The organism is Pseudoalteromonas sp. DY56-GL79 (genome assembly GCF_041414765.1).
In the GTDB taxonomy this organism is placed as follows: domain Bacteria; phylum Pseudomonadota; class Gammaproteobacteria; order Enterobacterales; family Alteromonadaceae; genus Pseudoalteromonas; species Pseudoalteromonas piscicida.
Map to the genome: position 1 here is coordinate 57,672 of NZ_JANHZS010000017.1, position 43,862 is coordinate 101,533.

The following is a 43,862-nucleotide window of genomic DNA, read 5'->3' on the forward strand; positions in this document are numbered from 1 at the left end:
AATTACCCGTTGCCGTGACTACGCCCGTTCCCATGGTTCTAAATTGATTAAAAATACCAATGGCGAGGCCGCCAGCAGCCAGCTCTAATGGGCTCAACATACCGAGCATGATAAGATCTATCGTTGCAATTGCCACGTAGAGCAGATTGGTCAGAATAAGCGGCCCTGCGAGCTGGCTTACTTTAAAAATATCGGTGCGCGCTGAAGCTACCATAGGGTTACTTCCTCCACGTTTTCTTGTGTGATGGCAAAGTCCGCAACGGCTCGTCCGAGCGCCACGTCAGTAATGATCATGCCGCTGTTATAGACAAAGATAATTTCATCAGGGTGAGTTCGTGCCGGTTTTTCACCATTTAGTATTTCAGTCAATGTCGCATCAACGGTGGGTAGCTTGCCGTCCTCGTCTAATAAATCGTCTCCGGTGACCTTCATTTGTTCTGCATCCGTTGTGAGCAACCTATCAGCTCGGTGTAGCACTGATTTTTCGATTCCATAGCCAACCAAAATCACCACTGCGCCGGGTTTCAACCATTCATATTTAATGTTTTCTTTGGCGGACAACCCAGTAACGGCAAGGATCACATCGGCTTGCCTTACCGAAGCTTCTAAGTCTTGTGATACCGCAACTTGTCGCTGTGGGTGATGCTCCTTTAGTTTTTGCTGAACCGCTTCCAAGCCTGCTTGATAGCTACCGTGGACGGTTAGGTGTGTGAGTTTTGGTAATGCCGTGACGAGCATAGGTAAAGCGATTTGCCCTTGAACTCCTGTGCCTACAACCAACGCATTTTTGGCATCTGAATGAATGGCATACTTTGCAAACAAGGCGGAGGTGGCTGATGTGCGCATAGGGCCCAGCTCTTTTACATCCATTAGGGCCACAGGGTGGCCTGTGGCATCATCGCAAAGGAAGATAAAAGAGTAAAACTGATATTGGTTACGGCTTCTGTCAGGGTCGTATTCGTAGACCACTTTAAAGCCAACGGTATTACTAGCTGCATCTCGGCCAGCCATACTATAGGCGATGGAGCGGCCATCTTGTGGCGTCATAATCACTTTAAGTGGGTTGGCAGAGTCGGGGTGATGCAGTGAGCGAAAGGCATTTTCCACCACCTCAATAACTTTACTGTAAGGAAAATCAAGTTGCGCCAATCGGGCTTCATTAAGTATCGGCAGAACAGTTTGTTGGGTCATGGTTAGGCTCTCGCGGCAGGTTTATATTGCGTTAATAGGTCATCGAGTTCCTGCTCGATGTTAATGTCGTTAAGGTCGTGTTTTGCCATCCAATCATCATTGAATACGGTATCGAGATATTTCTCGCCGCCGTCACAAACGAGTACTACAAATAAGCTATCTGCGGGGGCGGTTTTTAACGCCTGTAGTGCTTCGTATATAACCCCCCCTGCCGAACCACCGACCATTAGGGCGTAATGCTTGGCAAGGTATCTGGCGGTATTAAACGCTTGTTTGTCAGATACCTTCACGCCTTTGTCGATGAGTTCATACTCAATAACTGGACCTATCTCAGCGCCTTCCGGCGTCCCCGTTCCTGATTGATGATAATTCAGTCCTGGTCCACCAAAAATCACAGAACCCACAGGCTCAACCCCAATCGTTGTGAGTTGATGACAACCTAAGTCGCGCAAAGCCCTTGTTGTGCCGCATAGCGACCCACCTGTGCCAACCGCACCGACAAGGTGAGTAATGTGTTCACCAAGTTCATAAAAGACCTCTTGCGCCAGTCCTGTATAGCCGCGGCTATTGGCAAAATTATTGTGTTGGGCGGTCCAAAATGCGCCTTGCTCTTTTGCCAGCTTTGCGGCCATTGCATCTCGAATATCAGTCGATAAGCTGTCGTCTCCGGCTTCGCTAACACAGATCACTTCCGCGCCAAAAGCTTTCATATTACTGATTTTCTCTTTTGCCGCATGGTTATCCACAAGAGCGGTAAAACGATAGCCACGCTCCGCTGCAAGCAGTGCAAGACCAACGCCGGTATTGCCGGAGGTTGACTCAACGACCCAGCCCCCCGGCTTCAGTTGGCCACTGGCTTCTGCTTCATCTAACATAGACTTCGCCATTCGGATCTTAGCGCTACCGGTGGGGTTAAACTGCTCAAGCTTAAGATACAGTTTGCTACCGTTTGGTAGGCTTAAAAACTGCATTAGCGGGGTATTACCAATGCTTTGCGATACCCTTAAATAAGGGGTTAGGTGTAATGTCGAGGCGAGCGAATGCTGCGCATTTATGTTCATAAATAGGCTCCTTTACGTTGTGTTGTTGGGGTTTTTAGCTAAGTAGTTGCCAAGAAAGTCTATTGTTCTCCCACGTTACGGCGATTTTTCGTGGCAATGGCATAGAGTGAAATTCGGATTCATTTGAATCCATTTGATACCCTGCGGTGTTGAGGTAAACCATTAAGTCATCACGCTGCGGTAGTTGCGACAAGGGGATAAATCGCCAACTTAGCATGTCGCTATCTAGACAGGTTGCTCCGCCAAAAGCCACGCGATACGCTCCTTGTTTGTGGTTTGAATGTGCCGTGAGTAACAGCGGACTCGGCAAGTATTCACTTTCAAACCACTGTTCTGACAGCGATAAGCTTGAGCCCGAAAGTGTAGCGATATGACAGTCAGATGTGCCTAGGTGCGGCTTTGTCCCTTGCACTTTAAACAAGCTAATACCAGCTTCATCGAGCAGTGCTCGGCCAGGCTCGAGCATTAATGTAAGGCTCCTTTGGCGTAATGCTGCTAATGCGGTTTGTCCATGTGTGTTCTTCACTGCCAAAATAGCGTGTAAGGTATCCGCAGGGCTTTGCTCATTATGGTAGGGATAAAACCCTGCAAAGGTTTTACCTGCAAAAAAGCATTCAAAGTCCAAGGCTTGTTGCCACTGCTCATTTTGTAGATAGGAGACGGGCAAGCCACCGCCAATATTCACTTTTGATGGCGACAGTCCTATTTGCCTAGCCTCGTCTATCGCACCGATTAAAGTATGAATGCTCTGGCCACGTGCTTGTGGGCAGTATCCGCTTAAGTGGCAGCTAAATCCTTCCAAGCTTACCCACTCCTTGTATTCTCGGCACTGGGCCAATAATGGCGTAAGCTGGCACAGTGAACTGCCAAAGCGTGAGGCTTTAGTTGGTTGTGTTTGTAAACGCAGTAGCACCCGTGCAGGGCGCTTTCGCTGGCGGGCCAGTGTAATGACGGAGTTTAACTCAGCACTTGAGTCAATAGCGATAAGCGCTTGATGTACAAGCGCTAAGCTAAGTAGTGCATCTGATTTATGCGGACCAGATACACCAATTTTTTCACCTTGAATACCACCGCTTAGGGCAAGTTCAAACTCTTGCACACTAGCCACGTCTATTCCTATATCGTGATTAGACGCGACTTGAGTAAAACATTGGGCTTTGTTAGCTTTTTTTGCAAAATAAATCTCATGCTCAAGCCCAAGCGTTATAAAGTTGGCTTGCAGGGTTTCGATATTTTCCGCAAAACGCTGAGGAAACACTAAATGTAGCGGTGCTCCCAATGCCGCTGCCCATTCAAATAACTTGGCTTGATGCTCCGCGAGCAGGCTTTGCGTTTGTGGATGCAATTTTGCAGTGAAGGCGTCACTCATACGACTAACACCTCTTTGTTGTTTGCACTGTCTAACTTGTTGACGTGGCGTTTTGCTATAAAGAGTAAGCCAACGGCTAGTAGCAGCAACCAAATTAGTGGCGTGTAGTTGTTCACAGGTGTGGCAAAGTCATTGCTAAATTGAGGAATATTCGCAAGATCCGTGAGCGTTGGCTTTGCGCTACAACCCTCACAAGGTGCAAAATCGCCTCTTTGATTGGCTTTGGCAATTTCGTTGGCAAAGAAACCTTGTAGTGCTTGATGATGAGCTTCAACTTCTTCCATAAAGGCGTGATGACGTGCTAATCCATTGCCCGCTAAATCAACCAACAGTGTTTGTGCGATGAGTGCGGGGGAGAGATATTGTAGCTTTTGCGCATTATGTTGCTGTGCTTGTTGCGCTGTTAAAAATCGCCCATCTTGGGCTGCCATTGCGCGTTCGACAGAATTAATAGTAGCAATTTTTTTGGTGGCGTAATCGCTGGCACCACTGCCATTTTTTGCAAGCTCTGGATGATCTTGAAAATACTGAGCTAAAGTCTTTTCACTCGCTTTTTGGGCTTCGTCGCTGGCGGCACGGAGGCTATCTATATAGTGAATTCGTGAAGGCGTTGGGTCGAGTAAAGCGATGCTGGTATTGACCAAAGCTGGGACCACAATTACCAAGGCGAGCCAACAGGTGACTAAGGTGGCAGCATTGTTTGCCGCACTTTTGGCTCTGCTATTTACCCAAGCGGTTAAGGCAATCCAAAAGCCACAATAACATAGTGCGATAAGGTTATAACTCAGCAGTTCAATCACCCCTAGCTGCTCTCGTATTGTTATTAAAAGCAGGCTACTAATACTTAAAAATGGCAGCACAATTAACGCGCTTCGCAGCAATAATTGATAAGTCAGAAGGCGGGTCGCACTGCCTCCTTGAAGCATCAGTAGTCTTAGCTGCCCATCTTGGCGTTCACTTGCCAAGGCATTAAAGCAAATGCCAATAATGAGCAATGGCAGTAAGTAGACAATCACAAAACTTAAATCGAACTGGCCTAACAATAGAGATAGCGGGTGAACATAGTCATATTGATGAACGATGTGCTGTTTCTCTTTGATTAGCATCTTAAAATAGTAAGGTAATACGTCGGCTTGCCCTGTTGCGATTGGCGACGTTGCAAGCGGGGTTTTGGTGGCGTAATTTTGCATTAAGTAAAAAGCCTGCCCGCGCAGGTCGTACGGGTCTTCCCACCACTTATAGTCTGCTGTGCTGGCGAGTCTTTCGGGTAATCCAGCTTTGGCATCTTGGATGGCCTGTTGCTGCATTTGCTGTGCGGCAAGTACCACGTCATGCTGTTTTTTAGCAAAGTAATGGGCGTTAAGAAATGCCACTAGCGCGAGCATGGTGGTGGTTAATAACAGCGCGAGTACGAGCTTTTCTCGCCAGAGGTTTTTAAACTCAGTAGCTAACATTAAGCGTTTCATCTTTGCTCCTCCAAACGCAGCCTTTTAATCGCGAAGAAACTCAATAACACCAGAGCGATTAGCCAAAAGCTCAGGCTAAACAGGCTGATAACGTAGTGAGGCAGGTAACGAATAAAATTGGGGTATTGGAATGCGAACTTTGGGATCTGCTGCCATAATTCCTCGCCCGCGGTGTAATGTCCGTCCGTCTTGTGACCATGATCTCTTTGATTAAAGTTAAGCACCTCTTGCATCATACGGCGGTGCTGCTCTGCCGCATTCTCAAATGCTTGCTGGTGGGTAAAGTCGCTGGCGGCGGTGGCCATCGACAGCGTTTGTATTGCGATGAACGGCGTTAACATCCCTGCAAGTTGATAGCTTTGTGATTGCGCTTCTAGTTGAGCTAAACGCGCTGAAAATAAGCGGTCAAAAATTTTGTCAGCGTATTGTTCACCAAATTGGAGTTGTGCTCCGGCATAATCAAAGGGTAAGTCTTCCACATTGCTGACACCATATTGAGTCAATGTTTGCTGTTTGAACTTTGCGATTGCTTCAACTCGTGCTTCGGTATAAACCTCACTTTCAAGCCTTGCTTGAAATGCTTGACCTGAACCTTGCGGATGAATGGTGGTCGCGATATTCATCGCCAGTTTTGGTAGTAAAAGCGTTGTAAATGCCCAAATGGTCAATAGCGTTATCAATGCGCGCCTTGCCGTTGGGAGTAAACTTGAAAGCGTGGTGGTGAGTAACGACCAGAGCAATAAGTAAACTAAATAAAACAGTAAAAATAACCCACTTCTGAGTGTATGAGGCTCCGTGCTTGTTACTTGGCTATAAAGTAAAAAAAGCGCAACAGGCAATAAAAATAAGCAAGAAATAGCAAAAAGCAGCGCACATTTGGCGATAAACAACTTTGCAGGGCTTGCGCCCGATGCGAGTAGTTGTTTTAAGGTGCCTTGCTCACGTTCTCGGGCAAGTAGTGGGTAGCCAATTAATATAATTAATAGCGGCAGTAATACTTGTAGCACAAAGGCGGGTGATAAGCTGCCAAAACGTGACATCGGCAAATGATCTTGCGCACTTCTAAATATACTATCGTTACGAATATGAGCTTCAAGCCTCAACACATTCCCTTGGTATGCTTGTAATCCCGCATCGAGTGCCGCCAGTGGGGTGGTGGGTTTGACCACATAAATACCGTAATGGGCGGCGGAATGGGGGCCTTTTTCACCTTGATTTAGCCAGCGTAATTGCTCTGACTGGGACACTTCAGTAACGGCTTGCTGATAGCTCTGGTGGCTTTTAAAACCAGTCAAGCAGGCAAGCAAGAGCAGTAATATTGCAATGCCTCCAAGCCAAAGCGCTTGTCCCTGCCGCTTGGTATCGAGCCATTCCTTTTTTAATGTCGTTTGAAACATCAGACACCCACCTTGATATGTTTGAGGTAAACGGATTCAAGTTGGACTTCTTGCAGTTGCTCATAGACTAAAGTATCGACTAATTGCCCTTGATTGATAATTGCCACGCGATGGGCATCTTCTTGAGCACGGTATAAGTCGTGGGTCGCCATTAAAATCGCGACGCCTTGCTTTGCTAATGACTGAATGAGCTGGCTAAATTCATGGCTGGCTGAAGGATCAAGACCTGATGTAGGCTCATCTAAGATCAATGCCTTGGCTTGCTTTGCAAGGGCAATGGCTATGCCCACTTTTTGTCGCATCCCTTTTGAATAGGTTGCAACGGGTTTGTCTACAGCGTGACTTGGCAGTTTTACTTCACCGAGCAGTGTGCGAAAGGCCTCGTCGGTCTTTTCTATGCTGGCCATTTTGCTGAAATACGCGAGATTCTCAAGTCCGCTAAGTCGCGGATAAAGCGCGACTTGTTCAGGAATATAAGCCAGTTGCTGCCTTGCCGTTACTACGTCATGCTGTGGATTAATTCCAGCGATGGTGATTTCCCCAGCATCCGGTTGTAAAAAGCCCAGTAAGCAATTAATCGTGGTGGTTTTACCTGCCCCATTTGGGCCTAGCAGCGCTAGAATTTCACCTTGATGTACGCTCAAGCATAGTCCCTGTAGCGCTTGGTATTCACCAAAGCGCTTTTGCAGGTTATTGATTTGAATAACAGGTGTAGTCATGAATTATCCTTAAAAGCTCACGCTTAATGAGGCGATAAAAGTGCGGCCACGACCGGGAGCGACTCCCCAATCTATGCCTTTGGCACCGCCAGATAGCCAATATTCTTTGTCGAACAGGTTTTCGGCTTTGAGTCGTAGCGTGGTGTTAATGTCAGTAAAGTGGTACTTCGCGCCTAAATCGAAGCGCGTGTAGGCTGGTAACTGTAGGGTGTTATTGACGTTTTGTTCGCGTTCACCAACATGGAAAATACCCGCATTGATGCTTAATGCCTCCCAAAATGGCAACTGGTAGTCGACATAGAGATTCGCTTGAAATTCAGGCACATTGGCTGGGGTGTTGCCATTAAGCGCGGGCTCGCCGTCAAGCTTATCTAAGCTGGGGTCCATCAAGGTGATGGATGCTACGGTTGCAAGGCCGTGAGCGAATGAGCCACTGGCATTGAGCTCAATACCTTTATGTGACTGGACACCGTCTTGCACGAAATAGTTAGTAATGTGATTGTGGTACTCCAACATTTTTTCTATTTCGAAAACGGCTATCGAGTAGTTCATGGTGTCCGTTTGGTATTTTATACCGGCTTCAATTTGCTCGCTTTCTTGGGGGCCGAGTGATTCTCCTTCATTTATTGCACCGCTGCCGATGACTGCAACGCCGCCTTCCCCCGCGCCTTCTGAGTAACTGGCGTAAAACGCGAGCTGATCGCTTGGGTTGTAGTTAAGGCCTATGATGGGGGTATTAAAAGTTCGGTCGTCTAATGTGGTTTTAGTTTGGCCTGGTAGAGTTTGCTCTTTTTTGTATTGAATATGACGCAGCCCTAAGGTGGCATAAAATACATCGTTAAAGTGCAAGGTATCTGTGATAAACAACGCGCTTTCAGAGGCTTCAGTTTTGGTTGGTTCTGGATAATCAGGGAACTGCGGTTTACTGCTATGAATTGGATTGAAAATATTGCCAACGGGGTTGGTTAATTCAAACCAACGACCATCCTTAGACTCATAATCACGAATACTAACGCCGACGACTAGTTCATGTTCAATTGCTGCGGTGGTAAGCTGACCGCTGATAAAACTATGTGCGGAGAGCGTGTCATACGTTTCGTCTGGGGTAATGTGGATAGCGGCAGACAGCACATTACCTTGTGTATCAACCGAGTAGATATCAGGAAAAACGGTAAACCTATCATTACCAGAAAGCGCAGCTTGGTTTACCCATTGCCACGTGTCGTTCAACCAAAAATCAGCACGTGCGGCTAGGTTATAAGACTCGGTTTCATACTTTGCCCAAGGTTGTCCGAGCAATACATCACTGGTGTCGACATAGGGCGGTAATATTTTACGGTCAGGATCATTGGGGTCGCTGGAAAGGCCTATCAAAGGCTGTGATACAGTGCTTTTGTCTTGGAAATCGCCGTCTAATCGGATAAATAGGCGATCTGAGACTTGCCAATCCAGTGCTGCACTAAAGAAATAGCGCTCTAAGTCATCACCACCGGTAAAGTCACCGTTTTTCTCTGCTGCTGCATTAATACGATAGCCGAACGTTTGCTCGTCAGAAATTGGCCCACCGAGATCGATGTGTAAATACTTTCCTCCACGGCTACGTACTTCTGTTGTGACATCCAAAAAGGCGTCCATGGTTGGGCGCTTTGTCACATAGTTGATTGTACCGCCGGGGTTGTTAAAGCCTGATACGAGACTTGACGGGCCTTTGACGATATCAATGCGTTGAATATTCTCCAGCGGTACATCTTGGTAGGGGGCAAGCGCTAAACCGTCGCGTCTTAAACCGTTGGTCCAATCTAGTTGAAAGCCACGCAGACTCACAAAGTCGAAAACCGTACCAATTGAGGTGTTTTGGACAGAAGCATCGTTGGCAAGCACTTCGCCTAGCGTTTTTACTCTTTGATTGCTGATCAGTTCTTCAGAAAATGATTGAATGGAAATAGGAAGAAGCTGCGGATCTTTCATCCCCAATGCCGAAGCGTTCACGTCTCTCGTGCTGTAAAGAGGCGCGCGAGTGCCATGCACATCAATTGTTTCAATGGGTTGCTCGGCAACACTAAGTGAAGAATATAAGCTACTAAGCACGCTAACTGTCAGGAGTGACCTTGTCATTTTGTTATTCCAACTGCAAAAACGAATGTGAAAAGAACCATCATTTATTCGATATAAATGATTACTTTTAAAAATGTTATAACGTAACGATCTTAATCATGTTTTTGTGTGCTTGAAAAGAGGAAAGTTATTGCCAAAAGGTTATCCCTGCATCTTTTTGTTGTGGAAAATAAAACAAATGTGGATCGTTCAAAGTAACAGCTTTACGCATTGATAAAAGTATAAGTCTTAATGAGTATGATTTTTTCAAATAAAAATCGTTCTCATTAATTTTTTTAAATGCGGGGCGTTGAATTTTTTGTTGTGAATTTTTGTATAAAAAACAATGTGAAAGTTTGTAAATGACTTGCGTGTTATTCAGTACATCGAGCTTAATCTCACAGAATAACGCCGAACATTTACTTAGAGAAGTGTTTGCTGCTTGATAAAGGTAATGAGTTTCTCAGCAATGTCTTTATGTTCTGAAGCGGTGGGGTGCCACACACAGCCTTCTAATGGTGAGTCAAATGTATGGCTATATAGTTTACTGATATCTTGCTGGTGAAGCCTTGCAATTGCATCTTGAGTTGCAGGAATAATAAAGTTATACGGATATGCTGGACGAGGCATATAAATAATGGGAACAGCAGGGTATCTTGTACGCAGCTGTTTGGTGAAAACGACCATTGTTTCTACCCACTGCGTTTTGACTTCGTCAATAGTTTGCCAAGGCTCTGCAGGGGTTGGATCGGTACTAAAGTCATTGGTGCCTACTTCAATGACGATAAGCTGTGGAAACTTGTCTTCAAAGTCAGTGTTGTCGGTAAATACTGCTGACATTTTGTCATAGTAACTACGCAGCGTATGATGTGGCTGATTGCCACCCCAATTTCGAATTAAGCCTAAACCTGAGTATGAAACTTGGGTAAAACTAGCGCCCAACTGTTGCGCGCTCATATATGGAAAGGCTTTACGGGCGTTACTTAAATCAAGGATTTCGCTCCATTCACACTGTCTTTGGGTGGACTCACTGCCAAAGCCTGCGCTAATTGAATCGCCAATAAATAAGATATGGGGCTGTGGCTGCTGGATTGAGTCTAATTTTCCGTCTACATCAACACTTAGGATCTGGGTATTGTGTTCGTAGTGCTCCCAGCGTTTAACGAGTTCAATTGTGACGGTTTCTGCCTTTGTACTTTCAAATAGTGTGAAGGTCTCAGCGACTCCATTGGCGTTGGTCTTTAGCTTTTTTGTAAATTTGCCATCAATTAATACATCGAATTGATCGCCATAGCCCATCAACTCGATACGAAAGGCGCGACCGGTGAGCTTAGTATGCAGCTGGCTGCCGGGCCAATTAAAACTCACACTGCCATCGGCATAGTTTTTACTGACGCGTCCTTCATAATGAATCGCATGATGGGTCGCTGCGTGATTTGCGGCACCGGCGACACTTCCAGAAGCTAATAAAGCTACCGTAACTAACGTTCTTAACATGTTGTATTCCTTGTAGGGTGATTCATTGAATAATGTAACTGGTTTAAATGGGTTGTGAGTGAATTTAGGCTTGAAAATTATTCACTTAACGAAGGGGAAAATAGAATATATCACTGGCAGGAAGAGAGTTGCTCAGGTACATTACTCTATGTAATCAGGTAAAGGAGAGGTAGCTGATGACCATTGTAGAACAGATAGTTGCTAGAGATATTGAAGCGGTTATTGTATATGAATCTGAGCAGGTGATTGCGTTTGCCGATCATGACCCCATAAACTTTGGCCATATCTTAATTTGCCCCAAATCCCCTTATGGAACACTTCTTCAAGTCCCAGAATCCATACTGGCTGAAATCCACAGCGTTGCGCGCGACCTTTATGTGCGAATTGAGCGTAAATTTTCCCCAGATGGGATTACGCTGGTGCAAAACAACGGGTACTTTAACGAATTAAGCCACTACCACTTGCATATTTTCCCCCGCTATAAGCAAGATAGTTTTGCGTTTGGACGTGATGAACTCAATGTTAAGCCTCAAGAGGTTTTGCGCACCTCACTTGAGGGGTTATAGATGCTAGGAGAAGTATTAATCAAGATTGCTGTAACGCTATTGCTTTGTATGTCACTCGTCTGGACTTTGTTGCCTTGGGCGTTTGGGTTATTAAATTTCCAAAACAAACATGGCGACCCACTCTACAAAATTGGCCGTGTGTGTTGGTGGGTAATGGTTGCTATGCACGGCGTATTTGCTATTGGTATTTGGTTTTTCGATGCCAGTTTAAGTAAGTTAATATTTAGCCTAGCTGCAATGCATTTCTTTTTTGGGATAACGTTTGCCAGAAATGTAAGCACGCAATAAATCAAAAGGTCATAAGTGAAGATTACCATCAATGCGATTCAGGGCGAGGGTGCGGATGCCATTGAAAGGTTAGGGCCTGTTGATCTTTCAAGTTTGTTTTTACAGCAGTTTGATTGGTATTTATACAAGGCAGAGCCTGCGTAGCATAGTTATTCTATGTGAGTCAGGCGATAAAGACTTTGTGCTCCTGCAAAGTCACCTTACCCCACATCCTTGTGGGGCAACACAGAGAAAATGCCAATCAAGCGCTGCCCTTTGGGTTCATCTGAGTGCGCTTTGTTCATTGTTGCTCAACTTTTGCCTAGATTACTAGGCGGCAAGTCGAGCGTCGCGACCAAAACACACTCAGATGAACAAAAATCAAACTGCAAAGGTCAACAGGCCCTAATGCGTGAAGTTTCAGAGGCTGACGTCTTACCCCATTTTTCGCAGCTTGGAAGAGATACTTATTTAAACGAAATATTACCTGGAGTGACTCAGGTGATGTGCAATGCCAATTTTGTCGGTGCCAAGGCGTTACTAAACGGTGAGCTGATTGGATTTGCTTTATTAAGAGATGGTAACTATCTCACCCATTTATTTGTTGCCAAGTCAGCCCAAGGTAAAGGAGTTGGTCGGCAACTATTAGATACTGTGCTAGCGAGTACATCTGCAGCTCAAGTCTCATTGTGCTATTGTGCTCATCGCTTAATGCAGCATCTTTTTATACTGCGCTAGGTTTTCAAGCGACAGGGCAAGAAGCACAGAAAAACGGTATTAGATTTATTCCAATGAGGTTAGATCGAACTTAAGCAAGGATATTTTACGATATGGGTTGGGTTATAAAAAATCACAAAAGTAAATTTTAAGTAATTAAAAATGCGACTACACTAAATCGACAGAAGAAGAATATCTGCTAGATCAAGATCTAAGGAACGAGTATGCCAACACCTCAACCGGGCACTGTAGTGAGCAATGCACAAACCAGAGCCGCTAATTTAACGACGACAAACAGCAATGAAGTGCCAGCGACTAAACAATTTGTAGTGAATGCCACCGGCAACTTATTTATCGCAAGTACGCTAAACAGTAGCGCAGGTGGAAGTGTATTGCCGCAAGAAGCTGAAAATGCGTTTGGTGAAGTCAGCGTATTTTTTGCCGCGCTCACAAAAGCGATGGCAGAAGCTGGGACAAGTCTGTACGACTACGATGCACTCAATAAATTAGTGTCAAGCTCAGGATTGTTTGTCAAAGTGACAGATAGCAATATTCAATTTGAAAGTAAGCAAAGTGGCGTCACCTTATCAAGCCAACTGATCCAAACTTTACTAGGGCTCAGTGGTAATTTAGCCTCCATAGGTAAATCATTGATGGATATGATCGCTGGTATGGGGCAAGCCTCGGTAAGTATTAGTGCAAGTTCCGACAGCCAAGACAAAAAGGTCGGCACCATCATTTTTGTTTGCGAATATCTACTTGGTGCAATTTCTATCGCGCCCATTGTCATTTCAGCGGATGCCAATGATGTAAAAGCTATTTGGCAAGCGGGCCCTTGCTTACAAGGCGGGCATACAGACGTGCAGTTAAGTCTGTGCAAATCAGTATACTTATTTGTGCCACCGGCATTTGTTAAGCAAGCTGCATCGCTCAATGCGGCGATGTCAGACCCTGAATTTAATAATCTGATTGAATCAATGCGAAGTGTCATAGCCGCTCCGCCGCAAACCACGGCAGCCAGTAAAACGACTAAAAAGGACAGTTAATGTTGGGAGTAAACAATGTTCTCAACTTGGTTTAGCAAGCAAGATAAACCGTCAAAACCGCAATCACAGCCAATATACACCCCAATTACTAAACATTATGTGTTTAATGAAACGGGTAATATCATGTTGTGTGCTACGGCGGATAGCATTAAGAGCTTTGACACTGACTTAAAAAGTGCATTCGTTGATATTAGTGTGTTTTTTGCTGCAATGACAAAAGCGGTGACATCGACAACAAATCCGGTGACGGGGAAGCCGTTTTCAATATTTAACTACCAAGCTGTGAAAAATATTTTGGTAGAGTCAGGGCTTTTCATTGAAACCAATGTGGAAGAAGGCACTTTTAGTCACGATGGCGTAGGTAATGCGCTCGGCAAAGCGCTGTTTCAGCATGTCTTAAATCGAGAGTTTTCTGAAAAGCAGCTGCCTTTTGCCAAGTCCATGTTTAATGGTATGCAATACCAAAGGGCGAAGATGGCAGAGCAATCTGAGATGACGGAAGCGCAGCAGCAGCTTTGCCGCAGTGGTAGCATCTTTTTTATTGGTGAGCTGTTGATGGGGGTGCCACAAACGTCGGCAATTTTGCTTAGTATCGAACCACAAAGTATTGCCCAGTCGACAGGCGATACCGAAAGTGACTGGCAAGATTTATTTTCGTTGGCTGGGTTAGATGAAGACAAGCATCAGCCCAAGCACATCGTGCGTCATTGGAAATTTAAAAAACGTACTTATCTATTTGTACCACCGCAGTTTATTTCTCATGCGGTGGCTGGACTTGGTGAGCAAAGCAATATTGATTTTGAGGAATACAGTCGCAAATTGGCGCAAAGTATTACTCCTAATCACAGCGTTAGCTAACTTCAAATATTATAATCTTAAAGCGCCTTAGCTAATTCGGTTAATGCGCTTTTTGCTATGTCTAAATCAACTTGCTCTGTTTGCCAATTACTGAGCGCAGCACGGATCACCTTCTGTCCTTGCCAACTCCCAGGGCTGACAAATATACGGCCGTCCGCATTAATGGCATGAAGAAGGGCGGTTGTTGCTGCGTCATCTTTGCCACTTGGCTTGAAAAGCACTACGTTGAGCTCTCCGTAATAAACTAAATCATAGTCTGAAGAATCAGTAAACCAGTCTGCAAGTTGTTTAGTTTGCGCAATATTTTTGCTTACCCATTGACGGACCCCGTCTTTACCATACGCAAGTAATGACATCCAAACGGGCAGCGCCCTAAATCGACGAGAGTTTTCTACACCCATCGAAAAAAAGTCAGGATCGGCTTTTGATGTGACTAAGTAAGGCGCTGGAACATCACAGCTTTCAACCAGATAGTGCAAATGACGAGTGAGAAAAATACCGCAGTCGTATGGTACATTGAGCCACTTGTGTGCATCTAAGGTGATACTATCGGCTAACTCTAGCCCCTTAGTGCGACTTTCTGAGCCAGAGACCAGACGCTCGAAAATGCCAAATGCAGCATCAACATGCAGCCAAGCTTGGTGTTTATCGCATAAATGGCGGATCTGAATTAAATCATCAAAATTAGTGCCAGTAACCGTGGCGGCACTGGCGATGACAACTTTTCCTTTGGCGTTACTTGTTGCAAGCGCTGACTCAAGCGCTGCAATATCTGTAGCCTCATTGCCTACTTGCGTCGCGATTCTAGTGATTTGGTTGCGGCCAAGGCCTGCAAGACCAAGCGCTTTAATCATACTCGCGTGGGGCGTCGCGCAAAAAACCTCAACTTCCAAACCGAAGGCTCCATCTTCTGCCACATTGATCCCTTGTTGATGTCCTGCAAACTGGCGTGCTATGACCGCACCTAAGTAATTTGCCGCTGTCGCCCCTGTAGTAAAAAGACCATCAAAGCTTGCTGGTAGGTCGAATAATTCGGTTAGCCAGCGAATGGCCTGCCGCTCTATACTGGTCGCAATGGAGCCATCGCCCTTTGAGACATTTTGGTCATAGGTTGACACTAGCCAATCGGCAAAGGTGGCAACAGGTGTCGCGCCGCCTGTGACAAATCCCCAATACCTAGGTCCAATACTGGTGCTTAAGTTTGGCACTACTTGTTTACTAAAAATCTCTATCAGTGATTCAAACTCAATCCCTGACTCTGTGAGTGTTAGGTCGGGCGGAGCAATATCTCGACCTGCGACTGGGCGGCTATTGCTAGACTGTATAAACGCCTCGGTAAGTTTAGAAAACTCAGTGAGCAATTGGGGTAATGCTTGCCATTGGTTGTGTGTCATCGTCATGTGTCAATCCCATTTGTGAACGAATACTGGAATTACAGTGTAACTTCGGTAAAAATGCAGTACAGATACAGAATTCTTGGTTGTTAGGGGTACAGATGGCGAAGAAGTTTATTACATTAAGTGAGCAGGTGATTGCAGAGATAAACGCTGGTGAGCGTCAATGCGGTGAAAAAATGACTTCACTTAGGATCTTTGCCAAGCAGCATGGCGTGAGCATGAGTACCGCAATTAGAACCTATGAGGAATTACAGGATAATGGCTTTTTAGCTTCTCAAAAGAAATCTGGTTTTTATATTTGTAAACCGAAAGCGAAAAATAGTGACATTGACTTTGCCATGTTTACGAGTGAAGTGAAATCTCCTAAAAGTGCGTTAAGACCCTCTGTCGTAGGGCTCAATACGATGTTATCGACGGTGCAAGTAGCACCCGAGTTGATGCCCATAAATCGCCTGACTAAGTTTATAAAGCAAGCGTTCGACTCTCCTCAGTATCACCATTTTCATTATCCCAATGCGATGGGACTGAGGTCGCTTAGAGAGAATCTAACCAAGCACTTTAAACAAAAGGGGTTGGCGCTGAATCCTGATAATCTCGTGGTGACTGGCGGCTGTATTCAAGCCGTGATGGCGGGACTGCAGGCTGTTACAAAAGCGGGGGATTGTGTGGTAGTGCCATCACCTTGTTATCAAGGTTTATTGCAACTGCTTGCAACGCTACAGCTCAAGGTGATTGAGATCCCAACGACGCCCGAAGGACTCGACCTAGAAGCCTTGGAACAGGTAGTGACAACGCAAAGGGTATCTGCGTGTTTGCTTACGGCAAACCATCAAAATCCAACGGGGCACAGTCTATCTGTGCAACAAAAAGCGTGGCTTGCGGATTTTGCTGTGCGGTATCAAGTGGCGATTATCGAAGACGACGTCTTTGGGGAGCTGAGCCATAATCACACAATGCCTTTACCGATAAAGGCGTGGGATAAAGCCGGATATGTAATTTGGTGTAGCTCAGTGTCTAAGACGTTAGCACCGGGCTTGCAAGTTGGATGGTGTGAAGCTGGGCGTTATCAAAGCCAAGTGGCCGCGCTCATGCAGGCATTTCACGGCATGCCAAATCAATGTTTACAAATGGCGGTATCACGATTTATTGAGACAGGACATTACCAGCGCCATTTACGGACGCTTAATCGCACCTTAGCGGCACACTGCTTCGCTTACCAAAGCTATTTGAAATCGCGTTTACCAAAGGGCTGTAAAATATCTTCCCCTCAGGGCGGAATGGCATTATGGCTGAAACTGCCTAATATTGACTGTGATGCACTCGCTTTACGGCTCGCTGAACTTGGGGTTGAGATTCGCCAAGGCAGCTTATTTACAAGTCGTGAGTTGTATCAAGATCACCTGCGGATCAATTGCGGTTGGCCGCTCGATGTGGCAAAACCTTGGTTAGATAAGCTATGTGATTGGGTACTTCATAATTGCGCCAAATTATAGTGTTAAGCTCGGTTCATATAATACAACAAGGAATAAAAAATGACTGTATTACTCAACGCAGAAACCCAAGTAAATAGCGACGCGCTCAATGCCATTGCACATATGCCAACCAAGAGTCTTGGCGTATTACTCGATAGCAACTTTACGCGTAAGCTTTGCGATAAAGACTTTATGCGCATTGCTGTTTTGCTGGCAAAAAAGGGTTATGAAGAGGGCGGTTGCCCAATTGGTGCGGTTATTGTTGATAACGAAACCAATCAAATTGTAGGTAAAGGACATAATACGTTAGTACAAGAGAGCCACCCATATAACCATGGTGAAACCTCGGCAATTCGAGATGCGGGACGGATTGATTTTAGTAAAACCACTTTGTATACCAGCCTAAGTCCTTGTGATGTATGCGCAACGTTACTCTATATGCGTGGCTTTCAGCGAGTCGTGGTGGGGGATATCACTAGTGCGTCAGGCAATGAGTCGTTACTTGAAAGCAAGGGCATACAGGTTGATATTTTAGAAGATGAGCAAGGTATCGTACTGTATCAACAATTTCGTGCTGAAAAGCCAGAACAAGATTTAGAAGATTGGCAAGGTCTGGCAGCGGTAAACGCAGGTCATAAGTAAATGACTGTACCCATAGCGAGGCAAAGCCATCGCTGCGGATTGAATTGCAATGCAAATACGGGCACACTGACCGAATGATTGTTTAATTTATTGAGATAAAATGATCCGGAAAATTTTATTCCTTATGGCGCTACTTGTATCAACCAAAATAATTGCTTCGCCACAAGAAACGGTGCACTTTGTAGCGGAAGATTTGCCTCCCTATCATTTTATTAATGGCCAAGGAGAAGTGGATGGTGGCCTAGTTGAGCTTGCTCAAGCGGTAGCAGATAAAGCAAGTGTTACTGCTAAAATTAGCATAATGCCGATGGCACGTGTGTTACACGAATTAGAAACAAAACCTAATGTGGTGTTGTTATCTTGGCTAAAAACACCAACTCGAGAAGTCTATTTCCGCTTTTTGGGTACTATGTGCCATACGTCCGCATCACTCATTGGTCTTAAACAATCTCAAACGCCTATAAATGATCTTGATGCTGCAAAGCGGTATCGCACCGGAACCATACGCGGTTATTATAGTGAGACCTTTCTCAAACAAGCTGGCTTTTCTGAAGGCTATGAGTTGGTGTTAGTGTCAAACTACCAAAGTCTTTGGAATTTATTGTTTAAGGGCCGGATTGATTTTGTCCTAACCAACACATTAACACTCGAGAAAGAACTAAATGCCCTTAAACTGGACCCAAAAGCAATTGAGCATAAGTTACTTCTTGAGCATTTCCCAAGTGAGTTGGCTCTGGCGGTGAATGCAGAGTTTCCCAATGAGCTTGCGAACCGCTTGCAGCACGCACTAGCGGAATTAAGTCAAAGTGGTCAGCAACAAGCTATTTTGGAGCGCTGGAAAATTCACTAAATTGAATGCAGCCGCTCGGTTTCGTATGTTTCTAAATTAGTATAAAGTGTGTAGACATAAATTTAGCGCATTAAGGATAGGCGTGATGCTGCAAGAGTTGGTGAGTTATTTTGGCATACTAGCAAGTATATGGATGCTGGTAGGGGTATATGGCGTTGCCAAGCGTTACCCAAATTATAGTCACAAAAATCAATTTTGTAGTGAGTTAGGCGCCAGTGGTAGCCCAACAGAGCGATTGTCTCCTGCAGTTAATAATTACCCCTTAGCCCTGCTATTTTGTAGTTTCGGTTTTTATATCATCTTGGTACCCGAAGGGAACTGGGCATTAGGTGTTATTGGCGGTTTGATTGTTTGTCATGGTCTAGCAACTGCTGTTGCAGGTTTCTTTCCTATGGATCGGGATCCATACACAACCTCGCCAAGTCGAGCGTGTAATATTCATTCTTTCGCAGGCATGGTAATGCTATTAAGCTTACTTATCGCCCCTTTATTGGTTTGGTTTGTAAGCCCGTTAAATTCACGATTTGCTTGGTTTTCTACCGTTTGTGTATTGATTTGTTTCGCTTTTAGCTATCAGCTTGCCAACGCTTACAAGCAAAAGCGTAATAGTGGGCTCTATCAGCGATTAAGTTATGGCACTCAGTTAGTTTGGCTGAGTGCGCTGTGTTTTATAGTGTAAGGTGTTGATAAGCCGATAAAATGGCTTGCGCTTCTGGTTTGCCTTTGGCAACACGTGCATAATGATCCAGCGTTTTCTCTAAATAGCGTTTGGAAAGCGTGCCTTGTTGCCAAATCGCTTCGCCCAACGGGGTTATGGCAGCACCAGTCTTACCTGAAGTAAGGTAGAGCACTTCGTAAATACGTCGATTTTCTTCAACCAGTGATTCATGGATCACCTTAAGTGGCAAAGATTGCAAGTTCTGCCTCAGGGTATAATGATGATGAACTGGGCAAAGCAAGAAATCGACCTCGTCACGCAAATTGCAGCAAAGGCTTGTCATCAGTTCTGCGGTTAAGTCGCCGCCAACACCTGCGATGATCACTAATTGCCTGCCAGAGTATTGTGCAAGAGGGAGCTTCGCAACGTCTTGGGTGTAAAGGCTATAGCGCGTTTCAGCTTCTGGAAAGAAGCGTGCGAGATCCTGTTTCACTTTCGCGATAAGCATTGGGACTACATCAACAAAGTGTATGTGCGCTTGGCTCGAATGTAAAAATTGTGCGCCAAGCTGGCCATGATCACAGCAGCAGTCCCAAATATGTTGATAGTCTTCAGTAACAACATCATGCAAAGTCTGTAAGCGTTTTCCAAGCTTCAAGTGGATTCCTTTTATTCAGGCGTAGGTATGGTGGCGCGTTGCACTAAAGTGGTTAAGTAGGCGATGAATAAGGTAAATTGCACAGAGACTTACCGTAATTGCAACGCTCACTGAACTGAAGCGATACAGTGCGCTATAGATTAAATCTTGATTTGGCGCGAGAGACTGACCAAATAAGATCCCAAAAGTGGTAATAATACCAAAGCCAATCCCAGGAGCACCACCACTTAGCAAGTGGTAGCGACTAAAAATGAAGACTAAGATCCATAAAATCAAAATTGGAAAAAGTAAAATTTGGCTATAGATTTGCAGTAGGATTTGCGCTGCTAATGCCAAGTTACAACCTATCAGCGTGCCAACTGCACGTTGCCAGCCCGCTGTGCCCGCTGCCTTCCAACTCAGTGGAAAGAGGATTAGTATTGATGCCGCTTGGGCGGAAACGGAATCTTGTAAATCTAGGATTTGGAATACCATAAATGAGAGAGTGGCTACGGTGGCGCACAGTAAGACTTCATGGCGAATACTTGCCGCATCTTTCGCAGGCCGTGGCGGTAATTGACGCACAGTAACATCTGGAAATAACCAATGCATTACATATGCGGTTGCGATACTAATGATAATAGCCAGAGAGTTACTGGCTATGAGTGAATATAAGCCACCACTGGTTGAAGCGTAACTAGCAAAATGAAGTTGGATTGATAGTCCCACCACACTCATTGCACCAAATAAGAAGTTAACGCCTTTGCTCATTTGCAAAAACAAGAAGGCAAATAAGGCAAAGGTGAGTAAGGACATTAACGCAGGGTGGAAGCCAAATAGCCCTTGTAGCACCAATACCGAAAAGGCACAGAGCAACCCACTTAAGATAAACTGGCGCACTATGTGTGCGTTTAACATTGGTACTAAGCCAAGTAGCAGCATGGGATATACGGTAAAAAAGATACCGTACGGCCAGTTGAGCAGTTTGCTTAGTGCAAAGCCTAACGTACTCCCAGTTGCAATACGTAGCATCTGTCTGAGGTCATTGGCGTTTAGTGCAACTTTCATATCAATAAACGTAGTGAAGTAGACTGACGAATTTAATTTGCGCTTGTGCAAGGGTTGCAAGCAAAGTGCTTTCAGGCAGAACTTGAACCGTCGCTCTTGCACCACTTGCTAGTAAAGGTAATGGCTCATCAAATGATAAATGAACGCGTTGACGCTGCGCATCTCGCACCCAGCGGTTGGAGGTCTCAACGGCAGCCAATTGGCCGTCGGCATTGAGTTGCCCATCACTGACGCCAGCAGAAAATTCATGGATCACGGCGGGATAGACTTTGCCCGGTAACGCATCAAAGCTCACTAGCGCTTGTTCGCCAAGTTTGACGTGGTAAAGCGATTTTTCTCTGAAATCTGCAGCTAAGTCAACATTGTCCGAAACCAAACTGGTTAGACTCACACCCGTTCGAGCATAGGTTCCCGTGGTGATCTGTAAGTTACTAATGATGCCATCATGGGGCGCGCGGACTTCGGTGTAGCTGAGCTGTAATTTAGCCTGCTCTACGGCATTTTGTGCTTGCATTAGTGCAATATTCTGTTCGTCGGTTGCACCACGCTTTACTTCAAGCGCATGTAGATTAGCTCTGAGTGCACTAAGCTGTGACTTAGCCGTCGCAAAGTTTGCTTGAATTTGATCTGATTCCTGCGTTGAAATTGCGTGTTGTGACAGCAAAGATTGGCTGCGTTTATAAAGTCGCTGTTGCTCATCATATTTGGCTACAGCAGCCTCTATTTGTGCTTGCTGGGCAACTACCTGTGCGTCTAATTGTTTGTTTTGTTGATTAACTTCTGCCAAAGCGAGCTCAGCCTGAGCTAATGCTAAACGATACGGCGCTTCATCGATAGTAAGTAGGAGTTGCCCTTGCTGAACTCTTTGGTTATTGCTGATATTCACTGCAAGCACTTCACCACTGACTTTAGGCGTCACTTTGGTTACTTGATGATATACACGTGCCTGAGGCGTCATTGGTATATAGAGATCAGCAAAGATAAAATAGCTAAAGCAGAGTGCAAAAAGAGCGATTGAAACCTTTACGTAGCGGGAAAATTGCTGATCTGGACTAAGTTTACTCACTGGTACTCCCATTTTCAGAAATATTGTCACAACATTGCTGAGCATTGTTCTCAAGTTTGACCAAAGCATGTGCAATAGCATTGAGCTCGTCATCGCTAAGCTCATGATATAAAAGTGCCTTCACTTCACTGATCCGCATCTTTAGCTGCGCTAACTGGGCTTGCCCGTGTTCGGTGAAGTAGATTTTACGACAGCGTTTGTCTTGCTTATCAATGCGGCGCTCAATCACGTTATTTTCTTCTAACTGTTTCATCGTGCGAGTCAGGCTCGGCATTTCGATATCTAAACTGCACGCCAATTGGTGTTGTGTACAGCCTTCACCTAAATGATGAATATGCATCATGGCGGTCCAGCGTGGCTGGGTAAAACCGAGTGGCTCTACAGCTTGGGTTACGGCTTGACGGCAAATTCTATGGACTCGGCCTAACTTGCCACAGAGACTGAGATCGAGCGTTTCATGAAATGGAAGTGACGACATAACTTAGATACATTTATTTAGCATGCTAAGTATTCTAAATTAGTTAGCATGCTAAGTAAATGCTGCATGTTTAGATTATTGCAATATTAGTTTTAACTCTCTGAATTGGCGGTGCTTATTTTTAGTAAAAATCGCACATAGTGAATACAAACGTGGCTAATTACAGCGATCGCAACAACAAGTTCAAACCAAACTAGGTACTGCAACACACTTAACCAACCTGAGCTTAAGTGTTCGCTGCCGGGCCAAGTGACGACTTTACTAATGGCGGTGACACCGATGACTAATGGAAAGGTATATGCTGCAAAAGCGGGACTAAATGGCAGTCGCAGAAGCTGAATAAAAGCAAGGTATATCGCTAGGGTCATAATAATAGCAATACTCAGTAGGGCAAACACCACGCCAGCCGCTGGCATTGGGTGGACACTTAAATATCCTGCCAAACATAGACTCGCAGGCGCTGCCATGACTGCAATTGTAGGTTGGGTTTGCTGTGGTATGGCACTGCCTCTACACAAACGGTAAATCATGAACGGTAGCAGCAGTAAGTAAAATATCACTCCCAAGTACCAAAGCCCCATAGCCAAAGGTTGCAACGCTGACATGCCGTTAAAGGTGACATCGGCAACGACAAACCCAACAGGGGGAATAAACCAACTTGGCACTAGCTGGTTAAGCTCAAAATTGCGGCTGCGAAAATACACGAAGCTGGCTAGCAAACCCAGATGAACTGCAATGGCGAGTAGCCAAACCACAGTTGCAATAAGGTGAGAATAGGCCGCGATGCTATGAGAAATCACCATGATTGTCATGGCGCTGGTTGGTAATACACTCCCAACCACTGGATGCGCGAGATCTGCTCTTAATTGAGCTGGTTGATGAATAAACTTAAGCACTAACAGCAATAAAATAAAGCCAGCCAGAAGTGCACTTAAAGGTTTTAACACAAAAAATGTGGGAAAGAGGTTACTGATACACCAGCCTAAACTAGCCAGCCCAAGAGCAAGACCAGACATAGGGGTGGGGATATTGGCTGTTAGTTTTTTACCATAAGAAAGAAGAGTAGCCATGCGTAATTTCACAACAATTGTTCGGTGAAGGGATAATACGCTTGCGCTTTGATTAAGAATATCTGAATATATTTAAATTAGTGTTCAATAATTCTTAACGCCAATGATAACCCTTAAGCAACTCAATGTATTTACGGTAATCGTGCAAGAGCGTTCGATCACGGCCGCTGCGGATAAGCTATGTTTAACTAAGGCAGCTGTTAGCATGGCACTAGCGGAGTTAGAGCGTCATCTCGAACAACCATTATTTGATCGTGTAAATAATCGATTAATGATAAATCCTGCCGGAGAGTTATTACTACCGCATGCGCATCAAGTGCTTGATAGATGTCGCTTCTTAGAGTCCTTATTTAAAGGAAGCGAGAGGCTATATGGCGAAATTAAAATTGGTGCCAGCGATACCTTAGGCAATCATTTGCTGCCTCCCATGTTAGCGGCTTTTCAGCAGCAAACAGGGCATACGCAGCAGCAGTTGTTTATAACCAATACGGCGAAGGTGTGCGCCATGCTTCGTGATTACGAATTAGACATTGGTTTTGTTGAAGGCCGAGTGATAGGCGAAGATTTAGACATCATGCCTTGGTTTGAAGATGAAATGTGTATCGTAAGTGCAATGGACTTTGCGGTAACTGACTTTCAAATGCTGATACAAAGTCAATCTCGTTGGCTGTTGCGGGAACAAGGCTCCGGCAGTCGAGAATTTTTCTTAGCGAATATTGCAGCGCAGCTTACGTCGTGGCGAACCGCGTTTGAGTTAAATTCTACCGAGGCGATTATAAATGGTGTTGCGGCAGGGCTCGGTTTAGCGTGTATCTCAAAATACTCCGCTGAACATGCCATAGCACAGCAACGAATTAAGGCGCTTTCAGGTTTAAAAGCCACACCGAGGCAGTTTTGGCTGGTGACGCGTAAAGATAAATTTCAAAGCCCAATATTAACGCGACTCATTGACTTTGCGACGCACTGGCGTTGAACTTGCCTGCTGACTCAACACAGCTTGCAATGGGCATAAACTTCACAATCGCTGAATGAACTTTCTAAAACCTCGGGTCTTATAGACAATAGCATATTAAGAGGTTAGATATGTCGTTCAGAACTATCGATTATTCTATTTCAGGCGTGTTAGCAGTGAGTTTATTACTGCTTGGCATTTCATTTTTGTTTGGCGCTGGGCCAAGTACCATTTCAGGCACCTTTAGCTTTTACGGGTTAACAGAGTGGGTGCCTGTTGCCACGCTTGGCATTGTATTTGGCTTTGCGTTAATGGTCGCTGCTGGTTTAGTCATTTTACAGCAATGTAAGATTATTCCTGCGGCGTGGCCACTTGCCTTAATTGCCATCATTAGTTTATTTACGTTGTTGACGTTGTTTGCCGAAAACCGCTGGATAGCAGCCCATGGCGGTTTTCCCGTTATTGGTTCAGGGCAAGGGATCATCAAGTATTTTGCGTTAGTACCCATCGCACTATTTCTCTACTGCCGTCATTATATCAACACGCGAGCGCTCATATGGGCGAACTATTTCCCGGTGGCATTGGTTTTAGTCTGGATCGGTGGAATGAAATTTCTTGAACTCGAAGCAAAGGCAATCGTGCCGCTAGTAGAAACTTCACCGTTTATGTCTTGGATGTATGAGTTGTTTACCGTGCAAGAAGCCTCAAACGTGATAGGCACCTATGACATTTTGATAGCAGGCTTGCTCGGCATTGGCATTTGGTTCAAACAGCGAGTCTTGATTGGTGTTGCAAGCCTTGGGTGTCTTGCGGTATTTGTTATGACACAAAGCTTTTTGTTTACCGCAGCCGGTGCGTTTAGCGACATGAGCTTGCTTGGTGGTTTGGGACAATTTGTGATTAAAGACTTGTGGTTTATCGCCAATATCATGGTGATGGTATTTTTGACATTGGAGTCCAGCTCGGCTGAGTCCATAGAGCCAGCGGTCACGTAAATTTCATTGTGATGCAGCCCTGCTGCCAAAAGAGCGTGACCTGAGTTGCGCTCTTTTTATTTTTATCACATATGCCAGATGTGCCAAGTGAAGTTTTTTCTGAAAATAGTCCTGTCGGCAGTGAAAATTAAATGTGAATAAGTTAAGGTCATAAAAAGTTGATATCAGTGGTCTAAGCTAGATTATCAAACGTATACAGCAAGATGCCATTGGTATTAAGTGGCAAAGTGAGCAAAGTTTAAAAGCTGCATGCATTGAAATGGTGTATGTATCGAAGTAGCAAGTTTAAAGAAGATAATTGTATGGAAAGACCAAATACATTAAAGCCAATCTGGCTTTCAGGTGGCGATGTAGAGAAAAAGCGCGCTGAGATCAAAGCATACTTCAACAATAGCTGGCAGCAGTACGAATCATTATTTAGCAATATCAACAATGACGACGCCTATTTTGTGAAGGCTGAGCGGTTACGGCATCCTCTCATTTTCTATTTCGGTCATACCGCTTGTTTTTACGTTAATAAGTTGATGTTAGGGAAATATATCACTCAACGCGTTAATCCACACATTGAATCTACCTGTGCAGTTGGCGTAGACGAAATGTCTTGGGACGACCTTGATAGCAATAATTACGATTGGCCAACAGTGCCAGAAGTGCGTGCTTATCGCCAACAGGTGAATGCGCTTATTAACGGGTTAATCGATGAGATGGATATTACTCTACCAATCACTCAAGAGAGCCTGACGTGGGTTGTCCTTATGGGTATTGAACACGAACGTATCCATCTAGAAACCTCTTCTGTAATAATGCGGATGCTGCCGCTGGCTGACCTGACTTTACAACCCGGTTGGGAAGCGTGTGATGAGTACGGTAATGCACCTGACAACAACCTAATCCCTGTAAGTGGTTGTGATGTTCGGCTTGGCAAACCTGAGTCAAATCAAACCTACGGTTGGGATAACGAATATGGTGTACAAGACGTCAAAGTGGCGCCATTCAAGGCCAGTAAATATGTGGTCTCAAACCAAGAGTTTTTAACCTTTGTCGAAGCTGGTGGCTACCAGCAGCCTAAGTTTTGGACGGCTGAAGGTCAAGCTTGGCTGGCTTCAACTAAATCAACCATGCCGCGCTTTTGGGTAAAAAAAGACACAGGTTTTTGGCAACGAAACTTAGCCGAGGAAATCCCATTACCTCTCAATTGGCCAGTCGAGGTTAATTACCTTGAAGCGAAGGCTTTTTGTAATTGGAAGTCTGAGCAAAGTGAGCATTTCGTGCGCTTACCAACAGAAGCTGAGTGGCAAGTACTGCGCGATAAGCTCGATGTTGACTTGCCGACATGGAGTGAAGCGCCGGGAAACATCAACCTTGAGGTATGTGCTTCAAGCTGTCCGGTTAACCGTTTTGAAACTGAAGGCTTATTCGACATCATCGGCAATGTTTGGCAATGGACGGAAAGTCCGATCGACGCATATAGCGGCTTTAAAGTGCACCCTTTATACGATGATTTCTCGACCCCCACTTTTGACGGTAAACACAATCTGATCAAAGGTGGCTCTTGGATTTCTACAGGCAACGAAGCCGTGCGAGATTCACGTTATGCCTTTAGACGCCACTTCTTCCAACATGCCGGATTCAGATACATCGAAAGTGAGAGCCCACAAGTGCCAGTACAAAAGGTCAACCTGTGTGAAATGGATGCGGACGTTGCTAATGCGCTACATAGCCACTACGGCAAGCCTGTTATGCATTTTGGCAATCCATTGCAAGGTGTTGTTTCACAGTTAATGGTGCATTATCAAGGTAATACAAACAAAGCGCTGGACTTAGGTTGCTCGGTCGGTCGTGCAAGTTTTGAATTAGCCAAACACTTTGCACAAGTAGATGGCATTGATTTTACTGCGCGCAATATTCAACATGCTTTGGCACTAAAAGAAGGCACGCCGGTACGCTTTGCTACCGAGATAGAAGGTGAAATTGTGGACTTCCACGAAGTATCTACTTCGCAATTAGGTTTTAATGAACTCAGTGAGCGTATTCATTTCTGCCAAGGGGATGGTCATAACCTTAAACCACAATTCGCAGAGTATGACTTAATCTTGTGTCACCGTGTTGTGGAATACTTATATTCACCAAAAACCTTTTTAAACCAAATTAAATCGCGCTTGAATGCAGGCGGGATCCTTGCCATAAGCTCAGCCTATCAGTGGGACAAAGCGCTAACCCAAGCACAGAACTGGTTAGGCGGTTATAAGGTCAGTGGTGAGAATGTCACGGGCCGTGATGGTTTAGAAATTTTACTGGGACGAGATTTTGAACTGTTGGCTGAAGATGAAGTAATGTCCGCCATAAGCAAAAACGCACGTAAAGTTGAACTAGAGCGATGCCAACTTACGCTATGGCGTCTTAAATAGCCGTTGATACACATGCCAGCCAAAGTGCTGGCATGATTTTTTAGGTTAAAGAATGGAATTAGTATTACCCGATCACATTAAGTTTAGTCAAAGCTTGGCTGCTCCCATCGATATCAACTTGAGTGATTCCTGTGCTCAAGGCATCACGCTTAGTGAACTTATTGAGCTTGGTGGCGGCAAAATGCCAGACATTGAACTGGGATATAATCCGATTGCGGGCAGTGAAGGGCTAAAAGCGGCGATTAAAGCTTATCATCTGTCGACGACTACATGTGTAGATCTTAATCAAATCGTGACGTTTAGCGGCGCTCAAGAAGCTATTTTCACCACGATGGCGCAAATACTAGACCAACAAGATGAGGTGGTGGTCTGTACGCCTAGTTATCCATCGCTTGCAAAACTCCCCAAACAGTTTGGCGCTATCGTCAACACGGTGCCATTGCGAGAAGAGGACAACTGGCAGTTTGATATAGAAAGACTCAAAAACGCAGTGACGACAAAAACCAAACTCATTATCGTCAACGCTCCTCATAATCCAACGGGCGCAGGCTTGACTGACAATGAAGTTGGACAAATACAACAACTGGCAGAGCAGTATGGTGCTTACATTTTAAGTGATGAAGTATCAGCACAGAGCCATGGCGATGACCGTGCCGTAAGTGGGCGCTTTTTAGCTTATCCGCGGTCGATTACGTTAGGCGTATTATCCAAAAGTATGGGCTTACCTGGCATCCGAGTAGGTTGGGCAATTTGCGGTTCGAAAGCACTAGCAGATGCGCTGCTGGCCGGTAAAAGCTACTTAAGCATTTGTGGTAGTAAAGTGGATGATCTATTGGCAACAACCGCATTACTGCATAGTGAAACTATTTTAGCGCATAATGCGAACATCATTGCAAATAACGTCCAATTGATGCGTGAATTTGTCAATTTATACTCGCAAAAAGTCGCTTGGGTTGAGCCGCATGGCGGGGTGTTGTCTTTGCTGAAGATTAATTCAGTAAGGGATTCTGAAAAGTGGTCACGTCAATTTGCAGAGACCTCGAACACGCTATTGTTACCCGCAACGTTATTTCTATTGGAGAGCGAGTGCCACTTTCGTTTAGGAACGGGTAAGCGTAGCTTTGCCGCTGGTTTGGCAAGGCTCGAAACATACCTCTAAATTAATCCAGCATTCAAACTAAGCGTCTATGATAGGTAGTGTTATTTTCAATTAATGCAGGAAAGGAAAAACCTATGGTAAACGTTAAACATTTAATGGCTGGCTTTTTGGCCGTCATGCTTAGTGCATGTGCTTCAATGGGCGATGGTGACAAGGTTGAAAAGCAACGTGCCATCCTAGATATGAAAAACGATGTACTTACTCAGCTTTACAGCAAAAAGCCGGATACGCGTTCGCAAATTGCGGCAGCGCCTGGTTATGCTGTTTTTTCTAATGCCAATATTAATCTGCTATTTGTTGCAGCTGGAACAGGTTACGGTGTCGTACACGATAAGGCGGTAGGAAGTAACACTTATATGAATATGGCTGAAGGTGGTGTAGGCCTTGGTCTAGGTGTAAAAGATTATCGTATTGTGATGGTATTCCATACTCCTGAAGCAATGAATAAGTTTGTTACTTCAGGCTGGACGTTTGGCGGAAATGCAGATGCTGCAGCGAAAGCCGCTAAAAAAGGCGCATCGGTAGAAGGGGAAGCCTATTATGGCGATGTTACAGTGTACACCTTTACTGAAAGTGGTTTGGCGCTGCAAGCAACAGTAAAAGGCACTAAATTCTGGAAAGATAAAGAACTAAATTAATCTGTTCTAATAACGATTTTAGAGAAAAGCCCCGCAAGTCGGGGCTTTTTGTGTATTACTCTTTGATTTCTGTGGCGTTGACACTTTTCTCAAAACGCCTATTTAGCAATTGGCAGACGATAGTTAGCACAATGGCAGCGAACATAAAGCTTGAGAATGGCAAAGGTGACTCAGGAACCGCGAGTGCAAGTAAAGGGCCGACCAAAGCGCCACTACCAAATCGTAGCGTGCCTATCACCGCGGTAGCGGTACCGGTTTGATGTTCAAAACTCAGTAATATCAGTGCATCAGCGTTGCTGGCAATGATCCCCAAACTCATCATCAAAGGTGCAATAGCGGAAGCTAGCACCCAAACCGAGACTGATTGGCTACTGAGTATGACTAAGATCGTGGAGCAGACGACACCAATCGCGAGACCGATATTGAGCATTCTCCTAGAACCAAGCCTTGGTACTAAACGCGTGTTGGCAAAGTTACCGAGCATCAATGCAATCACATTCATGGCGAATAACACTCCAAACAGCTGCTCCGACACGCCATAATACTCAAGATAAATAAATGAAACTGAGGTTAAAAAACAAAAGAATGCGAATGATGCCAGCATCGAAGAAAGAATATCGTAGCGGGCCTTCTTTTGTGTTAACACAATACGATAGCTTTTTAAGAAAAACGATAAGCTAAGCGGTACATCCGCTTTGGTCGGAATTGCAATACAGAAAAACTGTAATGCGATGATTACGAGTACCGCATATACCGCTAAAAACCAAAAAATGGCGTGCCAATCAAAGTATAACAAGATCAACGCACCAAGAGAGGGAGCAATTAGTGGCGCTATCATCATGATCATCGAGACATAAGACATTCCTTTAGCTGTGTGCTCTTTGTAGTAATAGCGGATCACACCAGGTACAACGACCGTTGCTGCGGCACCACAAAATGCTTGAACGACCCGTAAGAAGCAAAACATATCGATGTCATTCGTTAGCGCAAGCCCAATTGACGATGCGGTAAACCCGACCAAGCCCCAAATAGCTAACGTCTGTCTTGAGAATCTATCTGCAAGGGGGCCAAACACCATCATGCCGACAGCATAGCCTGCTAAATAGCTACTAAGAGAAACCTGCACTTGCTCAAGCGGGCTATTCAAGCTGTTTGCAATCGCAAGCATCGCGGGGAGATAGAGGTCAATGGCCAAAGGCGTTATCGCGACAATACTAGCCAGTAATGGCAAGAGTATCGCTGGGAGTGTTGATGACTTCATATGTTGGTATTGTAACCTTATTAATGTTAAGCAGAATATATACACCAATCAGAGACGCTTATATGGAGATGGAACTCGGTGCACTGGAGTAGAGCAACGAAAAGACGGCGTTCTGATCAGCAGAAGTTCATGAAAAATTTTTTATATTGTACTAAGTTAGTCTCGTTAAGTGACGAAATTGCGGTAAACTTAGAGAAACTTAAGTTATAAAATAAGAAAAGGAACAAGTTATGAAAAAACTGGTTCTCGCGATAGCCGTGGCAGCAACCCTTGCTGGCTGCAAAACATCGCCTACCGGACGCACTCAGTTAGCACTCTATTCCGAGCAACAAATGGACCAAATGGGTGTTGCAAGCTTTGAGCAAATGAAGCAAGAGCAAAAAGTCGATACTGATGCTAAAACCAATAGCTACGTTAAGTGTATTGCAAATGCCTTAATAGCACAACTCCCTGCAAACTACGCAAACCAGCAATGGGAAGTCGTGGTATTTGAAGATGATTCTGCCAATGCATTTGCGCTACCGGGCGGTAAAATCGGGGTTCATACGGGGATCCTCAAAGTTGCAGAAAACCAAGATCAACTTGCTGCGGTGATGGGTCACGAAGTAGGGCACGTTATTGCTGAACACGCTAATGAGCGCGTATCGCAAAACAGTGTGTTGCAGTTTGGCCTGCAAGCAGGTGCGGCTGTGCTTGAAATGAATAATATCGAATATCGCAATGCCATTATGCAGGGGTTAGGTCTTGGTGCGCAGTACGGCGTTGCGTTGCCATTTAGCCGCTCTCATGAAAGCGAGGCGGATGTTATCGGCTTAGATCTAATGGCAAAGGCTGGCTTTAATCCTGAAGGCTCTGTAGCGCTTTGGCAAAATATGGCGAAAATGAGCGAACAGCGTCCACCAGAATTTATGTCGACGCACCCTGCGCCTGAAAATCGAATTAAGCAATTACAAGCCAACATGACAACTGCCCAAGCAACCGCTAACAAAGCGCGTACGGGTGGTTTCGCACCAAGCTGTAAACGCTAATTTCTCAAAACACCAATCACACTTAAGTTAAGTGTAATTGGTGTTGCCTTCCGTTTCACACATCAGCATAAATAGCCGTAACTCTAGCTCAAGTTGATGATAGTGGGGCTCCATATGCTGACAAAGCTTATAAAAGGTCTTGTTATGGTCTTTCTCTTTAAAGTGCGCTAACTCGTGTACAACCAATGCTCGTAGTACCGCCTCGGGAGCGTGTTTTAACTGTGCTGCGATGTGTATTTGGTGCGACGTTTTTTGTTTTTGCCCGTGCCGTGTGGTTTTGAACGTATGTGTTCCTAACGCATTCAATACCATGTTGTTACGCTTTTCAAACTTGGCCTGCGATACCCGTGGGGTATTTTTTAAGTACTGTTGTCTTAATCCTTCCACATATTCGTAAAGTAGCTTATCGCTTTTGATTTGATGCGGCTCGGGATAGCGGCTTTTGAAAAAGGCACTGAGTCGCTTGCTCTCTATTAATTGAGTGACTTGAGTCTGGACTTGCTCTGAGTAGTTTAAAAAATAGGGATGGGACATTAAAACAGCGCCTCTTGCTTTGCTTCTTTTTCAGCGGGGAATGGATTGCTTACTTGATGATGTATCTCTAAATCAGCGATAAATTGTCTTGCTAAAAATGGCGCATCAAAATTGTCTGCGGTATGGAAAAACACATAAGGTGATTTACCTTCGCTGAGCCATTGATTGAGTTTAGTTAACCAAGGCTGATAAAAGTCTCTATTAGACTCAAGCTGAGAGCAACCAACAAATCGCAGAATAGGGCTATCTCCAGTGGCAATTGCATGCACAGGTAATCGCGGCTTCTTTTGCTGTGCATCTACTATCGCAGGAGTACTGGCAGGCTCGCTAAAGAGTGGGCGAGTATCCATCACGATGCGGTTGTAGTTATTTTCGATTAAATATTGGTTGTATCTGCGCTCAGCATCGCCTTTACGATAAAAGTCCCAATGCCGTACTTCAACACCAACAGTTAGCGCTTTGGGCAACCAAGATAAAAATTGTCGCATTTTATTTATATGTTCAGGCGCAAACTGCGCAGGTAACTGCAGCATTAACACGCCCAATTTAGGGAACAACGGTGCCATGTTTTTACACCAAGTCAATAATTCATCTTGGCAGTGGCTAAGTGCCATTTCATGACTAAAACGCTTAGGAATTTTAAACGTAAAGCGAAAGTCATCGGGCACTTGTTCTAGCCATTTTAATACGGTCTGCGGATTTGGATCGGCATAAAAAGTCGTATTGCCTTCAACGCTATTAAAAATTTGGCCATACTCTTTGAGCATATTTGTAGCACTACAATGGCTGGAAAATACTCGACCTTTCCAGTGTGTGCTACTCCATTGTGGGCAACCCAGATACAACATAGTGATCAAAACAACGATTAAATGTGTGAATAGTGTATCAGATCCTTAGATTGAGGATGACAATGCAGCGTATTTTTATATAATTGGCGGTTATTGAAAATGAGTCTTAGCGACTGGCTTACCAATACTGTGAATTCATATTGTGTGGTGAGAAGTGATTAGTCGTAAGAGCAAACTGGACTGACAGGAATTTTATGCGCTCTATATACTGCGGAAAACTAAATAAGAGCCATGTAGATCAGGAAGTTGAACTATGTGGTTGGATCAATAAACGTCGTGACCTTGGCGGCCTAATCTTTGTCGATTTAAGAGATAGAGAAGGGCTTGTGCAAGTGGTATTCGATCCTGAAGTGGAAGGCTTAATGGATAAAGCGAATACGTTGCGCCAAGAATTCTGTGTTCAGATCAAAGGTGTTGTCCGTGCGCGTCCTGAAAGCCAAGTAAACAAAGACATGGCAACCGGTGAAGTTGAGATCTTAGGCACTGGCTTAACCATTATCAACCGTTCAGAACCATTACCGCTTGACTTCAATCAGCAAAACTCTGAAGAGCGTCGTCTTAAATACCGTTATTTAGACCTACGTCGTCTAGAAATGAGCGATCGCATTAAGATGCGTGCTAAAGCGAGTAGCTTTGTGCGTCGTTTCTTGGATGAAAATGCATTCTTAGACATTGAAACGCCAGTACTAACTAAAGCAACACCTGAAGGTGCACGCGACTATCTAGTACCAAGTCGTGTTCACAAAGGCAGTTTCTATGCGCTACCGCAGTCGCCGCAGCTATTTAAGCAGCTGCTAATGATGTCTGGTTTTGACCGTTACTATCAAATCGTAAAGTGTTTCCGTGATGAAGACTTACGTGCCGATCGCCAGCCAGAGTTCACTCAGATAGATATCGAAACGTCATTTATGAGCTCTGATCAAGTTCGTGGCGTGACAGAAAAAATGATCCGCGAAATGTGGCAGTCTTTCCTAGACGTTGATTTGGGTGAGTTCCCCGTGATGCCGTACAGCGAAGCGATGAGCAAATATGGTTCGGACAAACCAGACCTACGTAACCCGCTTGAGCTTATCGACGTTGCAGACATCGTAAAAGACGTTGAATTTAAGGTACTAAGCGGCCCTGCGAACGACGAAAAAGGTCGCGTTGCAGTACTATCAGTACCAGGTGGCGCACAACTTTCACGTAAGCAAATCGATGAATACACTAAGTTTGTAGGTATTTACGGTGCGAAAGGCCTTGCCTGGATGAAAGTGAACGACCGTGATGCGGGTATCGAAGGCGTACAGTCGCCAATCGCTAAGTTCTTGAACGAAGAAGTGATCAATGCACTGCTTGAGCGCACAGGCGCAAACACAGGTGACATTATTCTGTTCGGCGCAGACAAGCGTAATACTGTAAACGAAGCGATGGGCGCGCTACGTTTGAAGATTGGTCTTGATTTAGAAATCACTGATCTAACTAAGTGGGCACCACTTTGGGTTGTTGACTTTCCGATGTTCGAAGAAGACGACGAAGGTAACCTACACGCGGTACACCACCCGTTTACTGCGCCTAAAGGCGTAAGTGCTGCAGACCTTGAAGCAAATCCAGCCGGTACACTTTCTGATGCATACGATATGGTACTTAACGGCTACGAAGTCGGTGGCGGTTCGGTTCGTATTCACAACAACGAAATGCAACAGGCGGCGTTCAGAATTCTAGGTATTGAAGAGTCTGAGCAGCAAGAGAAGTTTGGTTTCTTACTCGATGCTCTGAAGTATGGCACGCCTCCGCACGCAGGTTTGGCATTCGGTCTTGACCGTTTGGTGATGCTACTGTGTGGCACCGACAACATCCGTGACGTTATTGCGTTCCCGAAAACAACGCAAGCGTCGTGCTTGATGACGGATGCGCCAAGCCCAGCAAACCCAGATGCGCTAAAAGAGCTTGCTATCTCGATAGAAAAGCAGTTAGCAGAGCAAGGTGAAGGCGAGTAAGTTCGCCAACCTGATGTAAAAGAGGCGACTTTGGTCGCCTTTTTTGATCAGATGAACTAGCTTATAACTGGTAATCTATACAGTATTTTGGCATTATAACCAAAAAACCAAGAGACGATGCATTTGGCTGTCATTTTAGGAATTGATCCGGGGTCAAGATTTACAGGCTATGGTGTGATTGCTCACCAAGGTGCAAAGTTCCAATATTTGGGGAGCGGTTGCATTAAAGTTGGTGAGCATGACTTTCCCACTCGATTAAAAATGATCTATCAAGGGATCACGCAGCTCATAGAGCAGTTTTCGCCGAGCGACTTTGCGATTGAGCAAGTGTTCGTTGCGCATAATCCAAGTTCAGCCTTAAAACTTGGTCAGGCGCGAGGTGCGGCCATTGTTGCAGCGACCATGCAGTCAGTGGTTGTGAGTGAATATTCGGCAAGGCAAGTTAAACAAGCCGTTGCGGGTACCGGTGGTGCAGACAAAGCCCAAGTACAGGAAATGGTAAAGCGCATATTAAAATTGCCTGGCACACCCCAAGCAGATGCAGCAGATGCGTTGGCGGTGGCGATTTGTCACGCGCACTCAAGGCAAAACTTAATAAAAATGGCAGGTGCAGCGCGTAAAACCGTAAGAGGAAGGTTGAGATAACCATGATAGGAAAATTAAGCGGAACACTGTTAGAAAAGCAGCCACCAGAGATATTAATTGATGTTGCAGGTGTAGGCTATGAAGTGCAAATGCCTATGACTTGTTTTTATGAATTACCGAGCGTGGGCGAGTCGGTTTCAGTATTTACTCACTTTGTGGTACGTGAAGATGCGCAGCTACTGTTTGGTTTCAATACCAAGATCGCACGTGCATTGTTTAGAACGTTAATTAAAGCGAACGGAGTCGGTCCAAAGCTCGGACTTGCAATATTATCGGGCATGTCTGCGGAGCAATTTGTTAGCTGCGTGAATCATGGCGACGCAACGACTTTGGTTAAGATCCCAGGAGTTGGTAAGAAGACCGCTGAGCGCCTAGTGCTTGAAATGAAAGATAAGCTAAAAGACTTTGGCAATGACTTACTCACACCGTTTAGCGATGCCGCTGTACTTGCGCCGCAAGAGCATCCGACGGTAAGTGATACCCCAGCAGATGAAGCGATTGCAGCCTTAATGGCATTAGGGTATAAACAAGTTCAAGCACAAAAAGCGGTAAAAGCCGTAAACAGAGAAGGCATGACGACCGAGAGTATCATTAAAGACGCTCTTAAATCGATGATGTAACTATGATTGAAGCAGATAGATTAATTGAACCTGAGATCCAAGGTAATGAAGATTTAGTTGATAGGGCGATTAGACCTAAATTACTAAATGATTATACCGGTCAGCCACATGTCAAAAAGCAAATGGAAATTTTTATAGCAGCGGCACGTTCAAGACAGGAAGCCTTAGATCACTTGCTGATATTTGGTCCGCCGGGTTTAGGTAAAACCACGCTTGCGAACATTGTCGCAAACGAGCTTGAGGTTAATATAAAAACCACCTCGGGACCTGTGCTTGAAAAAGCGGGAGACTTGGCCGCATTGCTCACTAACCTTGAAGAAGGGGATGTGCTATTTATTGATGAGATCCATCGTTTAAGCCCTCAGGTGGAAGAAATTCTCTATCCCGCTATGGAAGACTACCAATTGGACATCATGATTGGTGAAGGCCCAGCAGCACGCTCGATTAAACTGGATTTACCGCCTTTTACTTTAGTTGGTGCAACGACACGTGCCGGCTCGTTAACCTCACCATTGAGAGACCGCTTTGGTATTGTGCAGCGCTTGGAGTTTTATTCGGTTGCAGATTTGTCTTCGATTGTGACTCGCTCAGCGTATCATTTAAATCTAGAGATCAGCGAGTCGGGCGCAACTGAAGTGGCGCGTCGAGCGCGCGGTACACCACGAATTGCAAATCGTTTACTACGCAGGGTAAGAGACTTTGCTGAAGTGAAGGGCGATGGCTCTATCACTGAAGAGATTGCGCACTTAGCGTTGGATATGGTCGATGTTGATAAATGTGGCTTTGATTATATGGACCGCAAATATCTGCTGGCAATCATAGAAAAGTTTACCGGTGGCCCGGTTGGTCTGGATAACCTTGCTGCGGCAATTGGAGAAGAAAAAGAAACCATCGAAGATGTGATAGAACCATTTTTGATCCAACAAGGCTTTATTCAACGCACGCCAAGAGGACGTATAGTCTCTGATAAAGCTTATATGCATTTTGAGCTAAGCAAGCCAGAATAATTCAAGCAGGGTAACGAACACCTTTATTCTTCATAGCCGAGTATTCACTCGGCTATTTCATTTCTACACTCGCTTATCGCAAATCACGTGTGCATAAATCCATTATTTTGTATCCGCTCAATTCAAGCAAGATTCATTACTGCTGAAGTAATTTACCTGAGCTTCGGATAATTAATGCCTTTCTAGCAGCCAGTTTCAGCGCTAACTGCGTTGAATTTACTTCCAATAGCCTGCTATTGGTGCGTAAATTCGCCTAGTTTCCCCTAAAACTTTCTGGCTAGACAAGGAGGTAAATTAAGTTTCCCCTTAACAACAAGGAGTGAGAACCTTTCTTATCCAAACCTCAGGTAAATTTATCTCGACCTGTGTGGGCTATAGGTTGCTTAAACTATTTGTAGATTGTCTCGTCCTTTAAACCAAGTGCTAAATAAAAACCGCAAAATGACCGAGTGTTAAAGAAAACGTGGATCGTAATAAGGAGCTTGCACCAAATTTCAGGCAAAAAAAAGCCCGCAAATAATGCGGGCAAAACAACAAGTTGAAGGAAGTAATCCAGGGAACAAGATGAGTTACTTTGGGTTTTATCCACAAAATGCGTCATCTAAGCAATACGAAAAATCAGAATCCTATTGCAAGTAACTGTGCTTTGCTGAAACTTCAGCTGCTCGCTCAGTACAAGGTGTATATTAAAGAGGTTTTGGTTTTTCATCAAACTAGAAAAATTCTTTTTTCAAATAAAAAAAACTAATACCAGAATTTTCTTTGAGGTTAAAAAGTGAGCTTAAATGTGGTGATGTATTTATGTAAGTTTATGTAAAATATGGCTTTGTATGTTAAATACACAAAATGTAAATATTAGATAATCTGTTGTTAATTGGTAAGACCAATTTGTTTTTTGAGGTTTTATTCTCTATTTGTGCATAAAACTCCTATTTTATGCAGTTTTGGGTCATATTTAGAGGCTGTGATGGAGATTGTCGAATTTGCTTAAGTTTGGGTAAAGCAAAGGGAGTTACACTGTTTTGCTCTATTTATCGTCAAATACAATGAATTCGCAGTATTGAGATTGTAAGGTATTTGTAGTGTGGTTAAACTAGCTGAACCTTTTGGTAGTAAATCTAGTCTATCTCTAGATATTGCTCGGTAGAGCGAAAGAATATAAATGGCTACCATTGCCGAAACACTTTTGGGAGTATAATAACGTGGAATCGGGACTAAATTTTGTCGATCTAATTTTAAAAGCCAGTTTTTTGGTACAACTTGTTATGTTGACCCTGGTGGGATTGTCTATTGCTTCTTGGGCAATTATCTTTCAACGTAAAACAGTCATTTCTCAAGCCCAAAGCCAATCAAAGAATTTCGAGCAAAAATTTTGGTCCGGTATGGATCTTAGCAAACTCTATAATGAAATAGCTGCAAGGACTGGTAGTGCGTCAGGACTAGAAGCGCTATTTGTATCCGGCTTTAAAGAGTTTGCAAAGCATAAAAAAGGCAATATCCAATCTCCTTCAATTGTTGTTGAAGGTACTCACCGTTCAATGCGTGTCGCGCTTTCTCGTGAAATTGAAAAGTTAGAATCAAGCCTTTCTTTTTTAGCAACAGTTGGCTCTATCAGTCCTTATATCGGTCTATTTGGTACCGTTTGGGGGATCATGAATGCTTTCATCGCGCTTGGCGAAGTGAAACAAGCAACACTGCAAATGGTTGCACCAGGTATTGCTGAGGCTTTGATTGCAACAGCCATGGGTCTGTTTGCGGCAATTCCAGCGGTTATGGCGTATAACCGATTTGCCAAAAATGTAGAAAAGCTAGAAACTCAGTACATTAACTTTATGGAAGAGTTCGCTAATATTCTTTATCGTCAGGCTGCAACACAAGTAGAGGCGAAACAAAATGTATCAGCGTAAGAGACGTCGTCCCGTCGCGGAGATCAACGTCGTTCCTTATATTGATGTTATGTTGGTGCTGTTAATCATCTTTATGGCAACGGCTCCACTTATCCAGCACGGCGTAAAAGTAGACTTACCTCAGATGGAAGAGTCTGAATTGGTTGAAACCAAAGACTCGCCACCGATTATTGCCACCATTGACGCTGAAGGTCGCTATTTTGTGACTGTTGGTACGGATCCTGAAGCACCAATGGATGCAGTAGAAGTAGCTGCGGTAATTAAACTTAAGTTAGAACAAAATCCAGATACCCCTGTAATGATTAAAGGTTCAGGCAGAGTGTCGTATCAAGAAGTACTTTATTTAATGGATTTCTTGAAAAAAGCGGGTGTTCCTTCTGTTGGCCTAATGACTAAATCATTTGAGGATGAGTAATGAGTTCATTATCTAGCAGCGTAGTTAAGTCAGTATTGCTTCATGGCGCAATTGGCGGTCTGCTATTTGCTACGGCAAATTTTCAAGTTGATACACCTACTGTGATGGAAGTCACCTTAAATCCACAGCAAAAAGACCAAAAGCCTGAAAGGGCCGTTTCTGCGGTGTCGGTTGATCAGCAAGCGGTTGAGAAAAAGATTGCGGATTTAAAAAAGCGTGAAGAAGAAAAGCAAGCTGCTGAAGATCGCCGTATTCGCGATCTTGAACAGCGTGCGCAGCAAGCTAGAAAAGACCGTGAAGCCGAAGCGCGGCGCATTAAAAAGCTGGAGCAAGAGCGTCAAGCTAAGTTGGAAGAGACTCGCCAAGCTGAGGCGCAAGCCAAACGCGCTCGTGAAATAGAGAAAAAGCAACGTGAGCAGGCTGATAAAGCGAGAGCTGAAAAAGCCGCTGCGGAAGAAGCGGCTAAAAAAGCTGCGGCCCAGCGCCAAGCTGAGGAAGATCGCTTAAGAAAGGCCGAAGAGGCGAGGAAACGTCGCGAAGCTGAGGAAAAACGAAAAGCGGAAGAAGCGGAGCGTCAACGCCAAAAGGCACTTGAAGAACAAATGCTTCGTGACCAGCTTGCTAAGGAGCAGGCAGCAAGAGCGAAGATCCGTCAACAGCAAGTATTGAGCGAAGTGGATAAGTTTAAAGCACTTATCATGCAACGCATTCAAGCAAACTTGCTTATCGATGAAACAATGAAAGGTAAACAATGCCGAGTAAACATTCGTCTAGCCTTTAACGGCCTTGTGACGCATGTAGAGTCATTGGGCGGCGATAAACTAGTTTGTGAAGCTGCTATCCGTGCTGTGAAAATGGCTGATACTTTACCTGTTTCTAAAGATAAAGACGTGTTTGAGCAGCTTAAGAATATCAATTTAACAATTAAACCAAATTTTTAAAGGACGAACATGCTAAAGAAGTTCACAACCTTATTGCTGGTTTTTACTCTGGGTGTATCACAGTTTGCGCAAGCCGCACTTGAAATTGTGATAACAGAAGGGGTAGACAGTGCCAGACCTATCGCAATTGTACCATTTAAATATAATGGCACTGGTGAAATGCCGTCGAGTTTAAGTGACGTTATTTCTGCAGACTTGATGCGCAGTGGTAAATTTAAGCCTGTTGCCGAGGCTGACATGCCTCAATTGCCAACAACTGACTCGGAAATCGACTACGCTGCATGGGTTGATGCCGGGGTTGAAGCGGTAGTTGTAGGCACCGTGACCCAGCAATCTGCTGGGCGTTACTTGGTAAAGTATGAACTGATTGACGTGATCAGAGCACAGCTTACCGGTGGTGAAACTCGCATTATGTCAAATGGTCGCTTAATGCAAAGCGATGACCATGTGCTTGAAGGACGGCAAAGTATTGTCAGCGGTACTGGCTTTAGAAACTATGCGCACCAAATCAGTGATGTAGTATATGAAGCCTTAACAGGTGAAAGAGGCGCATTTAGAACTAAGATTGCCTACGTTATCGTACGTGACGGCCAAGATAAACCATACCAATTGGTTGTTGCCGATTATGACGGTTACAACGAGCAGGTGTTATTGCGCTCCAAAGAGCCGTTAATGTCTCCTGCATGGTCGCCGGATGCAAACAAGCTTGCGTACGTGACTTTTGAAAATCGCCAATCGCAAATCTACATTCAAGACATTTACACCGGAAAACGCGAACTGATCACGAGTCACCCAGGTATTAATGGCGCGCCACAGTTTTCTCCTGATGGAACTAAATTACTTGCAGTACTCTCTAAGGATGCAGGTGGAGCGACAGAAGTATACCTAATTGACCTGAAAACTCGTCAAGAAACGCGCTTAACTCGTCATCGTAGTATAGATACTGAGCCTTCTTGGCATCCAAACGGTCAAGAAATTGTGTATACATCTGAAAGGGGTGGTAATGCTCAGATTTATAAGTTAAATTTAAAAACTGGTAGGTCTAAGCGAGTTACGTTCGACGGCGACATGAACTTAGCAGGTTCGATCACGCCAGATGGTAAACGTCTGATTATGGTTAACCGTACGCTGGGCCGTTACCACATTGCGAAAAAAGAATTAGATTCCGGGCTGTTTCAAGTGCTAACTCGTACGAGACTAGATGAGTCTCCGAGTATTGCACCAAATGGTTCGATGATAATATACAGCACCTTGCACAATAATAAGCAGGTATTGGCATTGGTGTCTATGGATGGTCGTTTCAAGGCAAGGTTACCTGTCTTGGACGGTCAAGTTAAGGCACCAGCCTGGTCGCCGTTTTTACAGTAATTTTGCTGGTTAGATTTATAAAGATATAGGAATATACTCGATGCAACTTAACAAAACTCTAAAAGCCTTAATGGTCGCGTTGCCAGTGATGACACTTGCAGCATGTAGCTCATCTTCAAGTGTTGATGAGGGCGCGGCTAGCGAAAGCAACCAAGCGGCAACCACACAGGACAACACTGTTGACGTAAACACTATGTCTCGCGAGAAATCTGCTGAAGAAAAACTACGTGAGAAATATGAAGCCCTACGTCAAGAACAGATCGTTTACTTCGATTTCGATAAATCTACTATTCAGAGCAAATATGCTGAACTACTTCAAGCGCACGCTGATTTCCTAGTGAAAAACCCAAGCGTGAAAGTACTTGTTGAAGGTCACGCTGATGAGCGTGGTACGCCAGAGTACAACATCGCACTAGGTGAAAGCCGTGGTAAATCAGTTGCTAAATACCTTCAAAGCCTTGGTGTTTCTGACAGCCAAATCTCTGTAGTGAGCTATGGTGAAGAAAAACCAATGATTAAGTCACGTACAGAAGAAGCGTTCGCTAAGAACCGTCGCGCGGTATTAGTGTACTAAGAAAGAGTTATTATGAAGCCGAATACTATTTTGGCAGCATTCTTACTCATGAGCGGGAGCGCCCAAGTTTGGGCTGCTCCCGCTCCTGTTTCAGAAGCTGCAAATTCAAATCAAACACTAGAAGAACGTGTCTCTCAACTTGAGAGTATGATGAGAACCCGCAATTTGCTGCAGGCTGAGTTACAGCAACAGCTTAATCTTTTGCAAGAAGAAGTAAGCCAAGTGCGCGGTGTGACAGAAGAGCAGAGTTATAAGCTTGAAAAAGTGCTACAACGTCAACGTGAGTTGTATCAAGAGATTGAAAATCGCGTCAGTCAAGCTTATGACCAGTCACAATCCACCGCAGCCGCGGTAACGCCTGATGTTACGCCAGAGCAAGCATTCAGCAGTAATCTGTCTGAGAATGAAGCGTACGACCGTACAGTAAACATGATAATGAAGGATAAGCGCTACGATGCAGCAATCCCTGAGTTTCAAAGTTTCTTGCAGCAGTATCCAAATTCGGTGTATGTGCCGAACGCGCATTACTGGTTGGGTCAGCTATTCTTAATAAAGTCTGACGATGGTAAAGCTAAGTCTCATTTTGCAACCGTTGTTGATAATTTCCCTGAATCGAATAAACGTCCAGAAGCGATGTTAAAGCTGGGTACTATTTTACATAAACAGGGACAAGCCGCAGAAGCGAAGACGCTCCTTAATAAATTGATTAAAGAGTATCCAAGTACGACTCCTGCAAAATTGGCAACAGAGCGTTTAGCGAAGATGTAATTATCACTTTTTGAGCTGAGTGCCTTAAAATTAGGCGCTTAGTCATAAAAAGTGAAAAAAACTAGCTATTTCAGTTGCACTCAAAATTTAAATAAGTATTATAAGCGCCCGCAGCAGGCGATTGGTAACAAAAAACTGCTGCGTTAAGTGGGTCATTAGCTCAGTTGGTAGAGCAGTGGACTTTTAATCCATTGGTCGATGGTTCGAGTCCATCATGACCCACCACTTT

The 43,862-nt window shown here is 44.6% G+C and carries 45 protein-coding genes and 1 tRNA gene (1 of these 46 only partly in view); 28 read left to right on the forward strand and 18 right to left on the reverse strand.

Translation table 11 applies throughout. The annotated features are described in order from the left end of the window. The 9 genes from NO992_RS13600 to NO992_RS13640 all read right to left on the reverse strand — a co-directional run. Positions 1 to 214, reverse strand: partial view of an MATE family efflux transporter gene (locus NO992_RS13600; protein WP_222240847.1) — the beginning only. It extends 1,163 nt beyond the left edge of the window; only the first 214 of its 1,377 coding nucleotides appear in the window; the start codon lies at positions 212 to 214; its stop codon lies off the left edge, out of view. Beyond that, on the reverse strand, positions 208 to 1,191 hold the full coding sequence (locus NO992_RS13605) for an ornithine cyclodeaminase (protein ID WP_010377510.1): 984 nt from the start codon (positions 1,189 to 1,191) through the stop codon (positions 208 to 210). The genes NO992_RS13600 and NO992_RS13605 overlap by 7 nt, the downstream gene beginning before the upstream one ends. Positions 1,192 to 1,193: 2 nt before the next feature. Continuing rightward, a complete protein-coding gene (locus NO992_RS13610) occupies positions 1,194 to 2,252 on the reverse strand; it encodes a cysteine synthase family protein (protein WP_222240846.1) in 1,059 nt (352 codons plus the stop codon). Positions 2,253 to 2,286: 34 nt separating this feature from the next. After that, a complete protein-coding gene (locus NO992_RS13615) occupies positions 2,287 to 3,621 on the reverse strand; it encodes an alanine racemase (RefSeq protein WP_371377970.1) in 1,335 nt (444 codons plus the stop codon). Beyond that, positions 3,618 to 5,087: a DUF3526 domain-containing protein gene (locus tag NO992_RS13620; RefSeq protein ID WP_371377973.1), complete on the reverse strand. Its 1,470-nt coding sequence runs from the start codon at positions 5,085 to 5,087 to the stop codon at positions 3,618 to 3,620. Before NO992_RS13620 ends, NO992_RS13615 begins: the two co-directional genes overlap by 4 nt. Beyond that, positions 5,084 to 6,484 (reverse strand): DUF3526 domain-containing protein, encoded by a 1,401-nt coding sequence (locus NO992_RS13625; RefSeq protein WP_371377977.1) that lies wholly within the window; start codon positions 6,482 to 6,484, stop codon positions 5,084 to 5,086. Before NO992_RS13625 ends, NO992_RS13620 begins: the two co-directional genes overlap by 4 nt. Beyond that, positions 6,484 to 7,203: an ABC transporter ATP-binding protein gene (locus tag NO992_RS13630; protein WP_010377520.1), complete on the reverse strand. Its 720-nt coding sequence runs from the start codon at positions 7,201 to 7,203 to the stop codon at positions 6,484 to 6,486. Before NO992_RS13630 ends, NO992_RS13625 begins: the two co-directional genes overlap by 1 nt. 9 nt (positions 7,204 to 7,212) lie before the next feature. Further along, positions 7,213 to 9,318, reverse strand: a complete 2,106-nt coding sequence (locus NO992_RS13635) for a TonB-dependent siderophore receptor (protein ID WP_371377980.1) — start codon at positions 9,316 to 9,318, stop codon at positions 7,213 to 7,215. A 402-nt stretch (positions 9,319 to 9,720) separates the two neighbouring features. After that, positions 9,721 to 10,794 carry a GDSL-type esterase/lipase family protein gene (locus NO992_RS13640; protein ID WP_371377984.1) on the reverse strand — a complete coding sequence of 358 codons (1,074 nt, stop codon included), beginning with the start codon at positions 10,792 to 10,794 and terminating at the stop codon, positions 9,721 to 9,723. 176 nt (positions 10,795 to 10,970) lie between these two features. On the opposite strand from NO992_RS13640, the gene NO992_RS13645 reads away from it, so the two are divergent. The 7 genes from NO992_RS13645 (at position 10,971) to NO992_RS13675 (ending at position 14,248) form a co-directional block, all read left to right on the forward strand. Continuing rightward, on the forward strand, positions 10,971 to 11,360 hold the full coding sequence (locus tag NO992_RS13645) for an HIT family protein (RefSeq protein WP_253050070.1): 390 nt from the start codon (positions 10,971 to 10,973) through the stop codon (positions 11,358 to 11,360). Further along, positions 11,361 to 11,648 (forward strand): hypothetical protein, encoded by a 288-nt coding sequence (locus tag NO992_RS13650; protein WP_253050067.1) that lies wholly within the window; start codon positions 11,361 to 11,363, stop codon positions 11,646 to 11,648. It begins immediately after the preceding gene. Between the two features lie 15 nt (positions 11,649 to 11,663). Continuing rightward, positions 11,664 to 11,792: a hypothetical protein gene (locus NO992_RS13655; RefSeq protein ID WP_371377988.1), complete on the forward strand. Its 129-nt coding sequence runs from the start codon at positions 11,664 to 11,666 to the stop codon at positions 11,790 to 11,792. 90 nt (positions 11,793 to 11,882) lie between these two features. Next, entirely contained in the window at positions 11,883 to 12,365 is a 483-nt protein-coding gene (locus NO992_RS13660) for a GNAT family N-acetyltransferase (protein ID WP_371377991.1), read from the forward strand. Continuing rightward, positions 12,317 to 12,439, forward strand: coding sequence for a GNAT family N-acetyltransferase (locus NO992_RS13665; RefSeq protein ID WP_253050060.1), 123 nt, complete (start codon positions 12,317 to 12,319; stop codon positions 12,437 to 12,439). Before NO992_RS13660 ends, NO992_RS13665 begins: the two co-directional genes overlap by 49 nt. 129 nt (positions 12,440 to 12,568) lie before the next feature. Then, positions 12,569 to 13,390, forward strand: a complete 822-nt coding sequence (locus NO992_RS13670) for a hypothetical protein (protein WP_371377994.1) — start codon at positions 12,569 to 12,571, stop codon at positions 13,388 to 13,390. A 15-nt stretch (positions 13,391 to 13,405) separates the two neighbouring features. Beyond that, entirely contained in the window at positions 13,406 to 14,248 is an 843-nt protein-coding gene (locus NO992_RS13675) for a hypothetical protein (protein WP_010377539.1), read from the forward strand. Positions 14,249 to 14,265: 17 nt separating this feature from the next. Here NO992_RS13675 and NO992_RS13680 read toward each other — a convergent pair whose 3' ends face one another. Further along, positions 14,266 to 15,648, reverse strand: a complete 1,383-nt coding sequence (locus NO992_RS13680) for an aspartate aminotransferase family protein (RefSeq protein WP_371377997.1) — start codon at positions 15,646 to 15,648, stop codon at positions 14,266 to 14,268. 95 nt (positions 15,649 to 15,743) lie between these two features. On the opposite strand from NO992_RS13680, the gene NO992_RS13685 reads away from it, so the two are divergent. From NO992_RS13685 to NO992_RS13700, 4 genes are all read left to right on the forward strand, one after another. Continuing rightward, entirely contained in the window at positions 15,744 to 17,138 is a 1,395-nt protein-coding gene (locus NO992_RS13685; protein ID WP_371378000.1) for a PLP-dependent aminotransferase family protein, read from the forward strand. Between the two features lie 39 nt (positions 17,139 to 17,177). Beyond that, entirely contained in the window at positions 17,178 to 17,759 is a 582-nt protein-coding gene (locus NO992_RS13690; RefSeq protein WP_371378003.1) for a nucleoside deaminase, read from the forward strand. A 100-nt stretch (positions 17,760 to 17,859) separates the two neighbouring features. After that, complete coding sequence (locus tag NO992_RS13695; protein ID WP_371378006.1) at positions 17,860 to 18,609, forward strand: substrate-binding periplasmic protein; 750 nt, start codon at positions 17,860 to 17,862, stop codon at positions 18,607 to 18,609. A gap of 85 nt (positions 18,610 to 18,694) precedes the next feature. Next, positions 18,695 to 19,288: a DUF998 domain-containing protein gene (locus tag NO992_RS13700; protein ID WP_371378011.1), complete on the forward strand. Its 594-nt coding sequence runs from the start codon at positions 18,695 to 18,697 to the stop codon at positions 19,286 to 19,288. Here the strand turns inward: NO992_RS13700 and NO992_RS13705 are convergent. The 5 genes from NO992_RS13705 to NO992_RS13725 all read right to left on the reverse strand — a co-directional run bounded on the left by NO992_RS13705 (position 19,278) and on the right by NO992_RS13725 (position 23,586). Further along, entirely contained in the window at positions 19,278 to 19,925 is a 648-nt protein-coding gene (locus NO992_RS13705; protein ID WP_010377551.1) for a tRNA (adenine(22)-N(1))-methyltransferase TrmK, read from the reverse strand. The genes NO992_RS13700 and NO992_RS13705 overlap by 11 nt on opposite strands. A 15-nt stretch (positions 19,926 to 19,940) precedes the next feature. Then, positions 19,941 to 20,972, reverse strand: coding sequence for a DUF2955 domain-containing protein (locus NO992_RS13710; protein WP_371378014.1), 1,032 nt, complete (start codon positions 20,970 to 20,972; stop codon positions 19,941 to 19,943). A gap of 1 nt (position 20,973) precedes the next feature. Then, the gene (locus tag NO992_RS13715; protein ID WP_010377556.1) at positions 20,974 to 22,038 is read right to left on the reverse strand and encodes an HlyD family secretion protein; all 1,065 of its coding nucleotides are present in this window, start codon (positions 22,036 to 22,038) and stop codon (positions 20,974 to 20,976) included. Next, positions 22,031 to 22,516 carry a MarR family transcriptional regulator gene (locus NO992_RS13720; RefSeq protein WP_010377559.1) on the reverse strand — a complete coding sequence of 162 codons (486 nt, stop codon included), beginning with the start codon at positions 22,514 to 22,516 and terminating at the stop codon, positions 22,031 to 22,033. The genes NO992_RS13715 and NO992_RS13720 overlap by 8 nt, the downstream gene beginning before the upstream one ends. Before the next feature lie 92 nt (positions 22,517 to 22,608). Beyond that, positions 22,609 to 23,586 carry a TDT family transporter gene (locus tag NO992_RS13725; RefSeq protein WP_371378018.1) on the reverse strand — a complete coding sequence of 326 codons (978 nt, stop codon included), beginning with the start codon at positions 23,584 to 23,586 and terminating at the stop codon, positions 22,609 to 22,611. Between the two features lie 103 nt (positions 23,587 to 23,689). Here NO992_RS13725 and NO992_RS13730 point away from each other — a divergent pair, with 103 nt between their 5' ends. The 5 genes from NO992_RS13730 (at position 23,690) to NO992_RS13750 (ending at position 29,738) form a co-directional block, all read left to right on the forward strand. Next, positions 23,690 to 24,559 carry a LysR family transcriptional regulator gene (locus NO992_RS13730; RefSeq protein WP_010377563.1) on the forward strand — a complete coding sequence of 290 codons (870 nt, stop codon included), beginning with the start codon at positions 23,690 to 23,692 and terminating at the stop codon, positions 24,557 to 24,559. Between the two features lie 110 nt (positions 24,560 to 24,669). Next, positions 24,670 to 25,533 (forward strand): DUF417 family protein, encoded by an 864-nt coding sequence (locus NO992_RS13735; RefSeq protein WP_371378021.1) that lies wholly within the window; start codon positions 24,670 to 24,672, stop codon positions 25,531 to 25,533. A gap of 302 nt (positions 25,534 to 25,835) precedes the next feature. Then, positions 25,836 to 27,941: a 5-histidylcysteine sulfoxide synthase gene (gene ovoA, locus NO992_RS13740; protein ID WP_371378024.1), complete on the forward strand. Its 2,106-nt coding sequence runs from the start codon at positions 25,836 to 25,838 to the stop codon at positions 27,939 to 27,941. 52 nt (positions 27,942 to 27,993) lie between these two features. Next, complete coding sequence (locus NO992_RS13745; protein WP_371378027.1) at positions 27,994 to 29,100, forward strand: aminotransferase class I/II-fold pyridoxal phosphate-dependent enzyme; 1,107 nt, start codon at positions 27,994 to 27,996, stop codon at positions 29,098 to 29,100. A gap of 74 nt (positions 29,101 to 29,174) precedes the next feature. Beyond that, on the forward strand, positions 29,175 to 29,738 hold the full coding sequence (locus NO992_RS13750) for a YSC84-related protein (RefSeq protein ID WP_010377570.1): 564 nt from the start codon (positions 29,175 to 29,177) through the stop codon (positions 29,736 to 29,738). A 55-nt stretch (positions 29,739 to 29,793) separates the two neighbouring features. Here the strand turns inward: NO992_RS13750 and NO992_RS13755 are convergent, their stop codons facing one another. Then, positions 29,794 to 30,999: a Bcr/CflA family multidrug efflux MFS transporter gene (locus tag NO992_RS13755; protein ID WP_010377573.1), complete on the reverse strand. Its 1,206-nt coding sequence runs from the start codon at positions 30,997 to 30,999 to the stop codon at positions 29,794 to 29,796. Positions 31,000 to 31,229: 230 nt separating this feature from the next. Here NO992_RS13755 and NO992_RS13760 point away from each other — a divergent pair, with 230 nt between their 5' ends. Continuing rightward, positions 31,230 to 32,027: a M48 family metallopeptidase gene (locus tag NO992_RS13760; protein WP_371378030.1), complete on the forward strand. Its 798-nt coding sequence runs from the start codon at positions 31,230 to 31,232 to the stop codon at positions 32,025 to 32,027. 27 nt (positions 32,028 to 32,054) lie between these two features. On the opposite strand, the gene NO992_RS13765 is transcribed toward NO992_RS13760, so the two are convergent. Together NO992_RS13765 and NO992_RS13770 are read right to left on the reverse strand one after the other, a co-directional pair. After that, positions 32,055 to 32,561: a M48 family metallopeptidase gene (locus NO992_RS13765; protein ID WP_371378032.1), complete on the reverse strand. Its 507-nt coding sequence runs from the start codon at positions 32,559 to 32,561 to the stop codon at positions 32,055 to 32,057. After that, entirely contained in the window at positions 32,561 to 33,328 is a 768-nt protein-coding gene (locus tag NO992_RS13770) for a DUF72 domain-containing protein (protein ID WP_371378035.1), read from the reverse strand. The genes NO992_RS13765 and NO992_RS13770 overlap by 1 nt, the downstream gene beginning before the upstream one ends. Before the next feature lie 275 nt (positions 33,329 to 33,603). Between NO992_RS13770 and aspS the strand changes: the two genes are divergently transcribed. From aspS to NO992_RS13825, 11 genes are all read left to right on the forward strand, one after another. Then, positions 33,604 to 35,388, forward strand: a complete 1,785-nt coding sequence (gene aspS, locus NO992_RS13775; RefSeq protein WP_045989768.1) for an aspartate--tRNA ligase — start codon at positions 33,604 to 33,606, stop codon at positions 35,386 to 35,388. Between the two features lie 123 nt (positions 35,389 to 35,511). Further along, entirely contained in the window at positions 35,512 to 36,033 is a 522-nt protein-coding gene (gene ruvC / locus NO992_RS13780) for a crossover junction endodeoxyribonuclease RuvC (RefSeq protein ID WP_010605128.1), read from the forward strand. Between the two features lie 2 nt (positions 36,034 to 36,035). Then, positions 36,036 to 36,653 (forward strand): Holliday junction branch migration protein RuvA, encoded by a 618-nt coding sequence (gene ruvA, locus NO992_RS13785; RefSeq protein WP_253049981.1) that lies wholly within the window; start codon positions 36,036 to 36,038, stop codon positions 36,651 to 36,653. A gap of 2 nt (positions 36,654 to 36,655) precedes the next feature. After that, positions 36,656 to 37,660 carry a Holliday junction branch migration DNA helicase RuvB gene (gene ruvB, locus NO992_RS13790; protein WP_010377587.1) on the forward strand — a complete coding sequence of 335 codons (1,005 nt, stop codon included), beginning with the start codon at positions 36,656 to 36,658 and terminating at the stop codon, positions 37,658 to 37,660. A 1,202-nt stretch (positions 37,661 to 38,862) separates the two neighbouring features. Next, positions 38,863 to 39,567, forward strand: coding sequence for a protein TolQ (gene tolQ, locus NO992_RS13795; protein ID WP_010377591.1), 705 nt, complete (start codon positions 38,863 to 38,865; stop codon positions 39,565 to 39,567). Next, on the forward strand, positions 39,554 to 39,982 hold the full coding sequence (gene tolR / locus NO992_RS13800; RefSeq protein ID WP_010377593.1) for a protein TolR: 429 nt from the start codon (positions 39,554 to 39,556) through the stop codon (positions 39,980 to 39,982). Before tolQ ends, tolR begins: the two co-directional genes overlap by 14 nt. Then, entirely contained in the window at positions 39,982 to 40,923 is a 942-nt protein-coding gene (gene tolA / locus NO992_RS13805; RefSeq protein WP_010377595.1) for a cell envelope integrity protein TolA, read from the forward strand. The genes tolR and tolA overlap by 1 nt, the downstream gene beginning before the upstream one ends. A 9-nt stretch (positions 40,924 to 40,932) precedes the next feature. Next, the gene (tolB, locus tag NO992_RS13810) at positions 40,933 to 42,291 is read left to right on the forward strand and encodes a Tol-Pal system beta propeller repeat protein TolB (RefSeq protein ID WP_010377596.1); all 1,359 of its coding nucleotides are present in this window, start codon (positions 40,933 to 40,935) and stop codon (positions 42,289 to 42,291) included. A 40-nt stretch (positions 42,292 to 42,331) separates the two neighbouring features. Further along, entirely contained in the window at positions 42,332 to 42,865 is a 534-nt protein-coding gene (pal, locus tag NO992_RS13815; protein ID WP_017215988.1) for a peptidoglycan-associated lipoprotein Pal, read from the forward strand. A gap of 12 nt (positions 42,866 to 42,877) precedes the next feature. Further along, on the forward strand, positions 42,878 to 43,633 hold the full coding sequence (gene ybgF / locus NO992_RS13820; RefSeq protein WP_010377599.1) for a tol-pal system protein YbgF: 756 nt from the start codon (positions 42,878 to 42,880) through the stop codon (positions 43,631 to 43,633). 149 nt (positions 43,634 to 43,782) lie between these two features. Next, positions 43,783 to 43,858, forward strand: a tRNA-Lys gene (locus NO992_RS13825). Positions 43,859 to 43,862 lie beyond the last annotated feature (4 nt).

Excerpts from the sequence above, each read along its gene's own strand:
- NO992_RS13605 (WP_010377510.1), bottom strand. The coding sequence starts at position 1,191 with ATGACCCAACAAACTGTTCTGCCGATACTTAATGAAGCCCGATTGGCG.
- NO992_RS13610 (WP_222240846.1), bottom strand. The coding sequence starts at position 2,252 with ATGAACATAAATGCGCAGCATTCGCTCGCCTCGACATTACACCTAACC.
- NO992_RS13615 (WP_371377970.1), bottom strand. The coding sequence starts at position 3,621 with ATGAGTGACGCCTTCACTGCAAAATTGCATCCACAAACGCAAAGCCTG.
- NO992_RS13620 (WP_371377973.1), bottom strand. The coding sequence starts at position 5,087 with ATGAAACGCTTAATGTTAGCTACTGAGTTTAAAAACCTCTGGCGAGAA.
- NO992_RS13625 (WP_371377977.1), bottom strand. The coding sequence starts at position 6,484 with ATGTTTCAAACGACATTAAAAAAGGAATGGCTCGATACCAAGCGGCAG.
- NO992_RS13630 (WP_010377520.1), bottom strand. The coding sequence starts at position 7,203 with ATGACTACACCTGTTATTCAAATCAATAACCTGCAAAAGCGCTTTGGT.
- NO992_RS13635 (WP_371377980.1), bottom strand. The coding sequence starts at position 9,318 with ATGACAAGGTCACTCCTGACAGTTAGCGTGCTTAGTAGCTTATATTCT.
- NO992_RS13640 (WP_371377984.1), bottom strand. The coding sequence starts at position 10,794 with ATGTTAAGAACGTTAGTTACGGTAGCTTTATTAGCTTCTGGAAGTGTC.
- NO992_RS13645 (WP_253050070.1), top strand. The coding sequence starts at position 10,971 with ATGACCATTGTAGAACAGATAGTTGCTAGAGATATTGAAGCGGTTATT.
- NO992_RS13650 (WP_253050067.1), top strand. The coding sequence starts at position 11,361 with ATGCTAGGAGAAGTATTAATCAAGATTGCTGTAACGCTATTGCTTTGT.
- NO992_RS13660 (WP_371377991.1), top strand. The coding sequence starts at position 11,883 with ATGCCAATCAAGCGCTGCCCTTTGGGTTCATCTGAGTGCGCTTTGTTC.
- NO992_RS13670 (WP_371377994.1), top strand. The coding sequence starts at position 12,569 with ATGCCAACACCTCAACCGGGCACTGTAGTGAGCAATGCACAAACCAGA.
- NO992_RS13675 (WP_010377539.1), top strand. The coding sequence starts at position 13,406 with ATGTTCTCAACTTGGTTTAGCAAGCAAGATAAACCGTCAAAACCGCAA.
- NO992_RS13680 (WP_371377997.1), bottom strand. The coding sequence starts at position 15,648 with ATGACGATGACACACAACCAATGGCAAGCATTACCCCAATTGCTCACT.
- NO992_RS13685 (WP_371378000.1), top strand. The coding sequence starts at position 15,744 with ATGGCGAAGAAGTTTATTACATTAAGTGAGCAGGTGATTGCAGAGATA.
- NO992_RS13690 (WP_371378003.1), top strand. The coding sequence starts at position 17,178 with ATGACTGTATTACTCAACGCAGAAACCCAAGTAAATAGCGACGCGCTC.
- NO992_RS13695 (WP_371378006.1), top strand. The coding sequence starts at position 17,860 with ATGATCCGGAAAATTTTATTCCTTATGGCGCTACTTGTATCAACCAAA.
- NO992_RS13700 (WP_371378011.1), top strand. The coding sequence starts at position 18,695 with ATGCTGCAAGAGTTGGTGAGTTATTTTGGCATACTAGCAAGTATATGG.
- NO992_RS13710 (WP_371378014.1), bottom strand. The coding sequence starts at position 20,972 with ATGAAAGTTGCACTAAACGCCAATGACCTCAGACAGATGCTACGTATT.
- NO992_RS13720 (WP_010377559.1), bottom strand. The coding sequence starts at position 22,516 with ATGTCGTCACTTCCATTTCATGAAACGCTCGATCTCAGTCTCTGTGGC.
- NO992_RS13725 (WP_371378018.1), bottom strand. The coding sequence starts at position 23,586 with ATGGCTACTCTTCTTTCTTATGGTAAAAAACTAACAGCCAATATCCCC.
- NO992_RS13730 (WP_010377563.1), top strand. The coding sequence starts at position 23,690 with ATGATAACCCTTAAGCAACTCAATGTATTTACGGTAATCGTGCAAGAG.
- NO992_RS13735 (WP_371378021.1), top strand. The coding sequence starts at position 24,670 with ATGTCGTTCAGAACTATCGATTATTCTATTTCAGGCGTGTTAGCAGTG.
- ovoA (WP_371378024.1), top strand. The coding sequence starts at position 25,836 with ATGGAAAGACCAAATACATTAAAGCCAATCTGGCTTTCAGGTGGCGAT.
- NO992_RS13745 (WP_371378027.1), top strand. The coding sequence starts at position 27,994 with ATGGAATTAGTATTACCCGATCACATTAAGTTTAGTCAAAGCTTGGCT.
- NO992_RS13750 (WP_010377570.1), top strand. The coding sequence starts at position 29,175 with ATGGTAAACGTTAAACATTTAATGGCTGGCTTTTTGGCCGTCATGCTT.
- NO992_RS13755 (WP_010377573.1), bottom strand. The coding sequence starts at position 30,999 with ATGAAGTCATCAACACTCCCAGCGATACTCTTGCCATTACTGGCTAGT.
- NO992_RS13760 (WP_371378030.1), top strand. The coding sequence starts at position 31,230 with ATGAAAAAACTGGTTCTCGCGATAGCCGTGGCAGCAACCCTTGCTGGC.
- NO992_RS13765 (WP_371378032.1), bottom strand. The coding sequence starts at position 32,561 with ATGTCCCATCCCTATTTTTTAAACTACTCAGAGCAAGTCCAGACTCAA.
- NO992_RS13770 (WP_371378035.1), bottom strand. The coding sequence starts at position 33,328 with ATGCTCAAAGAGTATGGCCAAATTTTTAATAGCGTTGAAGGCAATACG.
- aspS (WP_045989768.1), top strand. The coding sequence starts at position 33,604 with ATGCGCTCTATATACTGCGGAAAACTAAATAAGAGCCATGTAGATCAG.
- ruvA (WP_253049981.1), top strand. The coding sequence starts at position 36,036 with ATGATAGGAAAATTAAGCGGAACACTGTTAGAAAAGCAGCCACCAGAG.
- ruvB (WP_010377587.1), top strand. The coding sequence starts at position 36,656 with ATGATTGAAGCAGATAGATTAATTGAACCTGAGATCCAAGGTAATGAA.
- tolR (WP_010377593.1), top strand. The coding sequence starts at position 39,554 with ATGTATCAGCGTAAGAGACGTCGTCCCGTCGCGGAGATCAACGTCGTT.
- tolA (WP_010377595.1), top strand. The coding sequence starts at position 39,982 with ATGAGTTCATTATCTAGCAGCGTAGTTAAGTCAGTATTGCTTCATGGC.
- tolB (WP_010377596.1), top strand. The coding sequence starts at position 40,933 with ATGCTAAAGAAGTTCACAACCTTATTGCTGGTTTTTACTCTGGGTGTA.
- pal (WP_017215988.1), top strand. The coding sequence starts at position 42,332 with ATGCAACTTAACAAAACTCTAAAAGCCTTAATGGTCGCGTTGCCAGTG.
- ybgF (WP_010377599.1), top strand. The coding sequence starts at position 42,878 with ATGAAGCCGAATACTATTTTGGCAGCATTCTTACTCATGAGCGGGAGC.